At 30.0% G+C, this 57,671-nt stretch carries 35 protein-coding genes (2 of these 35 running past the window's edge); 5 read left to right on the top strand and 30 right to left on the bottom strand.

Features of this window, described 5'->3' with window-relative positions:
- The 13 genes from BM335_RS04715 to BM335_RS04655 all read right to left on the bottom strand — a co-directional run.
- On the bottom strand, positions 1 to 4,039 hold the 5' portion of the coding sequence (locus BM335_RS04715; RefSeq protein WP_090223665.1) for a DUF8202 domain-containing protein. The gene continues 1,394 nt to the left of window position 1, outside the view; the window shows 4,039 of its 5,433 coding nt (coding positions 1-4,039); its start codon is at positions 4,037 to 4,039; the stop codon falls past the left edge of the window.
- A 132-nt stretch (positions 4,040 to 4,171) separates the two neighbouring features.
- Complete coding sequence (locus BM335_RS04710) at positions 4,172 to 4,924, bottom strand: T9SS type A sorting domain-containing protein (RefSeq protein ID WP_090223662.1); 753 nt, start codon at positions 4,922 to 4,924, stop codon at positions 4,172 to 4,174.
- Between the two features lie 388 nt (positions 4,925 to 5,312).
- Entirely contained in the window at positions 5,313 to 10,217 is a 4,905-nt protein-coding gene (locus BM335_RS04705; protein ID WP_090223659.1) for a DUF8202 domain-containing protein, read from the bottom strand.
- Positions 10,218 to 10,457: 240 nt separating this feature from the next.
- On the bottom strand, positions 10,458 to 15,146 hold the full coding sequence (locus BM335_RS04700) for a DUF8202 domain-containing protein (RefSeq protein ID WP_090223656.1): 4,689 nt from the start codon (positions 15,144 to 15,146) through the stop codon (positions 10,458 to 10,460).
- A 99-nt stretch (positions 15,147 to 15,245) separates the two neighbouring features.
- The gene (locus BM335_RS04695) at positions 15,246 to 17,693 is read right to left on the bottom strand and encodes a TonB-dependent receptor plug domain-containing protein (protein ID WP_090223654.1); all 2,448 of its coding nucleotides are present in this window, start codon (positions 17,691 to 17,693) and stop codon (positions 15,246 to 15,248) included.
- A 2-nt stretch (positions 17,694 to 17,695) separates the two neighbouring features.
- Positions 17,696 to 18,412: a DNA repair protein RecO gene (gene recO / locus BM335_RS04690; RefSeq protein ID WP_090223651.1), complete on the bottom strand. Its 717-nt coding sequence runs from the start codon at positions 18,410 to 18,412 to the stop codon at positions 17,696 to 17,698.
- A gap of 2 nt (positions 18,413 to 18,414) precedes the next feature.
- Positions 18,415 to 20,712, bottom strand: a complete 2,298-nt coding sequence (gene porZ / locus BM335_RS04685) for a type IX secretion system anionic LPS delivery protein PorZ (protein ID WP_090223649.1) — start codon at positions 20,710 to 20,712, stop codon at positions 18,415 to 18,417.
- Positions 20,713 to 20,982: 270 nt separating this feature from the next.
- A complete protein-coding gene (locus BM335_RS04680) occupies positions 20,983 to 22,314 on the bottom strand; it encodes a sensor histidine kinase (RefSeq protein WP_090223646.1) in 1,332 nt (443 codons plus the stop codon).
- 3 nt (positions 22,315 to 22,317) lie between these two features.
- Entirely contained in the window at positions 22,318 to 23,055 is a 738-nt protein-coding gene (locus BM335_RS04675; protein ID WP_090223644.1) for a LytR/AlgR family response regulator transcription factor, read from the bottom strand.
- A 66-nt stretch (positions 23,056 to 23,121) separates the two neighbouring features.
- A complete protein-coding gene (pbpC, locus tag BM335_RS04670) occupies positions 23,122 to 25,461 on the bottom strand; it encodes a penicillin-binding protein 1C (RefSeq protein WP_090223641.1) in 2,340 nt (779 codons plus the stop codon).
- 7 nt (positions 25,462 to 25,468) lie between these two features.
- Complete coding sequence (locus BM335_RS04665) at positions 25,469 to 31,036, bottom strand: alpha-2-macroglobulin family protein (protein WP_090223638.1); 5,568 nt, start codon at positions 31,034 to 31,036, stop codon at positions 25,469 to 25,471.
- Between the two features lie 77 nt (positions 31,037 to 31,113).
- A complete protein-coding gene (gene trhA / locus BM335_RS04660) occupies positions 31,114 to 31,770 on the bottom strand; it encodes a PAQR family membrane homeostasis protein TrhA (protein ID WP_090223636.1) in 657 nt (218 codons plus the stop codon).
- A 32-nt stretch (positions 31,771 to 31,802) separates the two neighbouring features.
- Complete coding sequence (locus tag BM335_RS04655) at positions 31,803 to 32,552, bottom strand: lysophospholipid acyltransferase family protein (RefSeq protein ID WP_090223634.1); 750 nt, start codon at positions 32,550 to 32,552, stop codon at positions 31,803 to 31,805.
- Positions 32,553 to 32,631: 79 nt separating this feature from the next.
- On the opposite strand from BM335_RS04655, the gene trpS reads away from it, so the two are divergent.
- Positions 32,632 to 33,600, top strand: coding sequence for a tryptophan--tRNA ligase (trpS, locus tag BM335_RS04650; RefSeq protein ID WP_090223631.1), 969 nt, complete (start codon positions 32,632 to 32,634; stop codon positions 33,598 to 33,600).
- Positions 33,601 to 33,776: 176 nt separating this feature from the next.
- Here the strand turns inward: trpS and ccsA are convergent, their stop codons facing one another.
- The 6 genes from ccsA to BM335_RS04620 form a co-directional block, all read right to left on the bottom strand.
- Entirely contained in the window at positions 33,777 to 34,580 is an 804-nt protein-coding gene (gene ccsA / locus BM335_RS04645; RefSeq protein ID WP_090223629.1) for a cytochrome c biogenesis protein CcsA, read from the bottom strand.
- A complete protein-coding gene (locus BM335_RS04640) occupies positions 34,580 to 35,830 on the bottom strand; it encodes a cytochrome c biogenesis ResB family protein (protein ID WP_090223627.1) in 1,251 nt (416 codons plus the stop codon). The genes ccsA and BM335_RS04640 overlap by 1 nt, the downstream gene beginning before the upstream one ends.
- 58 nt (positions 35,831 to 35,888) lie before the next feature.
- The gene (gene nrfA / locus BM335_RS04635) at positions 35,889 to 37,379 is read right to left on the bottom strand and encodes an ammonia-forming cytochrome c nitrite reductase (RefSeq protein WP_090223624.1); all 1,491 of its coding nucleotides are present in this window, start codon (positions 37,377 to 37,379) and stop codon (positions 35,889 to 35,891) included.
- A complete protein-coding gene (nrfH, locus tag BM335_RS04630) occupies positions 37,372 to 37,989 on the bottom strand; it encodes a cytochrome c nitrite reductase small subunit (RefSeq protein WP_090223622.1) in 618 nt (205 codons plus the stop codon). Before nrfH ends, nrfA begins: the two co-directional genes overlap by 8 nt.
- 129 nt (positions 37,990 to 38,118) lie before the next feature.
- On the bottom strand, positions 38,119 to 39,156 hold the full coding sequence (locus BM335_RS04625; RefSeq protein WP_090223620.1) for an aldo/keto reductase: 1,038 nt from the start codon (positions 39,154 to 39,156) through the stop codon (positions 38,119 to 38,121).
- Positions 39,157 to 39,326: 170 nt separating this feature from the next.
- On the bottom strand, positions 39,327 to 40,514 hold the full coding sequence (locus BM335_RS04620; RefSeq protein ID WP_090223618.1) for a phosphoglycerate kinase: 1,188 nt from the start codon (positions 40,512 to 40,514) through the stop codon (positions 39,327 to 39,329).
- A 135-nt stretch (positions 40,515 to 40,649) separates the two neighbouring features.
- On the opposite strand from BM335_RS04620, the gene BM335_RS04615 reads away from it, so the two are divergent.
- From BM335_RS04615 to BM335_RS04605, 3 genes are read left to right on the top strand one after another with little or no spacing between them, the layout of a single operon-like run.
- Complete coding sequence (locus BM335_RS04615; RefSeq protein WP_090223616.1) at positions 40,650 to 41,792, top strand: DNA polymerase III subunit; 1,143 nt, start codon at positions 40,650 to 40,652, stop codon at positions 41,790 to 41,792.
- Between the two features lie 11 nt (positions 41,793 to 41,803).
- A complete protein-coding gene (locus BM335_RS04610) occupies positions 41,804 to 42,199 on the top strand; it encodes a hypothetical protein (RefSeq protein WP_090223613.1) in 396 nt (131 codons plus the stop codon).
- A gap of 10 nt (positions 42,200 to 42,209) precedes the next feature.
- On the top strand, positions 42,210 to 42,734 hold the full coding sequence (locus tag BM335_RS04605; protein WP_090223611.1) for a hypothetical protein: 525 nt from the start codon (positions 42,210 to 42,212) through the stop codon (positions 42,732 to 42,734).
- A gap of 56 nt (positions 42,735 to 42,790) precedes the next feature.
- Here BM335_RS04605 and BM335_RS04600 read toward each other — a convergent pair whose 3' ends face one another.
- The 8 genes from BM335_RS04600 to BM335_RS04560 form a co-directional block, all read right to left on the bottom strand.
- Complete coding sequence (locus tag BM335_RS04600; protein ID WP_090223608.1) at positions 42,791 to 43,297, bottom strand: OmpH/Skp family outer membrane protein; 507 nt, start codon at positions 43,295 to 43,297, stop codon at positions 42,791 to 42,793.
- Positions 43,298 to 43,516: 219 nt separating this feature from the next.
- Positions 43,517 to 44,383, bottom strand: a complete 867-nt coding sequence (locus BM335_RS04595) for a class I SAM-dependent methyltransferase (RefSeq protein WP_245780605.1) — start codon at positions 44,381 to 44,383, stop codon at positions 43,517 to 43,519.
- A gap of 128 nt (positions 44,384 to 44,511) precedes the next feature.
- The gene (gene mnmG, locus BM335_RS04590; protein ID WP_090223606.1) at positions 44,512 to 46,383 is read right to left on the bottom strand and encodes a tRNA uridine-5-carboxymethylaminomethyl(34) synthesis enzyme MnmG; all 1,872 of its coding nucleotides are present in this window, start codon (positions 46,381 to 46,383) and stop codon (positions 44,512 to 44,514) included.
- Between the two features lie 76 nt (positions 46,384 to 46,459).
- Complete coding sequence (ybeY, locus tag BM335_RS04585; RefSeq protein WP_090223604.1) at positions 46,460 to 46,876, bottom strand: rRNA maturation RNase YbeY; 417 nt, start codon at positions 46,874 to 46,876, stop codon at positions 46,460 to 46,462.
- A gap of 3 nt (positions 46,877 to 46,879) precedes the next feature.
- A complete protein-coding gene (locus tag BM335_RS04580; RefSeq protein ID WP_090223601.1) occupies positions 46,880 to 50,161 on the bottom strand; it encodes a DUF4175 family protein in 3,282 nt (1,093 codons plus the stop codon).
- A 44-nt stretch (positions 50,162 to 50,205) separates the two neighbouring features.
- Entirely contained in the window at positions 50,206 to 50,850 is a 645-nt protein-coding gene (locus BM335_RS04575; protein ID WP_090223599.1) for a response regulator transcription factor, read from the bottom strand.
- A 9-nt stretch (positions 50,851 to 50,859) separates the two neighbouring features.
- A complete protein-coding gene (locus BM335_RS04570; protein ID WP_090223597.1) occupies positions 50,860 to 51,639 on the bottom strand; it encodes a sensor histidine kinase in 780 nt (259 codons plus the stop codon).
- Positions 51,640 to 52,268: 629 nt separating this feature from the next.
- Positions 52,269 to 52,658, bottom strand: coding sequence for a hypothetical protein (locus BM335_RS04560; RefSeq protein WP_090223592.1), 390 nt, complete (start codon positions 52,656 to 52,658; stop codon positions 52,269 to 52,271).
- 496 nt (positions 52,659 to 53,154) lie between these two features.
- Between BM335_RS04560 and gltX the strand changes: the two genes are divergently transcribed.
- Complete coding sequence (gltX, locus tag BM335_RS04555) at positions 53,155 to 54,684, top strand: glutamate--tRNA ligase (protein ID WP_090223590.1); 1,530 nt, start codon at positions 53,155 to 53,157, stop codon at positions 54,682 to 54,684.
- A gap of 33 nt (positions 54,685 to 54,717) precedes the next feature.
- On the opposite strand, the gene BM335_RS04550 is transcribed toward gltX, so the two are convergent.
- The 3 genes from BM335_RS04550 to BM335_RS04540 form a co-directional block, all read right to left on the bottom strand.
- Positions 54,718 to 55,275: an acyl-CoA thioesterase gene (locus tag BM335_RS04550; protein ID WP_090223588.1), complete on the bottom strand. Its 558-nt coding sequence runs from the start codon at positions 55,273 to 55,275 to the stop codon at positions 54,718 to 54,720.
- A gap of 91 nt (positions 55,276 to 55,366) precedes the next feature.
- Positions 55,367 to 57,541, bottom strand: coding sequence for a xanthine dehydrogenase family protein molybdopterin-binding subunit (locus tag BM335_RS04545; protein WP_090223586.1), 2,175 nt, complete (start codon positions 57,539 to 57,541; stop codon positions 55,367 to 55,369).
- Positions 57,538 to 57,671, bottom strand: partial view of a (2Fe-2S)-binding protein gene (locus BM335_RS04540; protein WP_090223583.1) — the 3' portion only. The gene runs 352 nt beyond the window's last position; 134 of the gene's 486 nt are visible here — the last part of the coding sequence; its start codon lies off the right edge, out of view; its stop codon occupies positions 57,538 to 57,540. Before BM335_RS04540 ends, BM335_RS04545 begins: the two co-directional genes overlap by 4 nt.

Here is a 57,671-nt window from a genome sequence, read left to right as displayed (position 1 = left end):
CGTCAATAATTCGTGAATAATTTAAACCGTCATTTAATGAGTACACAGGTGATGACCAATCATTATACCAATATTTATTTCCTACGCCTTGTTGATCGCGTTCTAACACTCCATTAGTACCCACATTTAAATCACTATTTAACGTTTGAATTAATTGCGATTCGCCTTGTAAATCTATTTTACCATTTAAGCCTAAATAATGTGAGATTGTAATTCCATTACCAGTTCCTGAATATGGGTCAGTAGTAGTAGGATTTACACCAGTTACTTCTAATTTTTTTGTATTGTCTACAAGTAAACCTAATACATTTCTGTTTCCAAAATTAGCCGCTGGTAAGCTTGAATTTTCTAAAATTACATTGCTACTAATTTGAACAATATTCCAATCAACTGTTTTTGTAGCGTCAACAATGGAAGCTGAGCCTGGTATTGTTTGAACCGATCCATTTTGCCAAGTACTACTTACATCCCAATCTGTATCTGCAATTGAAACATACGGTAATGGTGCTGTTTGCCAATCTACTGTATTCAGTTTTTTAATTGCAGCAACATTTCCATTTCCTGAGGCATCTTTACAGTTTGTAAACGTATAGACACTCATTGGATAATATCCTTTTAAACTTGCCCAGTCAACAGCATTGATATCATTTTTTGATGGTGTGATTGTTAAATTTTTAAAGTAAGAACCTGATACTTTTGTTCCGTCATTCTCAATTTCTTGATTCATCACAAAACGTAACTGATCTTGTGATAGTGCCGTATTCCAAATTCTAACTTCATCTATATTTCCTTGAAAAAATGAAGTTGTATTTGACTCATTACCATCTGCTGCAGCTATTAAAAATGATTCGGAATTAGTAATAGGAACTGCTAAATTTTTAGTTTGTGTAACATCTTCAACTCCATCAATATATAATTTAGCTTGTGTACCATTATACACAACGGCAACATGATGCCATTTGTTAGAAGGAATTACAACTGAAGAAGTAATTGTTTGCGTAGCACCATTTTTCCAAGACATTTCTAGGTTTCCTGAAGCATTTATTTTAAAATCGTAACCACCATTTGCATAGGTGTTATTTCGTTTTGAAACTATTGATGCATTTGTATTACTTCTTTTTACCCAAGCTGAAATGGTAAATGATGTATTTAAATCTAATTTATTTCCAACATTTAAATAATCTTTAGTTCCATCAAAATAAATAGATCTTGTAAAGGTTTTCTCAGGCGCATAACCGAAAGTAATGAATTTTTTTGAACTTGTAAATTCATAATAGGTTTCTAAATTACTGCCATTTAAGTTCATTATTCTGTATTCAGAAGTTGGACTAAAGGTAGGCTCATCAGAAATAAACATTAAAAAACTACCTGGCGGAGTAATTGTTGCAGTTAACATAGTTTGCGGAATAGCAATTTTAGCCATTCCAACTGTTCCTTTTTTTACCACTTTCCAAGTTCTACCTATTGAAGTAAACTCTACATTTGTTGTTAAACCAGAAATTCCTGCACTTAAATTAACCACAACAGGAGTTTGAGCCGTTAAACTTCCATTATTGTTTCCCCAGACTAGATAAGATTTATCTGCCGCAAAGTTATTTGTGTTTAAATTATTAGTTGCTAAAATATCTCCATGACCAATGGTAATATCATTAGTTGCATGTACTGATTTTGATTGTTTTTGATTTAATTCAGCTACATCATCTCTACCAATACCTGTAATATTATAGTTAAATACATCTTCGGTTGGCGTACTTGTATTTACATCCCATATTAAAGTTCCATCACTAGCAACATAATCTTGACTAGTACCGTTTGTACCTAACGTAATTCCGTATTTGATAGCTAAATAGGATTGAATTCTGTTACGTTCTTGTGTTAAATCTGTATCATTTTTACGAGAAGAATAGGTAATAATTTCTGTAACTCTACCATTTAAACTTCCACTCCAACCTTCACTTCTACCAATCCAATATTTACCATTTGAAACAGCTCCCCATTTAGAAATGTCTGAAGTTGTATTTACCACATTTGTTCCATTATAATACAACTCCTGACTATTATAAGTTATATTATTTCTTGAATTAATAATCCCAACATTATCATAACCTCCAGTTACTGTTTGAGCCACTCCAAAACCATCATTTAAGCCACCCGAAAGACCATAAGCATATGATAATACCTCATTGTTAAACCTTTGAGAATAGCTACCAAACCCAGTACCTGTTCCATCATTATTTTGAGAACCTGTATCAGAATCCGCACAAAATATATCCATACTACTACTTGAATTTATAGCAGTATCTGGTATTACAACAACAAAAATATCTTGCGTATAAAACCCTGAATTACCTGTCAGAAATTGTTGACCTAATTGTGAATAGTTAAAGCTATCCGAAGTTGAAGCTCCATTATCAAAGTCAATCACAGGGTTAAAATTTACATTGTGTATTGGGTCGTCTCTAAAAGTTGGTTCTTGTCCTGTAGCTGTCACATTCGCATTTGAACCGTTGGCTTGAGTAACCCAAGAAGTAACTCCATTGCTTCCGTTTTTTGTAACTCCTTTATTTGATTTTAACCATAACTGTAAGTTTTTAGCAACACCTCCTGGAGCGTTAGATAATGAAGACATTGTACAACCTCCACCTGAAACATTAAAATTAACTGTTACCCCTGCTGTATTTGCAGCATTTCCATTTTGATTTATAACAGTTGTTCCACCAACAGTTATTGTAATGTTATCTGTACCATCCCAACCATTATTATTTGAATCATACATAATAAAATAATAATTATTCAAATCTTCTAAACATCCTAAATTAAATGTTGCTAAATAATTAGTGGTAGTTGTACCTTCTGTATCTCTAATTGAACTAATTAAAACACCGGATGGTGTATAAATTTTAAGTGAATTTTGATTAGAGCCACTTGGCCAATTTACCGAAACTATTACCTCAGAAAAAGAAGCAATACTTGCAACTACAGGTGTTCTTGGTGATGATGTACACGTACCATTACTTACAGAAACATAATAAGTAGTGGTGGTTGATAAAGATGGTGTTGTAAAACTAGGACCTGTTGCCAATGGTGAACCACCGGTTAAATTAGCATACCAAGAAATTGTACCAGACGAAGCAGTTGCTGCTAATGTAAGCACTCCTGGGTCTGGCCTAGAAGCAGGCGTTGTACCTGTTATAGTGGGGGTTGCGTTTACAGTTATTAAAGCAGTTGCTGTTCTTGTTGCACTAATGCAACCTCCAGAATTTGTACGTGCCTCTGCATAATATGTTGTATTGCTAGTTGGTGATACTGAAAAATTAGCACCACTTGCTGAGCTTCCAATACTTGAACCGCCAGTAGCTTGTGTGTACCAATAAATAGTATTACCCGCTGAAGTAGCGTCTAAATTTACACTTGCCCCGCTACAAATTGTTGTACCTGTATTTGGTGTAACTGCAGTTGGTGCTGCAGGGTTTGTGCATTTTAGAGTCCCTGAAATTAATAAATCATCTATATTGAAATATTCTCCATAATCTATATTTACAGAACTAACTCTAACTTTAACACTTGTAGTACCATTAGGTATATTGACTGTGTATGGGTTGGAATTTACAGATTGCCCATCTCCATCAATATTTCCCCAATCAATTGTTTGACCGGGATTGTTCCCATTAACTAACCTATTACTTATTGCCCAAGTTGCTCCGTTATTATAAGAAATATCTAACCATAAATCTTCATTATTACCTACCAAATATGAAGAAAAAGATATCTTTACAGTTACATCTGTATAAGAAGAAATATCTACATTATTAAATAACACATATTCTGTACCACTTGATCCTGCAAATTCCAAGGAGTTTGGTGTAGATGATGCTGTGTAATTCCAGGTATATACATAAGTTCCATTAGAAACCGTATAACCTAATCCCGCAGTATCAAAATTTTGGCTTGCAATTGTAGTCTGTGAAAATGTGTTTAAAGAAACTAAAACACATAGGCTAAACAGTAGCTGTTTAAATTGGGGTTTAAAAGTAAGCATAGTATAATCTAAAAGATTGGGTTACACAAAACTAACGTCTTTTTTTAAAAAAAACTAATTTTGCGTAACCCAAACAATAAATTGCACTATTTTACGTATTATTGGATTTGTATTTTAAATAAAATACATATTTTAATGAACCATAATTTTTTTGGTAGATTTTCCTTGTTCAGATATTGATTGTAAAAAATAAATACCAGGCTTTATATTTACTGGAATATCTATATAATTAGCATTTGTATTACTTTCCCAACTTTTAATATGTTGCCCAATTGAATTGTACATATTTACACTTGCTAATGTAACTTCATTAGGGTTATTTAATACAATTTTTGAGTTTAAACCATCGTAATAAATATTTAAATCTTGCACAATAAAACTTGACTCTACTATTTCCTCTATTTCTTTTTTACATTCTTTAAACGTAATAGCAAACCTATTCGTATATTCACCTGCTGGTAACGTTATTTTATAGGTTTCATTTTGAATTTCATATACTTTATTTAATTCCTTATCTTTTAATAAAACCAACATAGTTTCACAAGGGTTTTCTAAAGCATCTACTTTTATTGCAATTTCACCTCCTGAAGAGATGATTCCTAATGGAATTTCTTTATCAACGTGTATTTCATTGGTTGCTTGAATTACATATTTTTTATCTTTAATTACCCAAAACATATCATCTTCAAAAACTTGATACATTTCACCATCATATCCCCAGTCTACATCATCACTGGTATTTTTATCTATGGTAAGTAAAATTTGCCTGTAATCTATTTTTTCACCGTCAAAACCAATTCTGAATTTTTGACGTGTATCTTTCATTTGAGAGAATGATAATGATGTTATTATTAAAAATAACGTAAAAAGTATTGTTTTTTTCATAACATTGGGGTTTTGTATGTTATTAAAAACTAAATTATATATTTTTACATGTTGCAAAAAAAGCAACAAGGATTATTCACTAAAAAAGTGATTTAAAAGTCTATCTTCGGGGGTTAATTTTATTTATTCCGGCGGAGAAATAATTTTATTTAGTATTAAATTCATGGCTAGTAAGATGTTTTTTAATTATAGTATAAATTTACGAAGAAAAAGCTTATAAAAAAATTAAAAACGTTAAAATTTACCATTTATTGAAGAAATCGTACCATTTATTTGTTTTTTGTGACATTCATCATCAAGAAATGACCTTTAAAACTTGATTAAGTTGCCTTTTAAACCAAAAAGAGCGGTGATAATCACCGCTCTTTTAAATTATTTTAGTAAAATTTTAGTTTATAAATAGTTTTTTAGTAAAAAAACCTTCATCAGTATCAACTTTTATTACATAAACTCCTTCAGAAACATTTATAGGAATTGAAGTATCTTTTGTGGTTCCTATTGTGTTATATTTTTTAATCGTTTGACCTAAAATGTTGTACAAATTAATTTCATTTATTTTAAGTAACTTTTTATTATTTAAAACTATTGCTTTTTCACTATTATTAAAGTACACTAAAAAATCGTTATTTAAAGATTCATTATGAACTGAAAGCGCATTGTTGGTTTTAAAAGTGATAGAATATTTATTATGGTATTCTCCAGCTGGTAAATTGGTTTGATAACTTGTATTGGTAATATCATACACTTGATTTGTGTCACTATCTTTTAAATACACACCTAAATCATTTTCAATATTTTCCAATGCATCTATTTTAATTGTTATCAATCCGCCTTCTGTGGTAACCACCCCAATAGGTATTTCTTTATTAACCTCCACAATATTGGTCACCTGAATCACATATTTTTTGTCATCAATCATCCAATAAATATCATCTTCAAATATTTCATAAATTTCAGCATCATAACCCCAATCATAACCGTCCGATGTCTCTTCATCAATTGTCAATAACAATTGTCTATGATCTATTTTAGGTGCATCAAAACCAATTCTATATTTTGGTCTTGTATCCACAGTAGATTTATTTGAAGATACGGATTTAGCACTTGCAGTTTTCATAAATACTGAGTTTCCTCCTGCTTCGGTTTCAAATATTCTTTGACTATTTTTAAAAATAATAGTACCTCCATCTGCATCACCCTGTACAAAGAAACCTTGCGAAACAGGTAAATATTGTTCTGGTGTTTTAACAGCCGTTCCCGAAGCACTTACTCCTGGATGTGCCGTAGCTTGCACTCCACCACCTAAACTATAGGTTCCGTAACCTGCTTGATAATCTTTTAAATTATGTGTATCACCACCATAATGTTCCCAATAATAAATAGCACCTGTAATTGAAGAAGTACCCGTAGGTCCATTATCTATAATAAACTTTTTACTATCTATTGCTGAAGGATATGGATTACCTATTAAATAATCATAACCACCTGAAACCGTTAATGTAACATCTCCATTATTAGGTTTACCGACAAACACATAATTTTGATCTGGTGAACCCGGATCTCCAGTTCCTTTCATTAAAAACCCTTCTCCTGGATTTAAATTTCCAGTACTTCTTATTTGTTGCCATGAACTATAATCTCCGTCAGGTGAATTTGCATATTTATACATCCAATATGTACTTAAGGTTACAGGAGAGGTTGCTCCATCATAACTGGCGTCATTAAATACTATTGTTCCAGGTGCACTTGGTGTTGTTCCATCCTTTAACACATCTGCAATAGTAAAAGGTGTACCTGCAGAAGTATTTGTTTTTATTACTGGCGAAGACCAATCATTGTATCTATATTTATTTCCTATTCCTTGCTGATCTCTTTCTAAGTAACCCGTGCTAGCATTATCAAAATCACTATCAGTTGTTTGTATTAATTGAGATTCTCCATCTAAATCTATTACGCCATTTAACAATAAATAATGTGATATTGTTAAATGATTATCTGCATTAATTGAAAGCTCATTTGTATTGTTTAATAATCCTAAAACTGTCACTCCTCTGGTTGTATTAACATTGGTCGTTGTTTCAACAATATTCCAATCTACTGGAGTTCCATAAAGGGTTGTATTTGGAATATATTGCACTGTATTATTTAACCACGTTGCAGGCGTATCCCAATTTCCATTTGCTGTTGATTGATAAGGTAAAGGCGCAGTTTGATTTTCTACTACTTGCTTATCTTTTGCTAAATATTTTATTCGTGCCCAATATTTATTTAATGAATTATCTTCAACGGTAGTGCCATAATATGAATTCATATCATAATACGCTTCTAAATCAGACCAATTTCTTAGTTTAATATCATTTTTAGTAATTGTTTGTGGTAAAATTTCACCATTTACCTTGGTTGAAAATGCTTCAATTTCTTGATTCATTATATAGCGAATTTCCGTTGCGCTTAATGCAGCATGCCAAATACGAACTTCATCAACAGCACCATTAAAAGATGCAATGCTATTTTTGCTTGTATATAAAGCTCCAATTGAAAATTTATGATTACTACTTGTAGGATTGCTTAAACTGGAGACTGTTTTATCTAAAACTCCATCAATATATAAAATGGCTGTTCCAGCACTATAGCTTAAAGCAATATGATGCCACTTAGTATCTATGGTATTTGTTGATGTTACTTGCGTAGCGCCATTCCAATCAATAGCAACTTGATTACTACCGTTTATTTTGAAATTAAAACCTGTTCCTTTTGAAATAAAACTTCCGCCAGTACCATTATTTTGTACCCAAGCCGAAACGGTAAAATTATTTGTTAATTCTAAACTACTATCACCCAAAAGAAATTCTCCAACACCAAAATCTACTCTTCGTTTTTGCTCAACTCTTGTTGCTTTTGCTACTGTAAAATATTTAGGATTTCCTGCAGCAATTGTACCATCAAAATCATACCAAACTTCAGAGTTTGTTCCGTTTACTTTAAAAGGAACCACATCAATAATAGCCGAATTTGCAAAACTGGAATTGTCAGATACTACTAACATATACTCTTCATTTGCCACCAAAGGAATATTACTTGTTAAACTAGCTGTTGGAATGGATATAACTACCTCAGGAACATCATTTTGACTTTCAATAATTTTCCATTTTCTTGAAACTGGGGTAAATGTTGTTGTTACACCACTTAAACTAATGCTTCTTGAAGCTTCAGAAGATGTATTAAAATTTCCATTATTATTTCCCCAAACTAAAAAGTCTCTATCATTAACAAAACTTAATTTATTATTACTAATATTTTGATTATTGGTACTTGCAACTTCACCTAAACCAATTGCAATTAAACTTCCATTATTTACACTTTTAGATTGTTTTTGATTTAATGCAGAGTTATCATCTCTACCAATTCCAGCAATGTCATAATTAAATCCAGCATTTGAAGTAACATCCCAAATTACTGATCCGTTAGAATCTACATAATTTATGTCTGCCAACCTTGAATTTGTACCTGTATGTAATGTTATTCCATATTTTATAGCTAAATAAGATTGTATTTTTAATCGAGAAACAGCATCATCATTTCTAGAAGAATATGTAATTACCTCAACAATTCTACCATCAAAACTACCAGTATACGCCTCACTTCTACCTAACCAAAATCTTGAGTTATTAACATTATAAAATTTATTTAAACCAACTTCAGTATTACCAATATTTTGTGCATTAAATGACAATATGTTTTTGGTAGGCGTACTAGAATTATTTTTTGAATTTACAATTCCTGGCATATTATAAGTTACTGTTGTGCTGGTATGCGCAATTCCATAACCTCTGTCATTAATATCAGCTGGAGGAGTTGTTGGTGTTGTTGATACTGCATAAGATAATACTTCATTATCAAAACGCACAGAATATCTTCCATATCCAATACCTGTTCCATCTTTTTCATCGGTAGAAGGGTCATAATCCCCACAAAAAATATCCATACTTGAAGTTGAGGAGCTAATCGTAACATCAGGAATCATTACTAAAAAAATATCTTGGGTGTAAAATCCATTAGTACCCATCAGCACATCTCTACTTGTATCAGAGTTTGAATAATTTAAAGATGAGGTACTGTTATCATTATCAAAATCAACTACTGGATTAAAATTAATATTAAAACTTGGATTGTCTCTAAATGTTGGTTCTAAACCAGCACCTGGTACAGTAGCATTAGAACCACTACCCTTATTTACCCAAGTTGAAACACCTTGCCCATCGGAATAACTCAAACCATCATTAGCCTTTAACCATATTTTTAAGTTATTATACACACCCCCAGGACTAACAAAAGCTGAAGCAGAGCTTCCAGTTCCTTGTATTGTAAAATTAAATGGGTTTTCATTTGTATCATTACTATCTATTGATATAACAGCTTGTACTGTACCTATAGTTGAGGGACTAAACCTTACCACAAAAGTTAAATCTGCTCCTCCACTTGCAATACTACTTACGCTAGGTTGTGTAACAATTGTAAATGCTGCATTTCCTGAAATATCTACTAAAGGAGTGCCTCCGGTTAAATTTAATGTTGAGGTTCCTATATTTTTAATGGTAAATGTTTTTTCTATATATGAAGAAATTAAAACAGAACCAAATTCTGTAGCATCACTTACAGAAGGTGTATTATCTCCATCCGTAATTGAAAAGCCATTTCCAAAAACATCAATTTCTGGTCCTGCTGGGTACGTAACTGTTAAGGATATATTATCAATTGCCATATCGCCAGTATAACCACTACCTGTTATACCATTTAGCTGTATTCTAATATTTTGACCAATAAAAGCATTTAAGTTAACATTTACTAATGTCCAACTAGCTCCATTGCTGGTTTGATCTTGACCTGTACGCGTCCAAACTGTAGTTGGAAAAGTTGCACCACCATCAGTACTTACCTGTACATTTAGGGTTCCGATAGTAGCACCATACATATGATAGTAAAATGAAAATGTAGGATTAGTAATGCCCGACAAATTAAAAGAAGGACTTACCAAGTTTGCAACCATTGATGGGTAATTTGGGCTCGATGCCTCTGTATATATATAATATGTTCCTGATTGAGCACCTGAAGGTCCTGTACTCGCAGATGGAGTTCCTCCAGAATATCTTGACCTATTAAAATTATTTCCAGTCGCATCTGTCCATCCATCATTACCAGACTCAAAACTCGCTGAATGTATAACGGTTTGAGAATACAATGTAACAGATGAAAAACATCCTATTAAAAAGAGTAGTGTAATAAATTTTTTCATAACACTGGGGTTTCAATCTTGTATGAAAATATTAAATAGTAAAAATTATTTGAAGTTAAATTTCTTCAATAAAGCCTAATAAATTAATGGTTTTAATTTATTTTAAAATTTATATAATTTGAATTTTTAGAGTAAAAAAGTGTATAAGTTGTATCATAAGTATAGGGGTTTTGAACACACTAAATTAATTTAAAAATTTGTAACTTCCTAATTTTCAGTGTTTTTTTATTATTTATTGTTTTAATTGATGAAAATTTTCTTATTGTAAATTCGTTTTTCAGTTGCTACTTGAACAAAATAAATACCTGTATTATTTTTAACTGGAATTGCAAATTCGTTACAATTAAAATTGTTTGTAAAATTTGCAATTGTTTGTCCTAAATAGTTAACTAATTGTATTTTATATATTTTCAACTCTTTATTCTTTTTAATTTCTATTTCTGAAGTTGTATTATTCATATAAATACTAATATCATTGGTGAAAATTTCATCATCAATAGTATCAGCAACTATTTCAGGTTCTTCAAAAAGTAACGTAAAACGGCTAAAATACGTTCCTGGCTCTAAGTTAACTTCAAATATTTGATCATTTAAAGGATGGCTTACATTAGTTACTTTATCTTTAATAAATAGTTTCAGGTTTTTATCTACATTTTCTAGAGCATCAATTTTTATTTGAACAATTCCTCCTTGTTTTGTTTGAATTCCAAGTTGAATTTCTTTACTAGAATTTAATGTATCAATACACTGTATTCCATATTTTTTATCTTGAATCATCCAAAACATATCATCATCTAAATCTTCATAAACCTCAGCATCATAACCCCAATCATAACCATCAGAAGTATTTTCATCAATAGTTAATAACAATTGCCTTTGATGCTTTTGTGGTGAAATAAATGCAATTCTTATTTTCGGTCTTTTATCTAAACTTGTATTTAATTTTTTGAAATTACGATTATTACTATTTTTTAGAAAAACAGAATTTATGGTATCTTCTACTTGAAATGCTCTTTGATTGTTATTAAATTTTATAGTTCCGCCATCACTATCACCTACTACAAAAAACCCTTGACCTACTGCAATAAATTCTTTTGGCGTTTTTGTTGCAGAACCAACATTACTAACACTAGGATGAAAAACTGCAGGTGTTCCGCCTCCTAAACTATAAAGTGCATAACCCGCCTGATAATCGGCTAGTTTATGACTATCTCCGCCATAATGTTCCCAAAAATAGAGTGTTCCTGTTATTGAATATTCATTGTCTAAAATAAATTGATTTGCTTCTATTGCTGAAGGATAAGGGTTTCCAACTAAATAATCGTTAGAACCAGCTATAGTTAATTCTATATCTCCATTATTAGGCTTACCAATAAATACATAATTTTGATCTGAACTTCCAGATGCTCCTGCACCTTTCATTAAAAAACCTTCTCCACAATATATTTTTCCAGCATTTCCAATATTATTCCAAGAACTATATAAATTATCGGGTGAGTTTGCATATTTGTACATCCAATAAGTACTAAGTGTTAATGGGTTAGTTGTGCCATTTACACCTGAAACATATAAAATTTCACCAGGATTATCTGGATCTGTACCATCTTTTAAAACATCTTGAATAGTAGCATAATTGGTTCCGTCATTTCCTGAATAAACTGGAGACGACCAATCATTATATCTATATTTATTTCCTTGTCCTTGTTGATCTTTTTCTAAATAACTAGTACTTAATTCATCAAAATAACTATTTCCTGTTTGTATTAATTGCGATTCTCCTTTCAAATCTAAAACCCCATTTAGTAACAAATAATGTGAAATATGCACACCATTATTATCGCTAACATTTAACCTATTACTATTTAATTTTAAACTCAATAATTTTACATCTGATGTTAAATTTATGGTATTATTTATTTCAATAATATTCCAATCTACCGAAGTTACACCATCAAGCCCTAATGAATTTGGCGCTGTTTGATAATCACTATTTAACCAGATAGAAGAATCTTCCCAATTTCCATCATCTATAGTAGTATATGGTAAAGGAGCTGTTTGTGATGTTACAATATTTTTGGATTTATTTAAATAATTAAGTCTTAAAAAATATCCGCTATCTGTTAATCCTTCAACAGTAGATCCATAAAAAGAATTAAAATCATAATACGCTCTTAAATTACCCCAAGGAATCATACTTATTTCATTACTTAAAGAAGATTCTGTAATTGATTTTCCAGTAATATAATTGCTTGTTCCTTTTTCAATTTCTTGATTCATTAAATATTTAATTTGATTTTCAGATAACCCAACATCCCAAATTAAAACTTCATCAATTTCACCAAAAAAGGAATTGATAATATTATTTTTTGATATATATACAGCGCCTACAGAAAATCTATTGTAGTTTGGAGAAGGATGCACAACATCTTGCTCCGATTTATCTAAAATACCATCTACATATAAAAAAATTGTACCACTATTATAAACAAAAGTTATTTGATGCCATTTAGTATCCGTTATTGCCATATCAGAAACAAATCTTGGTGTTATGGCGTCATCAATCATAACTTCTATCTTATGCGCACTATTTAGTCTTAATTGTAATTTTTCTCCTTTAGCTAAAATTGTTCTAGTTGAAGTTTCCGAGCCCGTTCTTCTAATCCAAGAAGAAATAGTAAATGAATCTACATTTAAATTTAAATTGTATTCACCTACCAAAAAACTACCTGCATTAATACTCACTGACTGTTTGTTACTTGATAATTTTGGTGCTTTTCCAAAAGTAAAATACTTTACACCATCAAAATCATACCAAGTTTGAAGATTAGAATTTCCGTCAGATTTTAATGGTATAACATCAATAATGTCACCATTTCCAAAAGTATCACTATCAGCAACAATCAACACATATTCTTCTGAAGCTGTTTTTGAAAAACTACTAAAAGCATTTGAAGGAATGCTTATGTATACATTTTCTACATCACCATCAATAGCTTCTTTAGATTCAATAATTTTCCATTTTCGATCAATACGTGTTAGTGAAGTTGTTATTCCCGATGCTAAAGTAACAGTATTGGTATTTGAACCTGAAAATGCACTATTATTACAGCCCCAAACTAAAAAATCTCCATCTTTTTTAAATTCGTTTGTATTTGCACTATTTGTAGCAAATAATCCGCCCAAACTAATGGTAACCTCATTTAAAGTATGAATGCTTTTAGACTGTTTTTGATTTAAATCAGAAATAGAATCTCTTCCAATTCCTGCTACATGATAGTTATATCCAGCATTTGCAGAAATATCCCAAACCGAAGTTCCAAAGGAATTAACGTAACTTTTTTGAGCTTCAGATGTTGCACCTAAGGTAATACCGTATTTAATGGCTAAATAAGATTCTATTTTTTGACGATCTGATGCTGTTACTCTTGATGCAAACGTAAAAATTTCAGCAATACGCCCATTTAAACTTCCTTGAATATCAAAATTTCTTCCAATCCAATATTTACTTCCATTTACATTAGCATAGGAAATATCATTTACTGTTGTAGTAGTTAAAAGATTTGAATTATATAATAATTCTTGTTTTGTAGCAATATCAGCATCATTTCTAACATTAATAATACCTGCAGTAGTGTATGTTGAATTTAACTCCGCAACACCGTTATAAGTACCAGTTGGAGACGCAACATCTTGATTGTATGATAACGTTTCATTTGTAAAACGTGTAGAGTAATTACCAAAACCAACACCTGTAATATCGCCAGAATTTCCTGACGAAATTCCTGAAAAAATTGTGTTTTGAGTTGATGAGCTATTTATGGTAGAATTTGGAATCATAACAATAAAAATATCCTGACTGTAAAATCCATCGGTACTATTATGTAAATATTGCTCTATACTACCTCCATCATTTTCAAATTTTATAACAGGATTAAAATTGATATTTGAAGCTGCATCATCCATATAACTTGGCTGATTTGCGGCAACAGATTGCTCAGCATTTTTTGAGTTTGTACCTAAATCCAACCAACACCTCACTTTATCAGAAGTTGATGGTTCAAATTTAATTCCTCTGGTAGATTTTAGCCACAACCTAAAATCGTTTGTTATTCCACCAGGGCCTGGAATATTATAGTTAAACATTTCCGCACTTACATTAAATTCAAAATTGTCAGGAAAAGTATCACTATTTCCAATACTTATAGTTGCAGTTTGCGTACCCACACCTAATGCAGGACCGGTGAATGTTACATCAATTAAAATATAAAAATATGGGTCTAAATCATTCCAAGGAATTGAATATGAGGTTGTAATTTCAAAATCTGGATTTGAACTAGTAGCTGTCAAAATATCTAAGGAACAGCTTCCTATGTTTGCAATTGCATAACTTCTGGTTACTTTTGAACCTTCATCAACAACACCAAAATAAGTTCCATTAATTGGAGAAGTAACGGTAGAACCATTGTTAATATCGGCAAAAGGATTACCTCCTAAAACATAAATTTGAGGAGAAGAATTAATTGAAATGGTAAATGAAAAATCAGGGTCTCTATTATTTTTAATAGTTACACTTGTTGAGGTAGCACAACTATTACTAGTGTTTTTAATAGTAAAATCTAAATATTTGTCGCCATTTTTACAACTACTAGATCGTATATTGTAAGTTAAATTAGGATGTGAAACAGAAAAATCTGAAGTATTACTTAAAACAATCTCTTCTATTTTTAAAGTTCCGCAATTATCTCTCGTATTTATTATTCGAAAAGTTAAACTATTTCCAGCCGAAATAGCAATATTTTCGCTTTGATTTATTTGAGCACCACCTAATATATTTGTTTGCATTTCTTGAGCGTTACTCAAAAAAGAAACAAATAATAAGAATAAAACCTTTAATCTAAATCCATTAGCCAACGTCGTATTTTTCATCATAGAAAAATTTTATTGGCTCAAATATACGTATTAATTGTAATAAACGGTTGATTTACACGTATAAACGGTTGATTTTTGACGATATTATGATATATGTCATTAAATACTAAACAGCAAAGAAACTGATAAATTTCTACCGGGTGCGCTTATGGAAGACGCGAATTCTTTATAATGCACGTCAAAAATGTTATCTAAATTAAGATAGCAAGTTATGGTATTGTTAATTTGATAATTAGAGTTAAAATTTATGGTATTCCAACTTGGAGTTCCATAATATGAATTTGTTTCAGTAATAAATGGCACTTGCTCTAAACTATCAATTCCTTCAATACTATTGTAATCTTCCAATTTCTTTTTTTGATTGAATTTGATATTTATGTTTGCCTGAAAACGCTCTTTTTCAAAACCAATTTCAAACAAACCAAATATTGGAGGTATTGAAGATAAAGGTTCTTTGGTATCATAAGCCATTCCTTTTGTATAAGTTACAGAACCTCTTGTAAACCATAGTTCATTAATTGTTCCTTTTAAACTAAAAGTACCGCCTAAAATATAAGCATTATCTTTATTTACATTTGCTACCACATTTCCAACTTCACCATCATAAACAATAGTTTCACTGTTATTTATTTTATAATAATCGCGTGTAATATAATTAGACAATAAAGTGTAATAAACATTTAATCCTGTTTGAAATGTTTTTTCTTTAAAATACTTTAAAATACTGGTTTCAAAATTATATACATATTCTGGTTCTAAACTAGTATTTGGTACGGTTACATTCCCCGATTTTTCTCTAACTTTTCCAATATCATCTAAATTTGGAGCCCTAAAACCTGATGAAACAACTCCGTTTAATTGCCAATCTTTTGAAGGTTTAAACGCATAACCAATGGTAGCTGTTATTGCTGATGTATTTAATGAAATATCCGGATCTGGTAAGGTTATAAAAGTATCATCAATCCATTTTGCAGTTAAATTAGTATTTACATATCTAATTCCTGTATTTAAGGTAGATTTTTTATTAATATCTTGTCTATAATTTACATACGTAGCTAAACTTGTACTTGTTCCACCACCATCTGGATATCTAGATTGTACCACAAAATCATTTGAAAACCCAACAATTTTATTTCCGTAAACTTCAATTGTTTTACCATAAGCATTTGAGCCAACATCATTATAAGTACCCTCAAAACCGTATGATAAAATTCTATTTTTAGTTGATGTTAATGGAACAAAAAAATCACCATTTAAACTAAACACATCTACATTTTCAATTCTATAAGTTCTATCTAAACTGGTAAATTTTCTTTGAATTCTAGATTCTTCTACATCTTGATATGCAAGTGTAATAGCACCACTTTCTAACCATTTTTTATTTGGATTTAACTTTAATTGCGTTGAAAAAAGAAATCTTTTTTGTGGTCCGTAATACGATTCTGCATTTTTTAATTTTCCGTTAGAATATTCCGTTAAATCTTCAAAATTATTAATATTTGATGATGTTGAATATTGCAGGTTAAATACCAAATCGTTTTTTAAATTTAAAGGAATTACCACTTTTTGTAAAATATCTGTTTGGTTGTAATCGGTGTTTTTTTGCAAATATTCTTTTGAGTTTAACACTGAGTTGGCATTGTAAAAAGTATTTGTGTTATTAGAATATTCAAAAACTTTTCCCCAATCTTCAAAACCATGTGTTCTATTTTTACCCATTTTAGTTTCGCCAAATTTACTGTAAGAAACACTTGTAAATGATGCCCATTTTTTTCTTCGTATTTCTATATTGGCTTCATTGGTAATTTCATTATTAACGGAACTAAATCTGGAATATACCGCGCCATTTACTTCATCTTTATCACTAACTTTCGGTGTTTTTGTAAAATAATGAATAACACCTCCTAAGGCATCAGATCCATAAATAACAGACGAAGGTCCAAAAATCACTTCCGTTCTTTCAATAATATTTGGAGAAACTGTTATAGAATTTTGCAGATGACCCGTTCTATAAATTGCATTGTTCATTCTAACGCCATCAACCACCAATAAAACTCTGTTAGCTTCCATTCCTCTTAAAACAGGACTTCCACCACCAGATTGTGTTTTTTGAACTCTAATACCAGGTAAATTTGCTAATAAATCGGCTGAAGTTTGTGGAGCAATTTTTTTAATTTCTTGTAACGATGCTACTGTAAATTGTTCTGCAACTCTACTTCTTTTTTCTTCGCCTTTTGATGCCGACAAAATAATTTCATCAAGTTGTTCTGCTTTTTTATTTAAATAAACCACAAATTCTATTACAGCCAATTCTCGCTTTAAAATTTCAAATTCATAATATGATAAATGATTGAATGAAATAACATCTGAGTCATTAAATTCTGATAAATCAGCAATTCCAAATTTATTGGTTGAAACCACAGTATTGTTAGAATCATCATAAATAGTTACGCCTTGAATTGGTAAATTTGAATTTCTATCAACAACTTTAACTTGTTGCGCAAAGGTAGAAATTGAAAAAAGTAAAAGTAAAAATAATACTCTCATAGTTAGTTAAATACAGATTTTAAAACATTTAAAGATTTCGGTTTTTTAAATCCACTTAAATGCAATTCGTAATATTGAATTAATATTGTTAAAATTGATTGTCTGTTTACAGCATTAAAATCAATTTTATGTAACGCATCAAAATTAATACCAAAAAGCTTTTTAAACTGCTCTAAATTATCACCACTAATAGTACTTGAGCTTCTTGAGCTTGTGAAATTTCCTTCTACCAAATCAAAATAGGCACTATTAAATTGATTTGTTTCAGGATAAAATCCTAAAAACTTGGTTAAATTTAATAAAAATAGCAAATGGAAATTTGAAATATTTTCATGCGTATCAAGCCATAAAAAGGAAGTTTCTAAATAGGAAAATAATGCGCTGTTTTGTTCTTCTTCACGTATAGAATAATACAATATTTCAGATAAAAATAAGGCAATTGATTGCTTTTTAATATCCGTATGCAAATAGTTATAAAAATGAATTATTTCAATATCTCTAATGGTATTTAACGCACCTTTATTGTTATGATTTGCCGTTAAATTTAACTGATTTAAAGATTGAAAGTAAGCGGGTTTTATTTTCCCTTTTTTAGCACTTAAAACACCTTTCAACATATACGATTTTATACCACATTTTTCAGTATAACAAGTTGCTATTAAACTGGTGTCACCATATTTTATAGCGTTAATTACTATTGCTTTAGTGGTTTCAATCATTTCTAATTGATAATTGCAATTTTAGTTATTGCAGTTTCCAATCCTTCATTAGCTGTTAATAAAACAATATATATTCCGGAGGCTACTTTTTTTCCTGCTAAATTTATTTTATTCCAAATCACTTTTCCGCCATACAATTCTTGCCCTTCTTTAACATTTGTTTCATACACTAAATTCCCTGCTGTATCTAAAATTTTTACATTAGTTTTATTAGGTAAATGTGCACCATTTCTACCATCTATAGTAATTACATTGTTATTTTTTGTAGAAGGATTTGGAAACGCATATACTTCAGGCAAATTATCTCCATATGCAGCTACATTGCTTTTATAAGCTACAATCCCTTTGTCTGTAGCAAAATAAACCTTCCCTGAATTATTATCTATGGCAATTTTTAAAATATTATTTGATGGCAATGGTGAATTATCTGTATTAAAACTCTTTAAAGTAATTGTACCATTTGGATTTGTTTGTAAAGCTCCTCCTGTAACACTACCAAACCATTTATTATCGGCTCCATCAATTGCAATGGAATTTAAAACCTCCTCACCTAATAACTTTTTTGGCACTCCATTTTCTAAAAAAATTACTGGTTCGGCGTTCATAGTATTGTTATCAAATACATTATTGGCATTATAAAGCACAACCAAACCACCTAAAGTACCTATCCATAATCTGTTACTTTTATCCATTTGTAAGGTTCGCACATTTAAATCTGGCAATGAACCTTTAAACTGCTCTGTTGTTAATGCTTTTTTTCTATTTCCATTTTCGTTAAAAACTAAAACGCCATTTCTTCGTGATCCAACCCAAACCGTATTTAAATTATCTACAATTAATTCATTTAAACCATATGCGCTATTAGTAATTACAGAACTCATATCAAAGCTAGACCAAACACCATCTGTTGCATATTTTTTTATACGCTTATCAACCCAAGCATTTGCAATCCATAAATTTCCTTGTGAATCAAATGCAGAACCATTTATTCTAATACTAACATAATTTGGGTTTGAATATACTAACTTCTCTAAACCACTATTTAAATGATTCCAATGAGTTACTACTTCATCGTTTTCAACAACAAGCATTCCTCCTCCCCATGAGCTTATATAAACCTTATTATCCGTTAAAGGATCAAAAGTAACATTCACTAAATCATTTAGATTTAAATTTTTATATGGAATGTTTACCCAATTATTTGAATTGAAATGACTAACACCAAATCTTTTACCCAAAGGTGTATATGCTTGATCATAACTTCCAAAAACAACCCATAGATTATTATTTTTAACGGAAATTGAAAAGGGATAATTAGAGTATGGTCCTTCTGGATGAATTTCTTGAAAATTTTCTAAATCACTTTTATTGCTTTTAAGTATACCAAACTCTACCGTTCCAATTAAAAGTGATTCGTCTTCATAAAAAGCCGTATTAACATTAAAAAAGTATGGATTTGAAGCTACTGAGGTATATTTAATTTGCTCAATATTATCATTGTCAATAACATAAACAACCTTTGATGTTGCTACTGTTAGAAAATTGAGCGAGGCTTTTAAATCTAGTATTGGTTGAGAATATACTTTTATGCTTACCAAAGCATTGTTTTGAATTTTATACAATGTTCTATTATTTCCAGCATACAGTTGGTTGTTAAAAACCTCAATTGTATTAAAGTTTCCAGAAAAATAATGAGTCCAATTGTTATAATCTATTAAGTTTGGATTGGATATATTGGCACTATAAACTCCATTTTCTGTGACTGCATAAATTTTATTTTCAAATACAGTGATTTGGTTAATATAAATTTCAGAAGATTGATTACCAATAAAATAGGTATCACCAAATTGTAATTTTTCAATATCATAAACAACTATTGCAAATGATGTTGCTATATAAATTTTATTCTCAAATTCAAAAATGTCATTTATTTTTTTGCTGCCTGAATAATTAAAATTTTCAATATCTTTTGCAACAATTATATTTCCATTTTTATCAATTATTTCAATTAACCCAGTTTCGTAGCCAATTATAATTTTGTTAAATTTTTTACTATAGCAAATACTTGATGTTGATTCGCCTGATAACCCATTTATTGAAGATTTTTTGTTGGTTTCTCCACTCAACAAGTTGTAAGTAAAAAATGCATTGTCTGAAATTGCAAATATTTCATCATCTACTTTAATGAAATCTTTGACATTATTGTAGGAATAAAAGTCTTCCCAAGAATTAGAAAAATCTGTTTGTGCCCAAGTTTGAGCAAAAATTAACAACAGTAATATTTGAGTAAATTTTTTCATTAAAAGATTCAAATATATTTATAGAATTTCATCAAACCTAAACAAAATGCAAAAAAAAACCTTGAACATTGTAATACGTACTTACAATGTTCAAGGAATAAATAAATCAACCCCAAAGACTTATTTAATGTTTTAGTATGTATAGTGCCAAAACCCCTCTTGACAATAATACAAAACAAATATAGTCACGAATATCAATTCTTTTTACAGAAATATATAAAATGTACTAAAAAATATGCAAATGGTTAATTTTTATAAACAAATGGTATTTTAAACAGCTATATACGGAAAAAGAATTGAAACTTCAGTACCTGTTTTTGATGCATCAGAAATATCTTTTGTTTCAATTTTTACATTTTTATTCTGATATAACATGCGTATTCTATTTTCAGTTGCTTCTATTCCGAAGAATTTACGCTTTTGAGACATGTGAGATAGTTCTTTGGCTTTATTAATTCCTATTCCATTATCTGTAACTACACACAATACATTGTCTTCTTCTAATTTAATAGTAAGCTTAATAAATTTATGACCATCGGTTTTCATTATTCCATGCCAAATAGAATTTTCTATAAATGGTTGTAAAAATAATGGCGGAACTTTTATATTATCTAAATTTACATTATCATCAATATTAACAACATAATCAAAACCGCCACTAACACGCATTTGTTCCATTTTTACGTACAACGCTAAAATATCAAGTTCTTCTGAAAGTTTTGATGTTGGACTAGATGAACTGTTTAAAATAACTCTGATGAGTTTTGAGAATTTTGTGATATAATCAGAAGCTTTTTCAACTTCATTTTTTATTACAAAGTTATTTATTGAATTTAAAGAGTTAAACAAAAAATGAGGGTTCATTTGACTTTGTAAAGCGGTCATTTTTAACTCTTCCATCTCTTTAAGTTTTACCGCTAACCTAACTTCAGCATTTTTACTTTTCTGCTCAATTCTTTTTATAATAAAACCAATAATAACCGAAAATATAATGCATTGTAAAATTGCTCCTAAATACACAAAAAACATTGGTTGAACACCTAAATTTAAAAATGCATGCGCTCCAATAAAAATTTCTAAAAAACTAATGTTTGCTAAAAAAACATATATAAATGAGCCTATAACAAAATATAAGGCAGAAGCATCTTTAATTTTAGTTAAAATAACATAATAAGAAATTAGTGTAAAAAAAGACAATATTGGGGCTACAATTGCAAATGCTTTTGTTTGAAAGTTGTAATCAAAAAACACCTGAATCAAAACAAATGTTACAGCTAATACCACCAAAATTCTTGTAGCAAATTCAAAATATCTATCCCATTTTATTAAATGGGTTCTACTATCTAATAACTCTCTAGCGAAAGCTATATAAGCTGCATATGCTAAAAACTGTACTGAAAAATTTGTATATAAAAATATTCCCGCATACGCATCTGAAACAACATGTTTTATTAAATAAATAGATAATGCAAATAAATATAGACTGTAGTATAAATAAAGTTTACTTTTATTCTGAAAATAAATCAACAAATGGTACACGAATAAAACGAATAAACCTCCTCTTATCCACGAAAAAATTTCAGAATGAAAATCTAAAAGCATTCTTTAATCTAGGTATAATTTTTTAAATAATTCAGCTTTTCTGTTTCTACTTATGCTAGCAGTTAAACCATTGGTCATTATCAACTCTCCTCCTAATCCTTTTAAATACTCTTTCACATGATTTAAATTAATTAAATAGGAGTTATGCACTCTAAAAAACTGAGAGAATGCAAATTTTTTCTCAACTTCTTTTAATGTTTTAGAGACTAAAATTTCTTGTTCAGATTTTAAATAAATAGTGGTATAGCTTTTATCAGATTTTAACATAACAACATCATCCTTATCTAATAAATATACTTTTCCATCAGCTGAAATATTTATTTTATCATTATTTTCATTTAAATTACTCAACAATAGCTGTAATTTATTTTCCAATAAATCACCTTTTTGCGATTTTTTTATCTTCTCCATTGATGCCAATAATTCGTCTTTATCAACTGGTTTTAATAAATAATCAATAGCTGAAACTTTAATTGCTTTTAAAGCAAATTCATCATGAGCTGTGGTGAAAATAAGATTAAAATCTCTATTTTCTAATTGCTCAATCATTGTAAAACCATCCATTTCAGGCATTTGAATATCTAAAAACACAACATCTGGCTTTTCTTCATTAATAATGTCAATTGCCTTTATAGGAGAATTACAAGTTGTAACCTCAATATTTTCTATGTAATTATTTAATTTCCATTCAAGAGCTTCTAAAGCATCTTTTTCGTCATCAACAAGTAAAATTTGCAACATAATTAGTGGGTTGACGTTAGGTTGTTATTGGTGCAAGATACAACTTTTGAATATATGTTCAAATAGTTAAATGTTTATTTTAATTCTACTTTTAATTTCATTGCCTTCATTATCTACGGCAGTTATAATGTATGTTCCTTGTTTGGGTGAAATATTTATTTCGTGAATGCTTTCTGTTTCTCCAATAAACTCATCATTTAAATACCAATATATCAAAGATTTAGGATTAGTGTGAACAACTTTTAACACCAAGCCATTTTCAATTTCTTTAAAATCTTTTGTTAAATAAAATGTTGTATTGTCTTTTGGAATTAGAAACTCCATTTTAGAAGTAATTTCACCGATGCAATCACTTCTAAAATTTGGTAATTTTTTATAAAAAGGATTCTTGTTTTTATAATAATATTCTTCCAATGGTGGCAATGAGAACCAACTTTTATGCACAATGTTTTCAAGCGGTTCGCACGATGTATTAACTTGGTATTGCTCGTTTTTATATAAATGCACTAATTTATGATATGGGCAAGGTCTTGTTTTTAAACCAGATTGTTGTACAAAAGCTAGCTTTATATCATCACAAAATTCACTTGCTCTATACCCACTTTTATTACAAACCTCAACTTCTACCAATTCATCAAAAGGCTTTAAAAACCAATTACTTTGTGGTAATAAATTAAACACATCAAATAAAATGGGTGCTGCAACTGAAATTCCTACCAATCCAGGTCTTCCTTCTCCGTCTGCATTTCCAACCCAAACACCAACCACATAATCTTTTGTGGTTCCAACTGACCATGCATCTCTAAAACCAAAGCTTGTTCCTGTTTTCCAGGCAATTTTGTTGGCTGAATCAAAGAAGTCCCATTTATCTTCTCCTTCTGGCCTATTTACCTCATTTAAAGCTTCAAAAGTTAAATAAATTGCACCAGCATTAAACAGCGTTTTTTCTGTTGAAATATCACCAAAATCAGGTTTGAAGTTGGCTAAAAAAGAAGGCTCTAAAAATTCATTTTTATAATACTTACCATTGGTTTCTTCAAAATGATTTATGGTGGATGCCATGGCGCTATAACTTTTGCATAAATCCCATAAATTACTTTCTGCTCCACCTAAAATTAACGACAATCCATAATGATTTGCACCATATTTTATATCTTTTAAGTGCATTTTTTTTAAGTACTCATGAAATCTTTCCAATCCAAAACTTTGCAACATTCTAACCGCAGGAACATTTAACGATCTTCCTAAAGCCACGCAGGCAGGAACAGCGCCATCAAATTCTTTATTAAAATTTTGAGGTTTATAACTTCCAATTTGTGTTGGTATATCTGCAACTAATGTGTTAGGTAAAATATCGCCAGCATCTAACATTGCCGAAAACAAAAAGGGTTTTAAAATACTCCCTGTACTTCTTGCTTTGGTAATAATATCTACATCTTTTTGATGTGTTTTTGTAGTTGGAGAATTTCCAACATACGCCAAAACTTTCCGTGTTTTAACATCTAAAACCAACACCGCAATATTGTTAATTTGATTCTGACTTAACTCTAAATAATGGTTTTTAACAATCTGATTTACACGTTCTTGAAAATTGTATTTTACAGAGGTTTTAACACGTTTTCCGAGGTAATTTAACGAAACATTCTGCAATAAATGTGGCGCAATTTGTGGAATTGCAACTACTTTTTGAGGCAACTCTTCTTCAATGGATAATTGATATGTTAAAGCATCAATAATATTTTTATCTCGTAATTTTTTTAATAATAAATTGCGTTTTATTTTTAATTTCTCCTGATTTTTACCCGGATAAATTAAACTTGGTGCATTTGGCAACACGGCTAACGTAGCACTCTCTGCCCACGATAAATTATTGGGAACATTTCCAAAATAACGCCAAGCCGCAGCATCTAAACCAACAACATTGCTTCCAAAAGGTGCATTTGATGCATAAAACGCTAAAATTTTTTCTTTTGAATACCCAACCTCTAACCTAGTTGCTAAAATTAATTCAATCACCTTTTCAAAATAAGTACGCTTTTGGTTTTTCCGTGATAAACGAATCACTTGTTGCGTTAAAGTACTTCCCCCTCTTCTTACTCTTTTATATTGAATGTTTTGAACAATAGCTTTTGAAATTGAAACCGGATTAAAACCTGGATGCTTATAAAAATAGGCGTCTTCAAACTGTAAAATGCATTGTTTAAATTTTTCTGGAACGCTATCATTTTGCGGAAAACGCCACTGACCGTCTTTGGCAATTTTAGCACCTAATAATTTTCCTTCAACACTTTCAATTACTGTTGAAGTAGGATTTTTAAACAATTCTTTAGGCAATGAAAAATAATAAGCCGTTAATAAAATAACGGCTATTATTAATTTAATTTTATGTTTTTTAATTAATTTCATTAAAAAATTACGGTTTCAAAACCTCAATCCATTGGCCTTTTGTTCGCGTAAAATAATCGTTATCATACATGGCTTCAGCTTGTAATCCATACAAATAGTAAGTTCCTAAATACGATGCATTTAACAACACTTTAAAGGTCTTTGTTTCGTTACGTTTTAAATAAAAATAAAAGTTAACGTGATCATCTTTTATATCCGTATAATTACTTCCACCAGTGGTTGTACTTCCAAAATCGGTAAATCTGGTATTTACAATTTCCCAACCTGATGGAAATATCTGTGTTAAAGCCACATTTTGAACCGTTTCTTGTTTTAAATTACTAATGGTTACTTGCGCTTCAAATTCTGTTCCCTGCGCTAATTTTGAAACATCAATATATTTTCCTTCTATATTTTTATAAACAACACTAACTCCTAAACCGCGTTTTTCAATAATTTCTTCACCTAAAGGTAAAATTCCGCTGGTTATAACATTTACAAATACCAAGTTGGCTTCTTTATTCACTATTGAAATCGTGTTTTCACCTTCATTAATAGCTAATTTACGCTGTGCAATTGCAAATTTTGAATCGATACTTTCTGATTTATTGCTATTGATTGTATATTGAAGTTTCATAGATTTTCCGCCATTAATTTCAACCATTTTAGCCATTGAAAGTAAACTATAAGCCGTTGTTTGCGTACTCATCCAGCTATTTGATGATAAGCGTTTTGCAATATATTTAGCCAATTCTTTTGATGCTGAATTACCTGTTAACAACATTGTTTCCATAGCCATTGCTCTGTTTCTGTCTACAGATCCATAGGTATAATAATCACCGTATTTACTTTCAAAATTTAAATTGGCTGTATTCGAAATTTTTATAGCTGCTTCTTTTTGTCCAGCTAAAGCATAAGCTGCTGCCAAACGCCATTTTGCGTCATTTGACAAACCACTGTACTCACGTAAACGATTCATTGAAGATAAATCTGGATAACCAGCCAAAGCCAATGTGTACAACCTGTATGCTTGTGCCAAATCGGAAAAATTACTACCAGAACGCCAATCTCTAGCCGCTTGTTTTTGATATTTTAACCAGTTTGATATAAATGTTGGCGGTAAAACATAGCCTTTTTTTGAAGCTTCAATCATAAAATGACCCGCATAACTTGTTCCCCAATCGTTTGCAAAATTTTGTCCTAACCAATAACTTAAACCTCCGTTTGGTGTTTGAAAACTTCCTAAACGCTCAATTGCTTCTTTTATATTATTTGTTATTTCTTGTTTTTGCTGATAGGTAATATCAAAAATATCGCTTAAAAATAACTGAGGAAAAACACTTGATGTAGTTTGCTCAACACAACCGTGCGGATATTGAATTAAATACTGCAATCTTCCAGTGAAATCCATAGAAGGTAAGGTTGAAAACTCAACCGTTGCAAAATTACTTCCTTTCACTCCAAAAGTTGAAAAATTGATAGTTTGCGAAGCGTTTGGCATCAATTCAATATTAATTGATTTTGACGAAACAGGATTTGGATTTACCACATCAATTTCAACTTGATAGGTGGATCTTTCTCCGTTTCCTTCAGCAATAACTTCAATTGTTCCAACGCCTTTTGCATTGGTAATATCCAATTCAAAGTTGGTCATTTTTTCATCCGGATTTGTAAAAGAAATATTTTTTGATGAAGCGCCAACAACTTTAATTCCCTTAGATAACTTTAAACTAACCTGCACATTTTTAACCTTATTTTCTAACGCAAAAACAGTAACCGGTAAGGTTACTTTTTCCCCAGGACTTAATTTACGAGGAAGTGAAGCCAATATCATTAATGGTTTTCTTACTGGTGATGTAAATTCCGCATTTCCGTAAGCACCATTTTTGTTATCTGCAGCAATAACCATAGTTCGCACAGAACCAATATATTTTGGTAATTGAATGGTATGACTCGCGGTTTTACCTTTTTCTAAGGTAAACGGACCTAAATAGCGTACTACAGGTTTAAATCTGTTGGCTTTATTGTTTTTTGCAGGAGCCGCTTCACTATCACCACCAATTCCAAAAACTTGCTCAATTTTACCACCATAAGCACCAATTACATCATCAAAAATATCCCAAGTTTTTACACCTAAAGCTTCACGGGTGTAAAAAGCATTCCAAATATCAGGTGTTTTGTAACGTGTTAAATCTAACAAGCCTTCTTCAACAACAGCAATTGTATAGCTCATTTTTTTACCTGATTTTTCTTTTAATTTCAACGTAAATTTTTCTTCAGGTTTTAACACTTTTGGCATAGTAATAATTGGCTCTAAACGTGTATTTGCATCTTCAACCAATAAAGGAATAACACCATATAAACGCAACGGAAAATCGTTAGCTGTTGATGCGTGTGGTTGTAATAATGAAATATTTACAAATAAATTTGGCGCCATTTCTTTAGTAATTGGAATTTCTACCTTAGTTTCACCTTTTTGTGTTTTTTGCCATACTTTTTGTAAAACTTCGGTTCCGTTTTCAATACTAATTAAAGCGTTTCCGTTTGTACCTGATGGAAAAGTAATTACCGCGGTTTCACCAACATTATAGCTGTCTTTATCCGAAGAAAAAACCAACATTTTAGAACCTTCAGGATCATTAGAAGGACGTTTCCACCAGTTTTTATAAAAATATACGGTTGCACCCGTTGCGTGACCACCGTTTTTATCAATAATTCTAATTAAATACCTTCCGCCATCATTATCAGGAATATTTAATTTAAAACTTCCTTTTCCTGATGAATTTGTAGCTACTTTTAATTTTTTATATGGTTTATGAAAACTACTTCCATCGTAGGTTGATAAATTATCTGGTGAAGCGCTCCACCACCAACGCCACTCAATTTTATACACTTCAATATCTAAATTATTTTTAGCGATAGGCTTTCCGTTTTCAGTAATTGTAGCTATATTAAAAGTTACATTCTCATCCGTATCATACGAATTATACGCTTTTGGTTTTGGTAATTTTAAACCAATAAATGTTTTATAAGGAGCGTACTTTTTTGAAATAACATCAATAGAAAAATCGCCACCATTTTCATAAGCTTTAGATAAAAAAGCAACATTTAACATTCCTGGAGCTTTGTTATCTAAATTTATTTTTTTGTTGATAGTAACTGTTCCGTTTTCATTTAAATTTCCTTCAAAAACTTTCATTTCTTCCGAAGAAAATTCACGTGTTGGATCGTTAAAAATATAATCTGGAAACTTATCAGAAAAAGCACTGTAATTAGCGGTGAATTTTGCATTTACCTCTGCTTTTATATTTTTTGCTGGTGTACCTTGTAACCATTTTACTGCTAATTTTCCGTTAATTGGATTGTTATTAGTTAGCACCTCATCGGTAAAATTTATATTGATTTTTAATCGGTTTGGTTTTACAGTTTCAACTTTTAATTGTTTGTAAAATTTAGCGCCACCAACAGAAATTGTGCTATTCCAATTTCCTGTAGGATCTGTATCGGAAGTTGGTACAATAAAGCTATAAATTCCATTTACATTTTTAGAAGTAATTTGGTTAAAGGATAATTTGCCGCGAGCATCTGTAACTTGTAATTTTATTGGATGATCTTTTGGTAATGGATTTCCATTATCATTTAAAACAAACGTTAAATATATAGAATCTCCAGGTCTCCAAACGCCACGTTCTCCATATAAAAATCCTTTTAACCCTTTTTGCAGTTTTTTACCAGAAATATTAAAATTGCTTAATGAAAGTGCGTTTCCATCGTCTAATTTTAAATAGGTTTTATTTCTACCATTGGAAACAATTGCAAAACTGGCAATTACATCTGCATCAATTCCAGTAATACCGTTATTATCTGTTTCTAACTCAGCTATTGGCTGTTGTTGATAATTGTACAAAGTAACTTTTGCTCCAACAATTGGATTTGTTGTTAAAATATCGGTTACTATAAAAAAATACGAATTATTTTCTCCTTTTTTGGCAATAACACCAATGTTTGATGCTAAAATATTTGCAGAAACTACGTTATCATAATTGGCATAATAGGCTTTTTTACAAGGATTTTCTCTATCGCGCCAATTATAATAATAGTCGTTATAACTGTAAATTAAATTATCCCAATATTGTTCTTCTCTTTCCTCTTCATCATCGGATAATTCAGCGGTATTTTGATTGTTATCATAAAAATCTTCTTCATAATATTCATCTTCATTTGTATTTTCTGAAGCAATTTCGGTTCCATCACATTTATACAAAGAATAGGCTTGTTTTATGCTTAATTCTACTCTATAAATTGCACCAGGATCAGCTTTTATTAGCGTGGATAAATCTATGGAATAGGCTTTCCATTTACCATTGTCATCCAATTCACTTTTTTGAAGATTTATAGTTTTTTTGGCAATTCTTCTTCCAACTCTTCTAATATCGTAACTATCATTGCCACCTAAATTATCGGTTTGCAAAAATTGTAAAATATTATTTTCGAAAATTTTAATAATTCTTACATCAACAGCTTTTAAATTAACAGCTTCAAAATTAAATTTTAAATCGTTAGAATTTGGTAAAATTACACCGCTAGAGATTAATCTAACCTGTGGTTTTAACTGCTCAAAAGCAATAATTTCTGAAAAATTATTTTTAAGTTTATAGCCATCCACACTGGTTATTCCTTGAAAAACTTCTACTTGAACGTTTCCGGCAATTCTAGTGCTTGGAAACACTTTTAAAATATTTCTATCAACCGTAAAAGTAACATTGTTGCTATTTTGAATTTCAACCAATCCATCAAAGTTTTGCTGCATTTTAATTGGGTCGGAGAAATTTATTTTCAAATACTGTTCGGGAGATTGAATAACTTCAACATTTAAAATACTAAAATTATTTTTGCCTGGAATTCTAAATGTACTTTCTCCTTCATTTTCAACATTAATTTTATTTCCAGACCACGAAATAATAACTTCCGAATCTTCTTCAAAACGCTGAACACTATCTATAATAAACTGAAATTGTGTGCTTAACGAATCAGATTCATTCCATTTTATTTTTAAATTTTTATTTTTTTGCGATGCAGAAAGTACCGTTTTTGCATTTTCTAAAGTTAAAACATCTGTTGTTTTAACCAACCCTTCAATATATTTCCACTCTCTGTTATACGATTGAAAATTAGTAGTGTTAATGCTAAAATTTTGCTGAATTGTTTTAAATTTAAACGTGAACGTTTTAAATTCTGCAGGAATGTTATTATATATTTTATGAAGTAAAATAGTTACTGTGTATTCAGTATTTTGCTCTAAAGTTTTTGAAGGTTGAAATAGTAAACTTCTTTTATTTAAAACGGTTAATTTCCCCTCAATTTCAGGCGAAATATTAATTATTTTTGAGGAAATTTCAGTATTTGCTACCCAAGAATCTACTTCTTTAACTAAATCAATTTTTATAGGATCTGCAATAGAAACCAACCCAGAAGTAGTGAAACTAATATAGTCACGAAATTTAAAAATATTGTCAGGTTGTTGGTTTACATCTTTTTTACACGAAAACATAATAACACCAACTATAAGTGTTAAAAACAGGTATTTTATTTTCATTTTAAAATGAATTTAAAGGATTAGCAAATTTGGAATGAAGTTACAAAAAAAAATAGCTAAAAAAATGATTTAAAATATTACTTTTTTATGGGCAATACATAAAAAAATACCGCTATAAAATGACTAAAACTACCCAACAATACAAAAATATGAAAAATTGCATGGTTGTATTTAATCCTTTTTATACTGTATAAAACTGCTCCAATTGTATAAAAAACACCACCAGCCAGTAACCACAACAAACCTTCAATAGGTAAATTATGTACCAAAGGTTTTATTGCAAAAACAATTAGCCAACCCATTAATACATAGGCTATTGTTGAGATTTTATCGAACCTACCAATAAAAAATAACTTTAAAATTACGCCTATTAAAGCCAATCCCCAAGAAACACCAAAAATAGTCCAGCCAACCCAACCATCTAATACAACTAAAGTAAACGGTGTATAGGTTCCTGCTATTAAAATATAAATAGATGCGTGGTCAAAAATATTTAATCTGTATCGTAATTTAGGACTCTGAACATAATGATAAAGTGTTGATGCAGCGTACAATACAATTAAACTTGCACCGTAAATACTAAAACTAACAATATGCCACAAACCACCTTCTAAACTGGCAAATACTACTAATAAAACTAACGCAACTACACTTAAAATTAAACCTATTCCGTGCGATAAAACGTTTAGTTTTTCTTCTTTCGGATCATAATAAGTAGTTCTTTTTAAATTCATTATTTACAAAATATGGTTGTATTAAATAAAAGCTATTTAGTAGCCTTAAAATCATTAACGAGTTCGTTGTATATTAAATTATATGTTTGTTTTTTTAATGCATCGCAATCTTTAAGTGTAAGACCTTTAGTACTCAAAAAACTATGAACTTTTACACGTAATTTTCCTGGTTTACCACTAAAAAAAGTATACGAAAAGCGCTTTTTACAGTCATAAAACGTCATAGGAACAATAGGTATTTTATGCTCTATTGCCAAACGAAAAGCACCATTTTTAAATTCGCTTAAAACTATACTTTCATCATCTGGCACTAATCCTTCAGGAAAAATACAAACATCTAACCCATTGCTCAATCTTTTTCTAGCAGCTTCAAAAACGGCCAACCTGCTTTTAGAATTACTTCTATCAACAATAATGCAGGTACGTTTGTAAAAAAAACCAAAAATTGGAATTTTAGTCAATTCTTTTTTTCCCACAAATACAAATGGATTTCTTGCAATAGAAAGCATAACCATAATATCAATCATAGAAGTGTGATTGGGGCAAAACATATAGCTTTTTGTATTATCAACTATTTGCTCTTCATATAAATCTATTTTAAAACCCATTACAAATAAAATGGTATTTGCCCAAGCTTGCGCAATTTTAAAAAAAGTTGGGTACAACTTCTCTGATGATGTTACAATTAACAACACAGGAAAGATAGCTATAATACTAAATAATACCCAGCCATAAAACCAGCAGCGCCAAATAATATAAAATATGTATTTAAATAAATTCATGAGCATCAAAAATACATATTTAATTCTATTCTTATTTTCTTTTTAAAATATGTATTTTTGCCACTTAAATTTTGAAAAAATGTCGAGAATTTTAACAGGTGTTCAAAGTACAGGAACTCCACACTTAGGAAACTTATTAGGCGCAATTATCCCTGCTATTAAAATGGCAAATAATTCTAAAGAAGAATCGTTTTTATTTATTGCCGATTTGCATTCATTAACGCAAATAAAAAATGGTAAAGAATTAAAAGAAAACACTTATAATGTAGCAGCAACTTGGCTTGCTTGTGGATTAGATGTAAATAAAACAGTTTTTTATAGACAAAGTGATATTCCTGAAGTAACCGAACTTTCTTGGTATTTAAGTTGTTTTTTTCCATACCAACGCTTAACATTAGCACATAGTTTTAAAGATAAAGCAGATAGATTAGAGGATGTAAATGCTGGTTTATTTGGATACCCAATGTTAATGGCTGCTGATATTTTATTATATGATGCAGAAATTGTTCCGGTTGGAAAAGACCAATTACAACACTTAGAAATTACGAGAGATGTAGCAAACCGCTTTAATCACCAAATGGGTGATACTTTAGTTCCGCCAGAAGCAAAAATACAAGAAGGATCTATGTGGGTTCCGGGTACTGATGGTGGAAAAATGAGTAAATCTAGCGGAAATATTATTAATATATTTTTACCAGACAAGCAACTGCGTAAACAAATTATGAAAATTAAAACGGATTCTACGCCGTTAGAAGAACCTAAAAATCCTGATACTTGTAATTTATTTGCTTTGTATAAATTATTAGCTTCGGATGCTGAAATTGCTGAAATGAGAGCTAATTATGAAGGTGGTAATTACGGCTATGGAACCGCTAAACAAGCTTTTTATGATTTGTTAATTACAAAATTTGCTAAAGAAAGAACGCGTTATAATTATTATATGGAAAACTTAGATGAAGTTGATAAAGCTTTAGCAATTGGTGCTGAAAAAGCAAAAGTAGTTGCTGCTGATGTATTAAAACGTGTTAGAGAAAAATTAGGGTACTAAAAATACCTTTTTTATAAAGCAAAAATCCTTATTTTGAATGTATTTTCAACGTAAGGATTTTTTATTAAACACCATTTGCGTTAAGGATTGAACGGTTTGTTTGAGCTCTTTTTTGATTTTTTCAACAAAAAAAAGCGAGTAGTGAAAGCCTGACCCAGAGGGGAACGCCCAAAAAGTTAATATTGCGTATAGGTATGCACACTTGTATTTGCAACTGGTAAATAGTTAACGCCAAACCAACATACCAATAAAACTACAAATGCCAACGCTAAAATGGTAAGTGCTTGTTTGCTATTATGCATATGAAAATGACGATAATGAATGTAAATTAAATAACCCATCCAAGTTAAAAATGCCCAAACTTCTTTAGGATCCCAAGTCCAATAATGCCCCCAAGCTTCTTTTGCCCAAAGTGCGCCAAACAGTAAACCAAGTGTTAAAAATGCAAAGCCTATATACACTAAATTGTCAGCCAATTTCAACGTTTCTATGTTGAAGTTTCCCTTGTAACTATCATACCAACCTTTTATAGCTACTATGCTTGATGCCGCCAACACAGCATATGAAAATAAATACACCAAAACATGTGGAATAAACCATGGACTTTGCAACGCTGGCATTAAGGTTTTTGAATATGTTTCTGGATTTAAATAATTAATTATCAAAAACATACTTGCCATTATAAAACTATAAGCTAAAAACCATTTATATTTCCAACGCGCGTATGTTACAAAACCAATTAATGGTAAAAAAGTAGCGTACCAAAGTCTAGTTTCGCCTAAAGTTCGCATTGGTGGTCTATCTAACTCTAACCATAATTTTACCACAAACAGCATCATTACAATCCAGCCAATTGCAAACATTGCAGTTGCAATTTTAAAAACTGATTGCTTTTTATAGGAAATAACTAAAAATAGTAAGCCAATAATCCAAAGGATTATAATTATTGAGCTATATAAAGGAAAATCTATCCACGTCATTATTCTTTATTTTTAGTTATTTTATTTCCCATCCAAAACATATAAATAGCGCCCGAAATCATCATAAAAATTCCGATATAGGTTAGTGGTAGCCAAGGGTCTTTTACCAGCTCTATAACGCTTAAATTACTCCATTTTCCCATTTTATCATCGTAACTTAACTGGTAAATTTTCCAACCATTATATTTGTATGGTTTATTTACTTCCAAAACTGTACTAATGCGATCTCCTTGTTTGGTTAAAATATCAATATCTGAACTGAATTTTTTCACTTCAGGAATGGTCATTACTATAGAATAATCTTCACTAATTTTTAAAGATTCGTATGGATAACGAAAACTCCCGCTACTAATCCAAGCTGTTTGGATTGAATCGTTTTCAATATTTTTAACTGAAATTTTTGCAGCTGGTGGTGAACCTATTTCGTTTACAACTTCATAACGTGATCCAAAGCGGATAGCATTTGGGAAAAATTTATCAATTTTAACTTCAAAATTATTAAAATAATAGGTTTCTCCTTTTTCTACTAAGTATAAATTTTTACCATCATTATGTGCAATGCTTCCATTTTTGTTGTCGACCAGTGCTAATTTTGGATTGTATTCATCAATTAAAAAATCTTTTAAATAAATGGCGAATGGTAATTCAACTTCATTTCTATTTTCATCGATAGCAATAAAATTAGCTTTGTTTTCATACACACTTAATGATAAACGTTGTAAATCACCCGTACCCAATATTCCTGCAATTAGGGCTAAAAATAAGCCGGTATGATTTAAAATAAATCCGAAATTAGACCATTTAAATTGTAAAATTCTTTTGATTGAAATTAAGCCTAAACACGTTAAAAATTGAAAAATGATTAATAAAAAAGCCCAATTGCTTGTAATGTGATTTAAACCTAAATTGTTTATAATGTTATTTTGTGAAGGAATTTGAGGTATAATTCCCATAATCATTACAAGCAAGGTAACTAATACAATACTTGAAATGGATGCCGGAACTTTAGTTAACCATCGGATAAGTTGGGTAGTATAAAACCACTTGTATAACACAAATAGTACTAAAATATAACCTACTAAAAAATATATATTAAACGGATAAGACATTGTAAATGCCTTATCTGAAGCAACAAATACTTCTAAAAAAAATCCGGTTACAATTAAACCAATTCCTATAAAAAAAGATTCAACGTAACCCCAAGGATTTTCCCAAAGACCACGTTGAATTTTGATATTATTTTCACTCATTTAATTAGTAGTTAGTAGTTGATACAAGTATATGAAAAAATAACTACTTCAAATAATTTTAATATTTTGCTTCTCTTTCTTTTGCAGCTGCTTTCCATTTTGGTAACAACTCTTTTTTGAAAGTTTCTTTTTCAGCTTTTAGTTTTTCAATATCTAAGCCAATAAACTTTTGAGCTGCTGCTTTTGTTTCAATTGCTGGGTATGGAATATCACCTTTAAAGCCTAATTCTGCTAACAATTTAGCTAATTTAATTCTGGTTTCTTGCGTAATATCAATCCCTTTACCAATAACTCTACCTAATTCAACTGGTGCATGGAAAGAACCTCCGTGTGATGCTGCTGCATAGTCCCAACGCCATTGACCAATTCGAATACCATGTAAAATATCTTTCATTTGAGCTTCTGTAGCTCCTAACTCCCAAGCTTTTCCAGCTTCTAAGTGCGCACGAACTAATAATCGCTCTAACTGATCACGGTTTTCAATTATTTTATCTTGATTATCAAAAACGTTTTTAATTAATTCCTCTTTCTCCTCTCTATGACAAACTTGACAAGAATTAGCCACATTGTTTAAAGGAGATTGAATGTGGTGATCTGTAAATTTTTGTCCACCTTCTGTTTTGTATGGCATATGACAATCAGCACAAGAAACACCGCGTTTTCCGTGAATACCCATTTTATAAACCTCATAACCAGGATGTTGTGCTTTTAACATTGGCGCTTTACTAATAGCGTGTGTCCAATCACTAAATTGAATATTATCATAATATTTTTCCATATCTTCAACTGTTTGACCTTCATCCCATGGAAAAACTAAATATGGTATACCTTTACTATTTGGTAAATCTTTATTAAAGTAATATTCTACGTGACATTGCGCGCAAACCAATGTACGCATTTCATTATGAGAAGCTTTTGTTATATCTTTTCCTTGACGTTGGAAAGCTTCAATTAACGCAGGTTGCGTGATGGTTAACTTCATAGATTTTTCATCATGACAGTTTGCACAACCAATTGGATTCACAATTTGCTCGCCTTTACTCGCCCATTTTCCGCTGTAATATTCATTTACACCAATTTCATTCATTAAACGTGGAACGTCTGGAGATTTACACGTCCAACAAGTAGAAGGCATTGGTCCATCATCTGGTCCAGTTGGTCCACCAGTACGTAATGTATTTGTTACATCATCAATAGCATATACGTGACCACGACCTTGATTGTAATCTTTAGAAAAACCATATCCAGCCCAAAGTACTACTAATCTTGGATCTTCGTCTAACATATCAATCATAGCATTTCCGTTATATTTTGAACGGAAGGTTGTATCTGCAGTTTGATAGTATGATTGAAATTCACGTGGAAAATTCTCTCCCCAAACTTCATTTCTTGGTTCTAATTTATTAATTTTTGCAAGCGGAGTATATGCAAACTTCGCCTCCATTTTACGAGTTGTTATTGAAGACACTAAAAGTCCTAACAAAAACACAATTACTAATGATGCTAAAAACAGCACCCAGTTTTTCCAAGGTTTTCTTGTATTACTCATCTTTTTTATCTTTTTTATTATCTGATTCTTTTAAATATTTAGCTAACCATTCTGGTACGGTTTCTTGATGTTCTTCTGGTATTTTTCCATAATATTTTACCGAAGATAAACTATGAACGCTTCCGTGAGGAACCTCTTGATGACATTCCCAACATTTACGTGTAGTTCTTAATTCTTTATGATCTTCAACCATAGCACTTAAAGCAGCATCGGTTACTTGATTTTCATGACAACGAATACAATTAGCTTGTACAACTTCAACTCCAGCCTCTTTCATTCTAATCACTTCTGGTTCAGTACGCGAAGTAAATACCGATGCATGGTATAAACCATCTTTTGCTTTAAAAAGGTATTTTTTAAAAAAATTATCTTGTGGTACATGGCAATCATTACAACTTGCCCACTCTCTATGCGAACTATTTTGCCAAGTTGTATATTGGGGTGTCATTACATGGCAATTGGCACAAGTTTTTGGATCGTCTGATAAATACGAAACTGCTTTTGATTCAATTAGTGCATATAATGTAAGACCTGACATGGCTCCCACTAAAATTATTACTGGCACAAGCCATTCTTTGGGTGGAATTAAAATTCTTAAAAGTCTTTTCATATTGCTAAAAAATTTTATAAAAGAGATTAGGATAATATTATCTCCTATTCATTTCTATAATGCAAATTTTATGCATTTTTTAACTTTAAACTATGATAAAAATCATATCCCATAAAAAATTATACTGTTTTATGGTGCTGGATTTGGTTGTAAATCTTGAATTTCATCTATTTTTTCAATAATTTCAGAAGAAAGTTCCACGTGAATACTACCAATATTTTCTTTTAATTGTTCAATTGTTGTTGCGCCAATAATGTTTGCTGTTAAAAACTCACGCTGATTTACAAATGCTAACGAAAGTTGAGCTAGGCTGATATTTAGCTCATTGGCCAAATCTTGGTATTTTTGGGTTAAAAATTGCGCTTGATTACTGCTGTATCTACTGTATTGAGGAAACAATTTTATACGAGAATTTTCTGGTAGTTTTCCATTTAAATATTTACCTGTAAGTGTTCCGAATGCTAAAGGTGAATATGCTAATAAGCCAACTTTTTCTCGCATTGCAATTTCGGCTAAATTAACTTCAAATAATCGGTTTAATAATGAATACGGATTTTGAATGGTTTTACAACGCGTTAAATTATTATAAGTACTTTCTGTTAATTGACGCATTAATCCCCAAGAGGTTTCATTAGAAACACCATAATGACGAATTTTTCCTTCTTTAACCAATTCGTCTAAAGTTTCAATAACTTCTTTAAAGTTATCTTCCCAAGCTTCGTTTGGGTGGTGTTTATAATTTCTTTTTCCAAAATAATTGGTATTTCTTTCAGGCCAATGTAGTTGGTAAATATCTACATAATCTGTTTGCAAGCGCTTTAAACTATTATTTATGGCTTCTAAAATTATTGGTTTTTTAAACTCCATGTTTTCTCTTATGTAGTTAAAATAATCATGCGGACCTGCAATTTTAGTTGCTACAACCAACTTTTCACGTTGTTGATTTTTTAACCAAGCGCCAATAATTCTTTCAGTACTTCCTTGTGTTTCCTTTCTTCCAGGAACTGAATATGCCTCAGCTGTATCAATAAAATTTACACCTTGCTCAACAGCATAATTCAATTGTTGGTGACCATCTTGTTCAGAGTTTTGTTCACCAAAAGTCATTGTTCCAAGGCAAATTTTACTAACTTTTATAGTGGTATTTGGTATGTTGCTGTATTTCATTTTACTAGTTTAAATGTGTAAAAGTTGAATAGTTTATTGGTAAATTTTTAAAGTGATAAAAGTAAAGAAAATAAGAAGATAAAAAAACCGTCACAGATTTTGAGACGGTTTTCATTTTATTGTTGAAATACGAAGCGTTTACACTTTTAAACCCTTCAACTATTAAACTTTTATTTCAATATTGCTTCAATTCCTGGTAAGGTTTTTCCTTCTAAACTTTCTAACATAGCTCCACCACCAGTTGAAACATAACTTACTTTATTTTCAAAACCAAATTGTTTTACTGCTGCAACAGAATCTCCACCACCTACGAGTGAAAAAGTTCCGTTTTTAGTTGCATTGGCAATTGAATTTCCAAGTGCAATAGTTCCTTTTGAAAAACTTTCCATTTCAAAAACTCCTAATGGACCATTCCATAAAATAGTTTTGCATTGGTTTACAACTTTATCAAATAATTCTCGAGATTTTGGACCAGCATCAACACCTTCCCAACCATCAGGAATATTATTTATATCACAAACTTGCGTGTTTGCATCGTTACTAAAAGCATCAGCAGCAATAACATCTACAGGAATATGAACTTGAACTCCTTTTTCTTTTGCTTGTTTTAAAATATCTAAAGCTAAATCTTGTTTATCATCTTCACAAATTGAGTCTCCAATTTTTCCGCCTTGTGCTTTAATAAATGTAAAACTCATTCCACCACCAATAATTAAGTGATCTACTTTATCTAAAATATTTTCAATAATTGTAATTTTTGATGAAACTTTAGAGCCTCCTAAAACCGCTAAAACTGGTTTTTCACCTTCTTCTAATATTTTTTTAAGACTGATTATTTCTTGTGCTAATAAAGCCCCAAAACATTTTGCTTCTGGAAAGAATTTAGCAACAATTGTTGTTGATGCATGCGCTCTGTGAGCGGTACCAAAAGCATCGTTTACATACACATCTCCTAATTTTGATAATTTTTCTGAGAAAGCTTCATCGCCTTTTGTTTCTTCAGCATAAAAACGTAAATTTTCTAACAATAAAACTTCGCCCATTTTTAAATTTGAAGCTGCATTTTCGGCAATTTCACCAACACAGTCTGAAGCAAATTTTACTTCAACTCCAATAATTTCAGAAACTTTATCTACAATATGTTTTAGTGAATATTTGTCTTCAACTCCTTTTGGTCTTCCTAAATGCGACATTAAAATTACGGCTCCACCATCTTCTAAAATCTTAATAATTGTTGGTTTTGCTGCTTCTATTCTAGTTGCATCAGTTACATTAAAATTTTCATCTAAAGGCACATTAAAATCTACTCTAATTAAAGCTTTTTTTCCTTCAAAGTTTATGTCATTTATTGTTTTCATAATTCTATTAAATTAGTATTACAAATATAAGTGAAATTATAGGAAAGCGTTCAGTTTTTTACGAAAGCGATTTCAGTGCAAATAATTAAAACTGAAACAATTTAAAAATTAAAAAAATGTTTTACTTTCGCTTTAATGAAGTTTTCTGAAATTTTAGGTCAAGAACATTTAAAAAGCCATTTAATAAAATCTACTGATAATGGCAGAATTTCTCATGCGCAATTATTTGTTGGCAAAGAAGGATCTGGCGTTTTGCCAATGGCCATTGCATATGCGCAATATATTTTAAGCTACAACAGTCCTAACAAAGAAGCAAGCGAGTTAAAATGCGAAAAATTAATGCATCCAGATTTACATTTTGCATTTCCTGTTGCCGCAAATGATGTTGTAAAATCACATCCGGTGAGTAATTTATTTTTAGAAGATTGGCGTACTTTTATCCAAACAAATCCTTATGGAAACCTTTTTGAATGGTTACAATCTATTGGCATAGAAAATAAACAAGGCATTATTGGTGTTGATGAAGCCGAAGAAATTGTAAAATCTTTAAAGCTAAAAAGTTACGAAGGTGGTTATAAAGTAATGATTATTTGGATGGCTGAAAAAATGAATTCTGCAGCCGCAAATAAATTATTAAAACTATTAGAAGAACCACCTGAAAAAACGGTTTTTATACTGATAACTGAGGATGATGAACAAATTATAACAACTATTAAATCTCGCTGTCAAACTTTACATTTTCCGTTATTATCTGAAGCTGATATTGCCAGAGGATTAATAGAAAGAGAAGATGCTGATCCGCCAATTGCAGCTCAAATTGCGCAACAAGCCGATGGTAATTTTAATAAAGCATTGCATTTATTTCATAACGACAACTCTGATGAACAATTTGAACAATGGTTTATTGTTTGGATTAGAGCCGCTTTTAAAGCTAAAGGAAATGCTACTGTAATACAAGATTTGATAAACTGGAGCGAAACCATTGCAAAAACAGGAAGAGAAACTCAAAAACGTTTTTTAAACTATTGTTTACAATTTTTTAGACAAGCATTATTGTTAAATTATAGCGCCGATGAATTGGTTTTTTTAGAGCCTAAAACACCAGGCTTTAAACTAGAAAACTTTGCTCCTTTTGTTCATAGCGGAAATATTTTAGATATTAATACCGAATTAAATGATGCTATTTATCACATTGAAAGAAATGGAAACCCTAAAATTATTTTATTGGATTTATCCATTAAATTAACACGTCTTTTACACATTAAAGAGGCTTCATAAAAACTTAGATTATGTCTATTTTTAATCAACATTCTGCCGAACTATTAATCCTGCTTTTTTTTATCATTACTTATATTTTTTCAGTAACCGAAAAATTAGCAGATTGGAAAGGAACAGTTGCCTATTACACCAATCATTTTAAAGGCACTTTACTAGAAAAAATGATGCCTCTTTTATTAATAAATATCCTGTTTTTTGAAACAATAACTTTTCTATTATTAGTAATCGGTAGTTACTTTTTAGCGTTTGAAAACTCATTAATTGTAGCAAAGATAGGTTTAGAACTTTCAGCTTTAACACTTTTAATATTTTTAATAGGACAACGCATTGCTAAGGATTATACTGGCGCAATGAATATTACAGTGTATTTTATTTTAAATTGTATTGGTATTTATTTATTAACTTAATATATTGATTATGAAACTTTTAGGAATAGGTTCACGCATTAAACATGAGGAATTTGGTTTGGGTGTAATAACAAATGTTAGCACCAAACATTATTGGGTAACTTTTATTGAAAACGGACTAGAAACGATAGATTTAGATAGCACTTTTGAAGTTATAGAAGCTGTTGAAGATGAAGTAGATACAATGAGTTTTTCTGAAGTAGAATCGATGCTCAAAAATATGTTAAAAAAATGGTCTGATATTTCTGAAATTGTGCCGATTGCTGATAAATGGAAAGGCGGAAAACTAATTTTAGAACCAGAAGATACTAATTTGCAAAGCAAAGAAATACCTATTGATACTTTTTTTCATAAAATTGTTATGGTGCGCGACAGAATTAGAGTGATGGAACAAAAAATAAATTCAAGCAATTTAGATGATCAAGACAAAGTTGATTTGCAACAATACATCACCAGAATATATGGAAGTTTAACCACCTTTAATATTCTGTTTAAAATTAAAGAACAACAGTTTACAGGTTCAAAATCAAACTAAAATAAAAAGCCCATTCAATAAATTTGAATGGGCTTTTTTATGAATCCATAAAATTCTTATTTAGAATACTCTTTGTTAAGCATTTCTAATACTTGTTTTGTTACATCTAAATTTTCATCACCATACATTACTGTACCTTTACCTGATGTACCAAAAATGATATTAAAACCATTAGATTTTGCATAAGAACCAACTAAGCTATCAACCACTTTAGTAATTGCTTCGTAACTTTCTTGGGTTTCAGTTTGTAATTCTTGAGAAGCTTGTTGTTGTTGCGCTTGAATAAATTGTTGCTCTTGTTGTAAAGCTCCTTCAGCTTCTGCTCTTTTTTGAGGAGACATAGATTGTGCTGATTTGTAATAATTTTGAACTTTAGCTTGAAAAGGTGCAGTTAAACTATCCAATTCTTTTGCTTTTGCCTCTTGTTTTTCCTTCATTTTAGATTCTAAAGCTATAGTTCCTTCATAATCTTTCATTAAAACTTCTACATCTACATATGCAACCTTTGTTTGGTTACAAGACGCTAAAACAACTGCAAAAGCTATTATTAGTAATTTTTTCATTTTTTATTATATTTTTATTAGCTATTTAAAATTCCTGCGAATATATGAACAAAAACCAAATTTATAGGAATTATTTTCAGTATTAATAATATTTATTAATAATTTTATTTCGATATATTTTATTTATTAAAAATGAATTTATTAAGCTTAATTTAAAGGCTTAAAATAAATTTCGAAACATAATTATCGTTTTAAGCAATAAAACAGCCTTAAATTGCTTTAAAATGAGTTTTTATCGCTTTTTAGCACATAAATCAATGAAGAATAGTTCATTTTTTTACTTGCTTTTATATTCGACTTCAATCCGATATAAAAAGCGTGTAAAAAATTACTTTTTCCTGTTTTATACTTTTCACTTAAAAGTGAAACATAAAAAGCATCAAACTTCATAGGAAGTATTTTTGTTACGCGCATTTGGTTCTTAGAAAATAGCATTTGAATAGATTTTTTTGAAAAATGCCATAAATGTCTCGGTACATCATAAGCTGCCCAAAATTGTTTGTAATATTGTGCATCAAAACTTTTGTAATTAGGAACCGCCACTACTAAAACTCCATTTGGTTTTAACAACTTTTTTAATTGTAAAATATAGGCTTCCAATTCCGGAACATGCTCTAACACATGCCAAAGTGTAATCACATCAAAACGTTCATTTTCTAATTCAAATATATTTTGATGAATTTTAGAAGTATTATCTAATTTTTTTAGCGCCAAATTTTTTGCACTTTCACTAGGCTCCACTCCTATTACATTCCAACCGTTTGTATTACATATTGCTAAAAAATCTCCAGTTCCGCAACCAACATCTAACAAATTTTTGGATGCTGTATTAAAAGAATTCAACAATTTCAACTTTTGATTTAGCGTATATTTTTTTACAAATTGATATACTTTATCAATGATAGATTTTTTAGAATCTGTATGTGAAATATATTCAGGACTTTCATAATAAGAAGCCAACTCATCAATAGATGGTTTTGGAATAGTTTCTAACATATCCAAATCTAAGTTTAACTTTAAATCAAATTTTTTATTTGAAACAGTATAATCTATACAAGTTAAAAAGGGTGCTTTAATAGTTTTCAAATTGATGAATTAATATTGAATATTAAAAAATATGCTGGCTTAGAAAATTAGTTTTTGTTTAGAAAAAATGACAAATAAATTTTTTTGATGTTGATATTTTTTTGATGTTCCTCGTGGAACATCAAAAATTATCTACCCATATAAACTAACAATACAGAAATATCACTCGGCGAAACTCCGCTAATTCTACTAGCTTGCGAAATGGTTTTTGGTTGAATCTTAGTCAACTTCTGACAAGCTTCTATTGATAAAGATTTTACCTTTTTAAAATCGAAATTATCTGGGATAATTACATTTTCTAAACGGTTTAATTTATCAGCTTGATTCTTTTCTTTATCAATATATCCAGAATATTTTACATGAATTTCTGTCTGCTCTATAATCTCTAAATCAATTTCATTTTCTTTAATAAATACCTGAACACTTTCTAACTTTTGCAAATCGGTAAAGTTTAATTGTGGACGTGCAGCTATCTTAAATAACTTCATGGACTGATCAATTAAAGCAGTATCATTCTCTTCTAAAATTGGATTTATTTCTTCAGGCTTAACACTTGTATCTTGCAAAAATTTGACAAACAAATCTGTTTTTTCTTGTTTAATTAACACACGATTCATTCGCGCTTTTGAAGCTAAACCAATTTCAAAACCAAGTGGCGTTAATCTTAAATCAGCATTATCTTGCCTTAATAACGTTCTATATTCAGCACGCGAAGTAAACATTCTATAAGGCTCTTCTGTTCCTTTTGTAATAAGATCATCAATTAAAACTCCAATATACGCATCGTTTCTTTTTAATATAAATGGATCTCTATTTTGAATTTTTAAGGAAGCATTTATACCCGCCATTAAACCTTGTGCCGCCGCTTCTTCATAACCCGTAGTTCCATTTATTTGACCAGCAAAAAACAATCCTTTAATTAATTTAGTTTCTAAAGTATGTGTTAATTGTGTTGGAGGAAAAAAATCATATTCAATCGCATAACCATATCTAAAGAATTTTACGTTTTCAAATCCAGCTACTTTACGTAATGCTTTATCTTGAACATCTTCAGGTAACGATGTCGAAAATCCATTTACATAAACCTCTACAGTATTCCAACCTTCAGGTTCAACAAAAATTTGATGTCTATCTTTGGTAGCAAAACGGTCAATTTTATCTTCAATAGATGGACAATATCTTGGACCAATACTTTTAATTCTACCATTAAACATCGGTGATCTATCAAAACCAGTTCTTAATAAATCATGCACCTCTTGTGATGTGTAACTCATATAACAAGAGCGTTGTTTTAACAACGGTTTCGTAGTAGTAGAATAAGAAAATTTTTCAGGATTTTCATCTCCAGGTTGTTCAATCATTTTAGAGTAATCTAAACTTCTCCCATCAACTCTAGGAGGCGTACCTGTTTTCATTCTTCCAGCTTCAAAACCAACTTTTACTAAACCTTCTGTAATACCAGTTGAAGCTTTTTCACCAGCTCTACCACCACCAAAAGTTTTATCTCCAATATGAATTAAACCATTTAAAAAAGTACCGGCAGTAATAATAACAGCTTTCGATTTTATTACAATTCCAAGCGTTGTTTTAACACCAACAATTTTATCTTCTTCAAAAACTAATCCATTTACCATATCTTGAAAGAAATCTAAATTGGTTGTTTGCTCCAACATATTTCTCCAAGTTTCAGCAAATCGCATACGATCGCTTTGCGCTCTTGGACTCCACATTGCAGGTCCTTTAGATTTATTCAACATTTTGAATTGTATCGCAGTTTCATCTGTTACAATTCCACTATAACCACCCAACGCATCAATCTCACGAACAATTTGTCCTTTTGCAATTCCACCCATTGCTGGGTTACAACTCATTTGCGCTATATTTTGCAAACTCATTGTAATCAATAAAGTTTTTGAACCCATATTTGCAGCTGCAGCTGCAGCCTCGCTTCCAGCGTGACCACCTCCAACTACAATTACATCATATTCCGTATTAAACATATTTAAAATAATAGTGTTCCACGTGGAACGTTATTGAAAATTAAACCAAATTAGTATTAATGTTCCACGTGGAACATTAAAGTTTATTAAATTTAGCTAAGCATTTATCTTCTTCATTTCGCATTGTAACAATATCTACCTCAGTTTTATCTTTATAACCAAAATAATGCAAAATCCCATGAATTAAAACCCTATTTAATTCATTATCAAGTGTTTGACAAAATACTAAGGCGTTTTCTTTCACTCTTTCAACAGAAATATATATATCGCCACTAATTAGTTTGCCTAACGTATAATCAAAACTAATAATATCAGTTAAAGTATCATGTTTTAGAAATTCAACATTTAATTTTAACAAATATTCATCATCACAAAAAATATAATTAATATCACCTTCTTCAAAACCGTACTCTGAAATAATAGAAGAAATCCATTGCTCAGTTTTGGATTCGTTTGCTAATTCAAAATCTGTTTCGTAATTAAATAAAATCATTTTTTACTGTTCTTCTGTTTTAAAATATTCTTGCACTTTCTTTTTATAAATTGTGCGCAAAGGTAATGATTGTCTGTTTAATATTTCATTATAATTAAAATACTGATTTTTAAGTTTCAATTTATCAATAGTTCTTTCTTCAAAAGTTTGAATATTAGTTTCAGATTTGCGCTCTTTATCTTCACCTTGCTCCCTTTTAGCTTTATCTAATTTCAATAATTCATAACTTAATTGTTGCATCCTTTGTACAACATCATCACTTAAACCTTTCTCTAATAAAACTTTTTCCAAAGCTTCCATAGCATTAACAATATCATTAGGACTATCAGCACCTCCACTTTTTTCTAACAACTCTTTTAAAGCTTCTTTTAAAAGTGATTGTTGTTTATAAATTTCATACAATTCATTATTAGATTGTTCATCGCCATTTTCACCTTCTCCATTTTTACCTTTTTCTTTCCCAGATTTGTCTCCAGATTCATTTTCATTTTTTAAACCTTCTTTCAGTTTCTGTGTTAATTCACCTTGTTTTTGAATGATATCTGGCAAACTAAATTCTTGCGGTTTTCCTTTTCCTTTGCCAAAATTAGGTGAAGCATTCATTAAACTTTCTAATAAATTACTTAATGAATTGGCTAAATTATTAGCAGCCGTAACCACAAATTGTTGGTTTGAAATTCCTTGCTCAATTAAATTTTCAGAAAAATTAGATAAGGATTCATCAATATTAAAATGAGCATCTGACACTTCCTTTTGAATAGACGAACCCATGCTGAAAATACGCAGAGACAACACATATAAACTATCATCTATATGTTCAAAATATACTTTTAACTTTTGCTGTTGTTTTAAGTGTTTCGGGAATTCAGTTTGATTAGTATTGGCATTGGAAAATTTATTCATTAAGTCTTCTTGCTGAAATGAAAACTCAATTAAATTCTCTACAATTTTACGTAAATCATCAATATCTTCATCTATAGATTCTCCTTCAGAAGCAGACATGGATTTCTCCAGAGATTTACTCATCTCCTTCATTTTTTTTGCAGCATTCTTCTGATTTTTTTTAGCACTTTCCGATTGTTGATTTTGTAAATCTTCTGACGCTTTATCTAAATTTTGACCAATTTCTTTTTTTAATGCACTGTTATCAGGAAATTTCATTGGACGTTTTAAATCGTTATTCTGTTTGTCCATTTCTTTAAAGTCCTTTTTAATAGCATCAAACTCATCATTAATTTTATCTTGCTTTTCTGGTAATTTATCAGAAGTCTCTTCTTTAGATAATTGCTCTTGTTTTTCTGAAAGTTTTTCTAATTTTTCTTTAATTTGATTTGCTTTTTGTTCTACATAAAAACGCTTAGTTAATTCTAAAATTCGTTCTAAACTTTGCTGATTTTGCTTATTCTTTTTTGTAATTTCTTTTAATTTTTGAACAAGATCTTCCTTCTGTAATTTTTCAGTTAATTCTTTTAACTCATCCAACATTTTTTCTTGTTTGGCTAATTCTTTTGCTTCTTGAATTCGTTTTTTTAATGCTTCTTTTTTTTCTTTTAGACTTTCAATTTTAGGTTGATCGGATAAATTTTTTTCAAACAGTTTTGTTTGTTCCTGAAATATTTGTTCATATTGATTTTGACGCTTAATAAATTCTTCTAATTTTTTTGTATCATTCCAATTTATATCGGCCTTTTTTTGTAATTCCTTTTGAAACTTTTCTAAATCCTCACTTGATTTTTTAGAATTATTTAAATCCTTTGAAAAAGTGTTTATTGCATCTTTCTGTTCTTTTAACAATTCGTCCTTAATTTCTTGAGTAGTTTTATTATAATAACTAAACAATTTACTTTTAGATTTCTTATTGCCATTTACAGCATCATTATCAAAAACTTCAAAATACATTTCATAATCTACACCTTCTTCAATAGAAATTCCTTCAGGAAACACATAATAAAAATCTGTAAAAGTGGATTTATTAATAGTAATTAGGTGACTTTTAATCGATTCTGGCTTGCTTTTATTATAATATACCAACTGTAATTTATTAACTCCATAATCATCACTTAATTGACCAATAAACTGTACTGGACCACGGCTAATAGAATCAATATCAGACTTTACTAAAATTTTTGGATATTCATCAGAAATAACATCAATAGTAAAATTTAATGATTCATGGTTTTTTAATTGCTGATTAGAAGTGGCAATATTGTATTGAATTGGTTTTAAAATACGTTGGGAATGTGTAAAATAATCTTTCGAGGCTTTTTTGAAAGAAAACGCTTGTTCATTTAAATTTTTAAAGGTGATATTTTCGGTTTGAGCTGTTTGAATTTGCCACGTCACATTTGTTCCTTGTGGAACAATTGCATTTCCTGTATTTTTAATTACTTCACTTTGCCTGCCAGTATAACTAGGATACCGTAAAACCATATTTAAATTAGAAATTACAGGTGCTTCAATTATATTAAGTTGATATTGTTTAGAAACAATTCCATTCGCTTCCATGGTAAAATTTACATCGGTTTTTACATTTAAAAAAGTATACTGAAATTTTCCTAAACTATTAGATTCTAGATAATAAGTTTCATCAAAAAAATTGATTTTAACATCTTCTGGTACAATTTTACCAACGGTTTCAATCTGTAAAGTAAAAGAATCACCTTCAATTACATTTAGCGAATTATTTAACACTACAAAAGAAAAAGGCGCTGGTGGTTCAAATTGCGTATTGTGTTTGATAACACGATTAAAACTATCATTAAAAATATTGATATTTCCTGTAACATACACCAAACCCCAAACTACAATTGGAATTAAAACATATTTAAGATATTTTTTGTTTTTTGAAAAATCTACTGCACGCACAAAAGGTATTGGCTGTAATTCTATAGATTTTTGAGCGATGCTTGCTTCAATCAATTCAGAACTTTCCTGAATATGATTTAACTGTAACATATTTAGTAATTTATCTTTAACTTCAGGAAAATATTTACCTATAATGTTTGAAGCTTCAAACTCAGTTATTCCTTTTTTTAAGCCAGTGAGCTTAAATATTGGAAACAAAATATAAAGCAAAAAAAGTCCAGTTTCAACCATTATAAAAAGCCAAAATAAAATGGTTCTAGCTAAAGGTTTTAGCCATAAAAAATATTCAATAAAAAGTGTAAAAATAAAATACAATAAACCTAATGTCAAAAACAATAGTAAACCTTTTATAAGTTCATTTATATAAAACTTTCTTATAAATTGTTGAAGTTTAACTTGTATGTTTTTAAAATTGCTCAAATTGTTATTTTAACCTATATAACGCTAAAAATAACAAAATTAGATTAAAGCAGTACTATTTTTTCTTTAATGGCGTATAAAACTAATCCAATACGTGTTTTGGCATTCAATTTATCAAAAAGTGCCTCTCTATAATTTTCTATAGTTTTAGGACTTAAACACATAACTTCTGCAATTTCTTTATAGGTTCTTTCAGAACAGGCTAATTTTAAAAATTCTACTTCTCGATCTTTCAAATTTATACGTGATTTTGTTAGTGTTATTCCTGCGGAATTCAATAATGTATTGGTTACATTTTCAGTATAATAAAACCCATTATTATAAACTTCAAGCAAAGCATGATGTAATATTTTTGGATGAATATCTTTTAATAAATAACCCTTTGCTCCTGCACGTAGCATTTGTAAAATAGTAACCTCATCACATTCCATAGACAACGCTAACACTTTAATTGTAGGATAATTATTTTTAAGCCATTGTGTAGCCTCAATACCATTCATTTGAGGCATTTTAATATCCATTAAAACAATGTGAGGAAATGTTTTTTCTGTTGAAAAATAATCGACTAATTCTTTTCCATGGTTTAGAACTTTTATTACATTAAACTCTTCATAATTAGACACTAAACCATTTAAAGCTTGAGAAAATAGCAGGTGATCATCAACAATAATAATATCAATTTTTTTCATTTTCAATTTTTATTTCAAACAACTAATGTACAATTTAGTTCCTTTATTTGCAGAAGATTCCAAATTAATATCTGCTCCAATTAACTTTCCTCTGCTTTTCATGTTTAACAAACCTATTCCTGTATGATTTTCAGTAGCATTTACATTAAAACCAACACCATTATCTTTCGCTATAATGATTAATGAATTGGAATTAAAATTTAAACTTATATCTAAGTTTTTGGCTTCAGAATATTTGAGTGAATTATTACAAAATTCTTGCAAAATTCTGAATAAGATAATTTCCTTTTCGTTTGATAAGTTAAATGGTTCATTAATAATTTTTAAAGAAGCATCAATTACTTTTAAACGATTAAATCGCTCTATTTCAATAGTTAAAGAATCAACTAATCCATTATTTTTAATAGTTTCAGGATTTAAAGATTTTGCTAAACCTCGTAATTCTTGCAAACTTTTACCAATTATTTCGCTAGTTTCAGCAAGTTTTTCTTGTTGATTTTCGGGTAAACCAATTTGAAGTATATTTAATTGCATTTTGGCAACCGATAATAATTGACCAACATTGTCATGAATTTCCCAACTAATATTTTGCAATGCCTGTTCTTGAATTTCCATTTTAGATTTGGTAATTTCTTCTTCAAAACGAAGCTGAGTTTCTCTTTCATTTAAAATAAAAGCAATCTTTTTCTTTTGAAAATAAAGAAAGAAAATAACTACTGTGAAACTTAAAATTAAAAGAACACTAGTTGTAACAATAATAAGAATATCAATTTCTTGTAAATTATACATTAAATTCTTTTTTACTTATCATAAAACCTGTAATAAAACAAATGCTAACAAATATGTTTAAAATAAAAGTTATGTACTTAAATATACCTCGATAATTAATTAATTCACCTATGATATAAGCTGGAATAAAACCAATGGCATATAAAAAAACCCCTAAACTTATCCAAAAAAACATGTTTTTTTTAACGTTCATTATTAAGTTGCTATTTAGCAATTCTGAAAAATACATTAATACAAAAACTATCATTAACAATTTACCAAAAACTATTAAATTTCTAAACATTTGAGTTGTATAATTCAAATAAAACAACCCCAAAATTATAAATACCAACAAAAATAAAATTAGAGAAAAAATCACAATTTTCTTTTTAATTTTTGCTTTTAATAAGCTATAAAAAAAATAAGAATAAAATATAAAGTTTACTACATTCCAAGTATTATAAATTACAGATGTATTTTTTCTCAACTCATAAGCAAAAACGGTTCCAACAACTTCAGTTAAAAAAGAATATCCTAAAAAAAATAAGAACAATTTTAAAGATAAAGAATGTTTAATCTTTTGATAATTATATATACCAAACAATATAATTATCAGATAATTTATAATGAAAAAATATTTTTGCATAATATTACTGTGGATATTCAGCTGAAGGCGGATCTCCTACTTGACCATCATTCAATGCATCTATATCAATAATATCAGAATTTTCATCTCCTCCATCAATATCCGATTTAATTTTTGCTTGAGTAGGTACAAAAAAAACGGTAGCTAAACCTTTTTTTGAAACATTATTAATTGAATTAGAATATGCGCCAAAATAAACTCTTAAACCATTAACATTTAAATCTTTAAGTTTAGCTTGTTCTTCAACATAACTAATGTAATTTTTTATTTCTTCTAAAGAAAACCAGCTAGAAATAGCATCTTTCTTACCTATGGCAATATCAATAGATTTGGTGCGCGTTTTAACAAAATTCTGATTTAACTCTTGCGCTTCTTTAAAATTAATTTTACTCATTTTTTAAAATTATAATTAGACGGATAAAGTTAAACTTTTCAAGTAAGTATTTAAAAAAATAATTTTTAGGGGGTTTTTCCCCTGCTAATAAAGGTTATTACCCTAATAAATTTATAAGAATATAAAGTACTTTTGGCTTATAGAAATTCTTTAAATTATGCTATTTAATAAGATCAACAATTCAAAAAGCTTCAAATTTATAGCTCTTTGTTTTTTCATTTTAATAATAGTAAGTTTAAATTTTTACTTATTAAATAAAGTAATTGGAGATTCAAGACCAATAATTAAAATTGAAAAAAGAATACATCTATAAGTAATTCATTGGAAACGTCCCCTTCCATTGTGTAAACAAATTCTTTTATGAATTTTAAAAGGGTACAAAAATCTATTTATTGGGCAGATTTTTAAAAGGTTGCTATTCAGCAGCCTTTTTTTTACAATAAAATATGCCTATTTCTTTTGATAAATTATCTTTGCACTCTAAAACTTGATAAAAATGACGAATGTAAGAGTACGCTTTGCTCCAAGTCCAACAGGACCTTTACATATTGGTGGTGTAAGAACCGCACTTTTTAATTACTTATTTGCAAAAAAAAATAACGGAACTTTTATTTTAAGAATAGAAGATACTGATCAAACCAGATACGTTGCCAACGCAGAACAATATATTATTGATGCCTTAAACTGGTGTAATATTCCTTTTGATGAAGGTCCAAACAAAAATGAAAAATTTGGTCCATATCGTCAATCAGAACGTAAAGAAATTTATAAAAAATATGCCGAAGAATTAATAGCTAAAGGTAAAGCTTACTACGCTTTTGATACTGCTGAAGAATTAGATTTTCACAGAGAAGATCACGAAAAAAAAGGAAAAACCTTTATTTACAACTGGCATAACAGATCAAAATTAACCAACTCTATTTCTTTATCTAAAGAAGAAGTTGAACAACGTATTGCAAACGGAGAAAAATATGTGGTTCGTTTTAAAATGTACAAACCTGAAATTGAAGGAGAAAAAGAAACCATTACTTCTAACGATTTAATTAGAGGTGAAGTTACTTTTAAACGTGAAATTTTAGATGATAAAATTTTATTTAAAAGTGATGGAATGCCAACCTACCATTTAGCAAATATTGTTGATGATCATTTAATGGAAATTACACACGTAATTCGTGGTGAAGAATGGTTACCATCAGTTCCACTGCACATTGCTTTATATGAAGCTTTTGGTTGGAAAGCACCAGAATTTGCGCATTTACCATTAATTTTAAAACCTATTGGTAAAGGAAAATTAAGCAAACGTGATGGTGATAAATTAGGATTTCCGGTATTTCCATTAGAATATAAAAACGAAGAAACCAATGAAATATCTAGAGGTTATAAAGAAGATGGTTATTTTGCTGATGCATTTATAAATATGTTAGCTTTATTAGGTTGGAATCCTGGAACTGAACAAGAAATTTTTACCTTACAACAATTATCGGAAGTATTTACTTTAGAGCGTGTTAGTAAAAGTGGCGCTAAATTTAGTCCAGATAAAACAAAATGGTTCAATCAACAATATATGATGCAAAAATCTGATGACGATTTAGCTGATTTATATGCCGATATTTTAAAAGAAAAAGGAATTATAAAAGATAAAAGTTATATTACTAAAGTAGTGTCACAAATTAAAGAACGTGCAACTTTTGTAAATGATTTTTGGGATTTAAGCGATTACTTTTTTCAAACTCCAAATGTTTACGATGAAAAAGCAGTAGCTAAAAACTGGAAACAAGAAACTCCTGAATTAATGCAAACATTAATTTCTATTTTAGAATCTATTGAAGATTTCAACTCTTTAACAATTGAAACCACTGTAAAAGAGTGGATTACAAATAAAGAAATTGGTTTTGGAAAAGTAATGCAACCTTTTAGATTAAGTTTGGTTGGCGCTATGAAAGGTCCTCACCTATTTGATATTGCTGAAATGATTGGCAAACAAGAAACTATTGCTAGACTAGAAAAAACTATCAAAACATTTTAATAAAAAAGGGAGCAAATTAAATTGCTCCCTTTTTTATTTATATCCTTCAATGTCAATTCTTACATTGTAATCTTTTAAAGCATGTTTATATTTTTCTGGCTCAAAAGCTTGTCGGCTAAATTCCAATTTACGCTCATTTCTCATTTTAATATGTTTTATAGAACGTAAAAAACGACGCATATCATTTAAATTTGATAAAACTAATCCTGGAACTTGAACAGTTTTGCCAGTTTCATCTTTTGCAACCATAGAAAAATATGACGAATTACAATGTTTTACAACTCCTGTTCTAATATTTTGCGATTCTACTCGTATTCCAACAACCATTGATGAATGCCCCACATAATTAACCTTTGCTCGCATTGTAACCAACTCACCTACTTCAATCGAATTTAAAAAATCTACCCGATTTACAGAAGCTGTAACACAATATTGACCTGAAAATTTTGAAGCCGAAGCAAATGCTGCTTTATCCATTAATGATAAAATAAATCCACCATGAATTTTACCACTAAAATTAGAATGCGATGGTAACATTAATTCTGTTAATATAATTTCTGAATCTTCAGGTTTCTTAAATGTACTATTCATATCAAAATTAAGCTACTTTATTTTTAAAAATTAAATAGTAAATCTATATTTATATAAATTATTATGCAAACCTAATTACATAATTAATACTCTATTTTAAAGCATCTAAAATACGATTTGGAGTTAATGGCATCTGATATACTCTTGCGCCACAAGCATCAAATACAGCATTTGCAATGGCGCCACCAACACAAATTATTGCAGGTTCTCCTCCACCTTGCGGTTTAGCATCCATTTTATCTATAAAAACACAAGTGATTTTTGGAGTAACAGAAAATTTAGTAATAGTATAATTATTAAAATTTCGAGCTTTTATTTTTCCTCCATTAAATTCAATATCTTCATACAAAGCATATCCTAATCCCATTGTTAAGCCTCCTTCTGTTTGCACCGTTGCTCCATGTGGATTTACAACTTGCCCCATATCTTGAGCGCAAACTAAGTTTATTGGAGTTACTTTTCCCGTAATTTTATCAACATGAACTTCAGCAATAATAGCAACACAAGTTCCTGCATCTTCACCTAAAGCAATTCCGTAACCGTGACCATCTTTTTTAGCCCTTTTCCAATTAAACGTATCTGCAGCTAATTGTAAAGTAGCTTTCATATTTTCATTATTTAAATTATTGAGCCTAAACTTTAATGGATCAATACCAAATTTAAATGCTACAACATCAAAATGTGATTCTCGTGCAAATGTTGTTGAATTATTTCCTGGCGCTCTCCAAGCTCCAGTTTTAAAGGGATGAACACTTTTACTATCTGATTTACTTGTGTGACTATTACCTCTAACATTTTTTTCGTTAAACATGCTAGTTTTATTATTGGGAACATCATAAAAAAGTTTAGTTCCTCTGGTTCCAGCGCAATAAATATCAAATTCCCATAATTGAAGCTTTCCATGTTCATCAACTCCAGCTTTTACTTTCATTAAAGCAGCAGGTCTAAAATTATCAAACATAAATTCTTCTCTTCTACTCCAAACTAATTGCACAGGTTTATTACAAGATTTTGCAATTTTAGCGGCTTCAATTGCTTGTTGATTATAGATTTTTCCTCCAAAACCACCACCTAAAAATATTTGTTTAACATGCACTTTCTCTAAAGGCATATGAAGTTCAGTTGATAATTGGTCACGTAAACCAAATGGTGTTTGTGTAGATGCCCAAATAATTAATTTATCACCTTCAAAATAACAAGTTGCAGCATGGGTTTCCATTGCGGCATGTGCTTTATAACCATCATAATATTCAGCTTCTACAACTGTTTTTGAAGCTTTTTTCCCAGCTTCTAAATCACCTTTTTCTTCAAATATTTTACTATCTGTAATAGTGTTATTTAAATGTTCAAAAATTGTTTTATCGGTTGCTTGTGCCTCTGGAGCATCCCAAACAACTTTTACTTTTCTGGCTGCCTTGTTAGCAACATCTGGATTTGAATGCACAACAGCAACCAAATCGCCATCTTCAATCAATTCAACACCTTCAAAATTTGATAATTCAGCAGTATTCACACTTATTTTTTTAGAACCAAAAACATCTGGTCTAATAACTGTAGCATACACCATTCCAGGTAATTTTATATCTCCAGAATATTGTGCTTTACCGGTAACTTTTGCAATAGCATCGGTACTAATTATTGGTTTTCCTATTACTTTAAAATCTTTTGATGATTTAATTGCAGGTTTATTTTTTAAGGTTTCAACAATCTTTTTCCCTTTGGTAAGTTCAGCATATGTTATTTTGGTTGTTTCGTTATTTAAAACACAAATAACACCATTTTTAGTAACTAAATTTTCAATAGGTTCTTGTAATTTTTCAGCAGCAAATTTTAATAATATTTCACGGGCTGCTGCTGCTGCTGCTCTAATTACAGGATCTGCAAATCTGGTAGTTAATGATCCCCAAGTTCCTGCATCATACGGACATAATTCGGTATCGCCCATAATCATATCTACCATTTGTATTGAAACTTCTAATTCTTCTGCAACAACTTGAGCTAAGGAGGTAATTATACCTTGTCCCATTTCAATTTTACCTGTATAGCAATTCACTCTACCATCTTCTTTTATGTGAATGTAGGCGTTAAAATCTAGCTCTTTTTCGCTGTTTGAAGTTTGACTCCAGCCTTGTAATAGAGATAATTCACTTAAAGAAAAAATAACAATAATTCCCTTCCCTAATGTTTTTAAAAATTTACGCCTATCATAAATTACAGGTTGGTTAACATCACTAAAATATAACTCGTCAATTTTATCAGGTTTCATATTTTTACTTTTTCATTTAACTCTTTAGCTGCTTTTAAAATAGCATCAATAATTCTATTATAAGAACCACATCTGCATAAATTTTCTTCCATTCCATCTAACACTTCTTGTCTGGTAGGCGTTGGATTTT

Source organism: Lutibacter maritimus, from assembly GCF_900116115.1.
GTDB classification, from domain to species: domain Bacteria; phylum Bacteroidota; class Bacteroidia; order Flavobacteriales; family Flavobacteriaceae; genus Lutibacter; species Lutibacter maritimus.
This window is presented reverse-complemented; position numbering and strand designations above follow the sequence as displayed.

What these genes read in the sequence shown, in the direction of transcription:
- BM335_RS04710 (WP_090223662.1), bottom strand. Translation starts at nt 4,924, where the DNA reads ATGAAAAAAACAATACTTTTTACGTTATTTTTAATAATAACATCATTA.
- BM335_RS04705 (WP_090223659.1), bottom strand. Translation starts at nt 10,217, where the DNA reads ATGAAAAAATTTATTACACTACTCTTTTTAATAGGATGTTTTTCATCT.
- BM335_RS04700 (WP_090223656.1), bottom strand. Translation starts at nt 15,146, where the DNA reads ATGATGAAAAATACGACGTTGGCTAATGGATTTAGATTAAAGGTTTTA.
- BM335_RS04695 (WP_090223654.1), bottom strand. Translation starts at nt 17,693, where the DNA reads ATGAGAGTATTATTTTTACTTTTACTTTTTTCAATTTCTACCTTTGCG.
- recO (WP_090223651.1), bottom strand. Translation starts at nt 18,412, where the DNA reads ATGATTGAAACCACTAAAGCAATAGTAATTAACGCTATAAAATATGGT.
- porZ (WP_090223649.1), bottom strand. Translation starts at nt 20,712, where the DNA reads ATGAAAAAATTTACTCAAATATTACTGTTGTTAATTTTTGCTCAAACT.
- BM335_RS04680 (WP_090223646.1), bottom strand. Translation starts at nt 22,314, where the DNA reads ATGCTTTTAGATTTTCATTCTGAAATTTTTTCGTGGATAAGAGGAGGT.
- BM335_RS04675 (WP_090223644.1), bottom strand. Translation starts at nt 23,055, where the DNA reads ATGTTGCAAATTTTACTTGTTGATGACGAAAAAGATGCTTTAGAAGCT.
- pbpC (WP_090223641.1), bottom strand. Translation starts at nt 25,461, where the DNA reads ATGAAATTAATTAAAAAACATAAAATTAAATTAATAATAGCCGTTATT.
- BM335_RS04665 (WP_090223638.1), bottom strand. Translation starts at nt 31,036, where the DNA reads ATGAAAATAAAATACCTGTTTTTAACACTTATAGTTGGTGTTATTATG.
- trhA (WP_090223636.1), bottom strand. Translation starts at nt 31,770, where the DNA reads ATGAATTTAAAAAGAACTACTTATTATGATCCGAAAGAAGAAAAACTA.
- BM335_RS04655 (WP_090223634.1), bottom strand. Translation starts at nt 32,552, where the DNA reads ATGAATTTATTTAAATACATATTTTATATTATTTGGCGCTGCTGGTTT.
- trpS (WP_090223631.1), top strand. Translation starts at nt 32,632, where the DNA reads ATGTCGAGAATTTTAACAGGTGTTCAAAGTACAGGAACTCCACACTTA.
- ccsA (WP_090223629.1), bottom strand. Translation starts at nt 34,580, where the DNA reads ATGACGTGGATAGATTTTCCTTTATATAGCTCAATAATTATAATCCTT.
- BM335_RS04640 (WP_090223627.1), bottom strand. Translation starts at nt 35,830, where the DNA reads ATGAGTGAAAATAATATCAAAATTCAACGTGGTCTTTGGGAAAATCCT.
- nrfA (WP_090223624.1), bottom strand. Translation starts at nt 37,379, where the DNA reads ATGAGTAATACAAGAAAACCTTGGAAAAACTGGGTGCTGTTTTTAGCA.
- nrfH (WP_090223622.1), bottom strand. Translation starts at nt 37,989, where the DNA reads ATGAAAAGACTTTTAAGAATTTTAATTCCACCCAAAGAATGGCTTGTG.
- BM335_RS04625 (WP_090223620.1), bottom strand. Translation starts at nt 39,156, where the DNA reads ATGAAATACAGCAACATACCAAATACCACTATAAAAGTTAGTAAAATT.
- BM335_RS04620 (WP_090223618.1), bottom strand. Translation starts at nt 40,514, where the DNA reads ATGAAAACAATAAATGACATAAACTTTGAAGGAAAAAAAGCTTTAATT.
- BM335_RS04615 (WP_090223616.1), top strand. Translation starts at nt 40,650, where the DNA reads ATGAAGTTTTCTGAAATTTTAGGTCAAGAACATTTAAAAAGCCATTTA.
- BM335_RS04610 (WP_090223613.1), top strand. Translation starts at nt 41,804, where the DNA reads ATGTCTATTTTTAATCAACATTCTGCCGAACTATTAATCCTGCTTTTT.
- BM335_RS04605 (WP_090223611.1), top strand. Translation starts at nt 42,210, where the DNA reads ATGAAACTTTTAGGAATAGGTTCACGCATTAAACATGAGGAATTTGGT.
- BM335_RS04600 (WP_090223608.1), bottom strand. Translation starts at nt 43,297, where the DNA reads ATGAAAAAATTACTAATAATAGCTTTTGCAGTTGTTTTAGCGTCTTGT.
- mnmG (WP_090223606.1), bottom strand. Translation starts at nt 46,383, where the DNA reads ATGTTTAATACGGAATATGATGTAATTGTAGTTGGAGGTGGTCACGCT.
- ybeY (WP_090223604.1), bottom strand. Translation starts at nt 46,876, where the DNA reads ATGATTTTATTTAATTACGAAACAGATTTTGAATTAGCAAACGAATCC.
- BM335_RS04575 (WP_090223599.1), bottom strand. Translation starts at nt 50,850, where the DNA reads ATGAAAAAAATTGATATTATTATTGTTGATGATCACCTGCTATTTTCT.
- BM335_RS04570 (WP_090223597.1), bottom strand. Translation starts at nt 51,639, where the DNA reads ATGTATAATTTACAAGAAATTGATATTCTTATTATTGTTACAACTAGT.
- BM335_RS04560 (WP_090223592.1), bottom strand. Translation starts at nt 52,658, where the DNA reads ATGAGTAAAATTAATTTTAAAGAAGCGCAAGAGTTAAATCAGAATTTT.
- gltX (WP_090223590.1), top strand. Translation starts at nt 53,155, where the DNA reads ATGACGAATGTAAGAGTACGCTTTGCTCCAAGTCCAACAGGACCTTTA.
- BM335_RS04550 (WP_090223588.1), bottom strand. Translation starts at nt 55,275, where the DNA reads ATGAATAGTACATTTAAGAAACCTGAAGATTCAGAAATTATATTAACA.
- BM335_RS04545 (WP_090223586.1), bottom strand. Translation starts at nt 57,541, where the DNA reads ATGAAACCTGATAAAATTGACGAGTTATATTTTAGTGATGTTAACCAA.